The 53,123-nt window shown below is 63.2% G+C and carries 62 protein-coding genes and 2 tRNA genes (1 of these 64 running past the window's edge); 23 read left to right on the forward strand and 41 right to left on the reverse strand.

The window, feature by feature from the left end; all coding sequences use genetic code 11:
* The 5 genes from metC to EN990_RS12540 form a co-directional block, all read left to right on the forward strand.
* A partial coding sequence (gene metC, locus EN990_RS12520; RefSeq protein ID WP_127388308.1) for a cystathionine beta-lyase occupies nt 1-862 on the forward strand: 862 nt, incomplete at its 5' end.
* 130 nt (nt 863-992) lie between these two features.
* The gene (locus EN990_RS12525) at nt 993-2,054 is read left to right on the forward strand and encodes an HPP family protein (RefSeq protein ID WP_127384697.1); all 1,062 of its coding nucleotides are present in this window, start codon (nt 993-995) and stop codon (nt 2,052-2,054) included.
* A 132-nt stretch (nt 2,055-2,186) separates the two neighbouring features.
* Nucleotides 2,187-2,861: an RNA polymerase sigma factor gene (locus EN990_RS12530; protein WP_013532428.1), complete on the forward strand. Its 675-nt coding sequence runs from the start codon at nt 2,187-2,189 to the stop codon at nt 2,859-2,861.
* A gap of 117 nt (nt 2,862-2,978) precedes the next feature.
* A complete protein-coding gene (locus tag EN990_RS12535; protein ID WP_013532429.1) occupies nt 2,979-3,503 on the forward strand; it encodes a DUF4142 domain-containing protein in 525 nt (174 codons plus the stop codon).
* 11 nt (nt 3,504-3,514) lie between these two features.
* Nucleotides 3,515-3,823 (forward strand): cupredoxin family copper-binding protein, encoded by a 309-nt coding sequence (locus tag EN990_RS12540; RefSeq protein WP_013532430.1) that lies wholly within the window; start codon nt 3,515-3,517, stop codon nt 3,821-3,823.
* Nucleotides 3,824-3,934: 111 nt separating this feature from the next.
* Here EN990_RS12540 and EN990_RS12545 read toward each other — a convergent pair whose 3' ends face one another.
* The gene (locus EN990_RS12545) at nt 3,935-4,765 is read right to left on the reverse strand and encodes a crotonase/enoyl-CoA hydratase family protein (protein WP_127384696.1); all 831 of its coding nucleotides are present in this window, start codon (nt 4,763-4,765) and stop codon (nt 3,935-3,937) included.
* Nucleotides 4,766-4,853: 88 nt separating this feature from the next.
* Here EN990_RS12545 and EN990_RS12550 point away from each other — a divergent pair, with 88 nt between their 5' ends.
* Entirely contained in the window at nt 4,854-5,441 is a 588-nt protein-coding gene (locus EN990_RS12550; RefSeq protein ID WP_024505017.1) for a TetR/AcrR family transcriptional regulator, read from the forward strand.
* An 80-nt stretch (nt 5,442-5,521) separates the two neighbouring features.
* Here EN990_RS12550 and EN990_RS12555 read toward each other — a convergent pair whose 3' ends face one another.
* From EN990_RS12555 to EN990_RS12570, 4 genes are all read right to left on the reverse strand, one after another.
* A complete protein-coding gene (locus EN990_RS12555; protein WP_013532433.1) occupies nt 5,522-6,748 on the reverse strand; it encodes an anion transporter in 1,227 nt (408 codons plus the stop codon).
* Nucleotides 6,749-6,900: 152 nt separating this feature from the next.
* Nucleotides 6,901-7,863: a glycosyltransferase gene (locus tag EN990_RS12560; protein WP_127369976.1), complete on the reverse strand. Its 963-nt coding sequence runs from the start codon at nt 7,861-7,863 to the stop codon at nt 6,901-6,903.
* Between the two features lie 289 nt (nt 7,864-8,152).
* Entirely contained in the window at nt 8,153-8,941 is a 789-nt protein-coding gene (locus tag EN990_RS12565) for a GGDEF domain-containing protein (RefSeq protein WP_013532435.1), read from the reverse strand.
* 258 nt (nt 8,942-9,199) lie between these two features.
* A complete protein-coding gene (locus EN990_RS12570) occupies nt 9,200-9,421 on the reverse strand; it encodes a hypothetical protein (RefSeq protein WP_127370274.1) in 222 nt (73 codons plus the stop codon).
* 179 nt (nt 9,422-9,600) lie between these two features.
* Between EN990_RS12570 and EN990_RS12575 the strand changes: the two genes are divergently transcribed.
* Genes EN990_RS12575 through EN990_RS12585 form a run of 3 tightly spaced genes read left to right on the forward strand, consistent with a single transcriptional unit; the run spans nt 9,601 to nt 10,517 of the window.
* On the forward strand, nt 9,601-9,915 hold the full coding sequence (locus tag EN990_RS12575) for a hypothetical protein (RefSeq protein WP_245469179.1): 315 nt from the start codon (nt 9,601-9,603) through the stop codon (nt 9,913-9,915).
* Entirely contained in the window at nt 9,912-10,187 is a 276-nt protein-coding gene (locus EN990_RS12580; protein WP_127370275.1) for a helix-turn-helix transcriptional regulator, read from the forward strand. Before EN990_RS12575 ends, EN990_RS12580 begins: the two co-directional genes overlap by 4 nt.
* Before the next feature lie 45 nt (nt 10,188-10,232).
* On the forward strand, nt 10,233-10,517 hold the full coding sequence (locus tag EN990_RS12585) for a hypothetical protein (RefSeq protein ID WP_127370276.1): 285 nt from the start codon (nt 10,233-10,235) through the stop codon (nt 10,515-10,517).
* Nucleotides 10,518-10,603: 86 nt separating this feature from the next.
* On the opposite strand, the gene EN990_RS12590 is transcribed toward EN990_RS12585, so the two are convergent.
* Nucleotides 10,604-10,680: transfer RNA gene (locus tag EN990_RS12590), tRNA-Arg, on the reverse strand.
* Between the two features lie 47 nt (nt 10,681-10,727).
* Nucleotides 10,728-11,033: an ETC complex I subunit gene (locus tag EN990_RS12595; protein ID WP_013532440.1), complete on the reverse strand. Its 306-nt coding sequence runs from the start codon at nt 11,031-11,033 to the stop codon at nt 10,728-10,730.
* Between the two features lie 140 nt (nt 11,034-11,173).
* Here EN990_RS12595 and EN990_RS12600 point away from each other — a divergent pair.
* Nucleotides 11,174-11,250, forward strand: a tRNA-Pro gene (locus EN990_RS12600).
* 97 nt (nt 11,251-11,347) lie between these two features.
* Nucleotides 11,348-11,629: a hypothetical protein gene (locus EN990_RS12605; protein WP_013532441.1), complete on the forward strand. Its 282-nt coding sequence runs from the start codon at nt 11,348-11,350 to the stop codon at nt 11,627-11,629.
* 15 nt (nt 11,630-11,644) lie between these two features.
* Here EN990_RS12605 and hdaA read toward each other — a convergent pair whose 3' ends face one another.
* The 3 genes from hdaA to EN990_RS12620 are packed head-to-tail and all read right to left on the reverse strand — an operon-like array spanning nt 11,645 to nt 14,082.
* Complete coding sequence (gene hdaA / locus EN990_RS12610) at nt 11,645-12,349, reverse strand: DnaA regulatory inactivator HdaA (protein WP_013532442.1); 705 nt, start codon at nt 12,347-12,349, stop codon at nt 11,645-11,647.
* Between the two features lies 1 nt (nt 12,350).
* Nucleotides 12,351-13,553, reverse strand: coding sequence for an AI-2E family transporter (locus EN990_RS12615; RefSeq protein WP_013532443.1), 1,203 nt, complete (start codon nt 13,551-13,553; stop codon nt 12,351-12,353).
* A gap of 1 nt (nt 13,554) precedes the next feature.
* The gene (locus tag EN990_RS12620) at nt 13,555-14,082 is read right to left on the reverse strand and encodes a CDP-alcohol phosphatidyltransferase family protein (RefSeq protein ID WP_013532444.1); all 528 of its coding nucleotides are present in this window, start codon (nt 14,080-14,082) and stop codon (nt 13,555-13,557) included.
* Nucleotides 14,083-14,320: 238 nt separating this feature from the next.
* Here EN990_RS12620 and purM point away from each other — a divergent pair, with 238 nt between their 5' ends.
* From purM to EN990_RS12635, 3 genes are read left to right on the forward strand one after another with little or no spacing between them, the layout of a single operon-like run.
* Nucleotides 14,321-15,400, forward strand: coding sequence for a phosphoribosylformylglycinamidine cyclo-ligase (gene purM / locus EN990_RS12625; RefSeq protein WP_013532445.1), 1,080 nt, complete (start codon nt 14,321-14,323; stop codon nt 15,398-15,400).
* On the forward strand, nt 15,397-16,110 hold the full coding sequence (gene purN / locus EN990_RS12630) for a phosphoribosylglycinamide formyltransferase (protein ID WP_013532446.1): 714 nt from the start codon (nt 15,397-15,399) through the stop codon (nt 16,108-16,110). The genes purM and purN overlap by 4 nt, the downstream gene beginning before the upstream one ends.
* Nucleotides 16,111-16,123: 13 nt before the next feature.
* Nucleotides 16,124-16,636: a histidine phosphatase family protein gene (locus EN990_RS12635; protein WP_127370258.1), complete on the forward strand. Its 513-nt coding sequence runs from the start codon at nt 16,124-16,126 to the stop codon at nt 16,634-16,636.
* Between the two features lie 51 nt (nt 16,637-16,687).
* On the opposite strand, the gene EN990_RS12640 is transcribed toward EN990_RS12635, so the two are convergent.
* From EN990_RS12640 to EN990_RS12650, 3 genes are all read right to left on the reverse strand, one after another.
* On the reverse strand, nt 16,688-16,921 hold the full coding sequence (locus EN990_RS12640; RefSeq protein ID WP_127370259.1) for a DUF680 domain-containing protein: 234 nt from the start codon (nt 16,919-16,921) through the stop codon (nt 16,688-16,690).
* Between the two features lie 415 nt (nt 16,922-17,336).
* Nucleotides 17,337-17,564, reverse strand: a complete 228-nt coding sequence (locus EN990_RS12645; protein ID WP_013532449.1) for a DUF680 domain-containing protein — start codon at nt 17,562-17,564, stop codon at nt 17,337-17,339.
* 47 nt (nt 17,565-17,611) lie between these two features.
* On the reverse strand, nt 17,612-17,815 hold the full coding sequence (locus EN990_RS12650) for a DUF680 domain-containing protein (protein WP_013532451.1): 204 nt from the start codon (nt 17,813-17,815) through the stop codon (nt 17,612-17,614).
* Nucleotides 17,816-18,280: 465 nt separating this feature from the next.
* Between EN990_RS12650 and EN990_RS12655 the strand changes: the two genes are divergently transcribed.
* Complete coding sequence (locus EN990_RS12655; protein ID WP_024504276.1) at nt 18,281-18,958, forward strand: response regulator; 678 nt, start codon at nt 18,281-18,283, stop codon at nt 18,956-18,958.
* A gap of 13 nt (nt 18,959-18,971) precedes the next feature.
* On the forward strand, nt 18,972-20,324 hold the full coding sequence (locus EN990_RS12660) for a sensor histidine kinase (RefSeq protein ID WP_013532453.1): 1,353 nt from the start codon (nt 18,972-18,974) through the stop codon (nt 20,322-20,324).
* 28 nt (nt 20,325-20,352) lie between these two features.
* Here EN990_RS12660 and EN990_RS12665 read toward each other — a convergent pair whose 3' ends face one another.
* The 9 genes from EN990_RS12665 to EN990_RS12705 form a co-directional block, all read right to left on the reverse strand.
* On the reverse strand, nt 20,353-21,231 hold the full coding sequence (locus EN990_RS12665) for an ABC transporter permease (protein ID WP_013532454.1): 879 nt from the start codon (nt 21,229-21,231) through the stop codon (nt 20,353-20,355).
* Between the two features lie 13 nt (nt 21,232-21,244).
* Nucleotides 21,245-22,099 carry an ABC transporter ATP-binding protein gene (locus tag EN990_RS12670; protein ID WP_013532455.1) on the reverse strand — a complete coding sequence of 285 codons (855 nt, stop codon included), beginning with the start codon at nt 22,097-22,099 and terminating at the stop codon, nt 21,245-21,247.
* A 142-nt stretch (nt 22,100-22,241) separates the two neighbouring features.
* A complete protein-coding gene (locus EN990_RS12675) occupies nt 22,242-23,255 on the reverse strand; it encodes an ABC transporter substrate-binding protein (protein WP_027163344.1) in 1,014 nt (337 codons plus the stop codon).
* A gap of 176 nt (nt 23,256-23,431) precedes the next feature.
* Nucleotides 23,432-24,211 (reverse strand): 4-hydroxy-tetrahydrodipicolinate reductase, encoded by a 780-nt coding sequence (gene dapB, locus EN990_RS12680; protein ID WP_127384687.1) that lies wholly within the window; start codon nt 24,209-24,211, stop codon nt 23,432-23,434.
* Nucleotides 24,212-24,228: 17 nt separating this feature from the next.
* Nucleotides 24,229-26,322 (reverse strand): ATP-dependent helicase, encoded by a 2,094-nt coding sequence (locus tag EN990_RS12685; RefSeq protein ID WP_127370099.1) that lies wholly within the window; start codon nt 26,320-26,322, stop codon nt 24,229-24,231.
* Nucleotides 26,323-26,419: 97 nt separating this feature from the next.
* A complete protein-coding gene (locus tag EN990_RS12690; protein WP_013532459.1) occupies nt 26,420-26,593 on the reverse strand; it encodes a hypothetical protein in 174 nt (57 codons plus the stop codon).
* Nucleotides 26,594-26,986: 393 nt separating this feature from the next.
* A complete protein-coding gene (locus tag EN990_RS12695; protein WP_127370404.1) occupies nt 26,987-28,153 on the reverse strand; it encodes a M20 aminoacylase family protein in 1,167 nt (388 codons plus the stop codon).
* A 33-nt stretch (nt 28,154-28,186) separates the two neighbouring features.
* Nucleotides 28,187-29,413, reverse strand: a complete 1,227-nt coding sequence (locus EN990_RS12700; RefSeq protein ID WP_127366034.1) for a Zn-dependent hydrolase — start codon at nt 29,411-29,413, stop codon at nt 28,187-28,189.
* A complete protein-coding gene (locus EN990_RS12705; RefSeq protein ID WP_127366035.1) occupies nt 29,410-30,618 on the reverse strand; it encodes a diaminopropionate ammonia-lyase in 1,209 nt (402 codons plus the stop codon). Before EN990_RS12705 ends, EN990_RS12700 begins: the two co-directional genes overlap by 4 nt.
* Before the next feature lie 72 nt (nt 30,619-30,690).
* Here EN990_RS12705 and EN990_RS12710 point away from each other — a divergent pair, with 72 nt between their 5' ends.
* Nucleotides 30,691-31,200 (forward strand): Lrp/AsnC family transcriptional regulator, encoded by a 510-nt coding sequence (locus EN990_RS12710; RefSeq protein WP_164754774.1) that lies wholly within the window; start codon nt 30,691-30,693, stop codon nt 31,198-31,200.
* A gap of 81 nt (nt 31,201-31,281) precedes the next feature.
* The gene (locus tag EN990_RS12715; protein ID WP_127366037.1) at nt 31,282-32,424 is read left to right on the forward strand and encodes an NAD(P)/FAD-dependent oxidoreductase; all 1,143 of its coding nucleotides are present in this window, start codon (nt 31,282-31,284) and stop codon (nt 32,422-32,424) included.
* A 26-nt stretch (nt 32,425-32,450) separates the two neighbouring features.
* On the opposite strand, the gene EN990_RS12720 is transcribed toward EN990_RS12715, so the two are convergent.
* The 6 genes from EN990_RS12720 to EN990_RS35480 form a co-directional block, all read right to left on the reverse strand.
* On the reverse strand, nt 32,451-34,559 hold the full coding sequence (locus tag EN990_RS12720; protein ID WP_127366038.1) for a molybdopterin oxidoreductase family protein: 2,109 nt from the start codon (nt 34,557-34,559) through the stop codon (nt 32,451-32,453).
* A gap of 82 nt (nt 34,560-34,641) precedes the next feature.
* Nucleotides 34,642-36,519: an ABC-F family ATP-binding cassette domain-containing protein gene (locus EN990_RS12725; protein WP_027162727.1), complete on the reverse strand. Its 1,878-nt coding sequence runs from the start codon at nt 36,517-36,519 to the stop codon at nt 34,642-34,644.
* Nucleotides 36,520-36,643: 124 nt separating this feature from the next.
* Nucleotides 36,644-37,093 carry a MucR family transcriptional regulator gene (locus tag EN990_RS12730; protein WP_013532467.1) on the reverse strand — a complete coding sequence of 150 codons (450 nt, stop codon included), beginning with the start codon at nt 37,091-37,093 and terminating at the stop codon, nt 36,644-36,646.
* A 162-nt stretch (nt 37,094-37,255) separates the two neighbouring features.
* Nucleotides 37,256-37,459 carry a hypothetical protein gene (locus EN990_RS12735; RefSeq protein ID WP_024504288.1) on the reverse strand — a complete coding sequence of 68 codons (204 nt, stop codon included), beginning with the start codon at nt 37,457-37,459 and terminating at the stop codon, nt 37,256-37,258.
* Complete coding sequence (locus EN990_RS12740; protein ID WP_127366039.1) at nt 37,452-38,399, reverse strand: DMT family transporter; 948 nt, start codon at nt 38,397-38,399, stop codon at nt 37,452-37,454. The genes EN990_RS12735 and EN990_RS12740 overlap by 8 nt, the downstream gene beginning before the upstream one ends.
* A 45-nt stretch (nt 38,400-38,444) precedes the next feature.
* On the reverse strand, nt 38,445-39,278 hold the full coding sequence (locus EN990_RS35480) for a hypothetical protein (protein ID WP_024504290.1): 834 nt from the start codon (nt 39,276-39,278) through the stop codon (nt 38,445-38,447).
* 110 nt (nt 39,279-39,388) lie between these two features.
* On the opposite strand from EN990_RS35480, the gene EN990_RS12755 reads away from it, so the two are divergent.
* Nucleotides 39,389-40,348 (forward strand): LysR substrate-binding domain-containing protein, encoded by a 960-nt coding sequence (locus tag EN990_RS12755; RefSeq protein ID WP_024504291.1) that lies wholly within the window; start codon nt 39,389-39,391, stop codon nt 40,346-40,348.
* A gap of 96 nt (nt 40,349-40,444) precedes the next feature.
* On the opposite strand, the gene EN990_RS12760 is transcribed toward EN990_RS12755, so the two are convergent.
* Nucleotides 40,445-40,957 carry a DinB family protein gene (locus tag EN990_RS12760; RefSeq protein WP_127370369.1) on the reverse strand — a complete coding sequence of 171 codons (513 nt, stop codon included), beginning with the start codon at nt 40,955-40,957 and terminating at the stop codon, nt 40,445-40,447.
* Between the two features lie 59 nt (nt 40,958-41,016).
* On the opposite strand from EN990_RS12760, the gene EN990_RS12765 reads away from it, so the two are divergent.
* Nucleotides 41,017-41,709, forward strand: coding sequence for a glutathione S-transferase family protein (locus EN990_RS12765; protein ID WP_127367016.1), 693 nt, complete (start codon nt 41,017-41,019; stop codon nt 41,707-41,709).
* Between the two features lie 17 nt (nt 41,710-41,726).
* Here the strand turns inward: EN990_RS12765 and EN990_RS12770 are convergent, their stop codons facing one another.
* Nucleotides 41,727-41,984 carry a DUF2934 domain-containing protein gene (locus EN990_RS12770; protein ID WP_013532475.1) on the reverse strand — a complete coding sequence of 86 codons (258 nt, stop codon included), beginning with the start codon at nt 41,982-41,984 and terminating at the stop codon, nt 41,727-41,729.
* A 159-nt stretch (nt 41,985-42,143) separates the two neighbouring features.
* Between EN990_RS12770 and ndk the strand changes: the two genes are divergently transcribed.
* Complete coding sequence (gene ndk, locus EN990_RS12775) at nt 42,144-42,566, forward strand: nucleoside-diphosphate kinase (RefSeq protein WP_013532476.1); 423 nt, start codon at nt 42,144-42,146, stop codon at nt 42,564-42,566.
* 68 nt (nt 42,567-42,634) lie between these two features.
* Here the strand turns inward: ndk and EN990_RS12780 are convergent, their stop codons facing one another.
* The 6 genes from EN990_RS12780 to EN990_RS12805 all read right to left on the reverse strand — a co-directional run bounded on the left by EN990_RS12780 (nt 42,635) and on the right by EN990_RS12805 (nt 47,780).
* The gene (locus EN990_RS12780) at nt 42,635-43,399 is read right to left on the reverse strand and encodes a YbaY family lipoprotein (protein ID WP_013532477.1); all 765 of its coding nucleotides are present in this window, start codon (nt 43,397-43,399) and stop codon (nt 42,635-42,637) included.
* A 125-nt stretch (nt 43,400-43,524) separates the two neighbouring features.
* Nucleotides 43,525-44,001 (reverse strand): molybdenum cofactor biosynthesis protein MoaE, encoded by a 477-nt coding sequence (locus EN990_RS12785; RefSeq protein WP_063171808.1) that lies wholly within the window; start codon nt 43,999-44,001, stop codon nt 43,525-43,527.
* 1 nt (nt 44,002) lies between these two features.
* Entirely contained in the window at nt 44,003-44,260 is a 258-nt protein-coding gene (gene moaD, locus EN990_RS12790) for a molybdopterin converting factor subunit 1 (RefSeq protein WP_013532479.1), read from the reverse strand.
* A gap of 1 nt (nt 44,261) precedes the next feature.
* Complete coding sequence (gene pgsA, locus EN990_RS12795; protein ID WP_013532480.1) at nt 44,262-44,858, reverse strand: CDP-diacylglycerol--glycerol-3-phosphate 3-phosphatidyltransferase; 597 nt, start codon at nt 44,856-44,858, stop codon at nt 44,262-44,264.
* A gap of 97 nt (nt 44,859-44,955) precedes the next feature.
* On the reverse strand, nt 44,956-47,019 hold the full coding sequence (gene uvrC / locus EN990_RS12800; protein ID WP_127384680.1) for an excinuclease ABC subunit UvrC: 2,064 nt from the start codon (nt 47,017-47,019) through the stop codon (nt 44,956-44,958).
* On the reverse strand, nt 47,016-47,780 hold the full coding sequence (locus EN990_RS12805) for an SDR family oxidoreductase (RefSeq protein WP_127370141.1): 765 nt from the start codon (nt 47,778-47,780) through the stop codon (nt 47,016-47,018). The genes uvrC and EN990_RS12805 overlap by 4 nt, the downstream gene beginning before the upstream one ends.
* A gap of 413 nt (nt 47,781-48,193) precedes the next feature.
* On the opposite strand from EN990_RS12805, the gene EN990_RS12810 reads away from it, so the two are divergent.
* On the forward strand, nt 48,194-48,856 hold the full coding sequence (locus EN990_RS12810) for an outer membrane protein (RefSeq protein ID WP_013532483.1): 663 nt from the start codon (nt 48,194-48,196) through the stop codon (nt 48,854-48,856).
* A gap of 95 nt (nt 48,857-48,951) precedes the next feature.
* Here the strand turns inward: EN990_RS12810 and EN990_RS12815 are convergent, their stop codons facing one another.
* Nucleotides 48,952-49,548 (reverse strand): glutathione S-transferase family protein, encoded by a 597-nt coding sequence (locus EN990_RS12815; protein ID WP_013532484.1) that lies wholly within the window; start codon nt 49,546-49,548, stop codon nt 48,952-48,954.
* Between the two features lie 405 nt (nt 49,549-49,953).
* Nucleotides 49,954-50,421, reverse strand: a complete 468-nt coding sequence (locus tag EN990_RS12820) for a hypothetical protein (RefSeq protein WP_063167706.1) — start codon at nt 50,419-50,421, stop codon at nt 49,954-49,956.
* Nucleotides 50,422-50,995: 574 nt separating this feature from the next.
* Between EN990_RS12820 and EN990_RS12830 the strand changes: the two genes are divergently transcribed.
* Entirely contained in the window at nt 50,996-51,307 is a 312-nt protein-coding gene (locus EN990_RS12830; protein ID WP_013532486.1) for a transcriptional regulator, read from the forward strand.
* Nucleotides 51,308-51,328: 21 nt separating this feature from the next.
* On the opposite strand, the gene EN990_RS12835 is transcribed toward EN990_RS12830, so the two are convergent.
* The 3 genes from EN990_RS12835 to EN990_RS12845 form a co-directional block, all read right to left on the reverse strand.
* Nucleotides 51,329-51,943, reverse strand: a complete 615-nt coding sequence (locus EN990_RS12835; RefSeq protein WP_064993149.1) for a LysE family translocator — start codon at nt 51,941-51,943, stop codon at nt 51,329-51,331.
* 101 nt (nt 51,944-52,044) lie between these two features.
* Nucleotides 52,045-52,881 (reverse strand): DMT family transporter, encoded by an 837-nt coding sequence (locus EN990_RS12840; protein ID WP_024504298.1) that lies wholly within the window; start codon nt 52,879-52,881, stop codon nt 52,045-52,047.
* Nucleotides 52,878-53,123, reverse strand: the final stretch of a protein-coding gene (locus EN990_RS12845) for a TetR/AcrR family transcriptional regulator (protein WP_127368187.1). The gene runs 336 nt beyond the window's last position; 246 of the gene's 582 nt are visible here — the last part of the coding sequence; its start codon lies beyond the right edge, outside the window; its stop codon occupies nt 52,878-52,880. The genes EN990_RS12840 and EN990_RS12845 overlap by 4 nt, the downstream gene beginning before the upstream one ends.

Consider the following 53,123-nt stretch of genomic DNA (forward strand, 5'->3'; position numbering starts at 1 on the left):
GCTGATCGTCGATACCGTCTATCATCCGACCCGCAACTTCGCCGACACGATGCTGAAGCGGCTGGGCGTCGAGGTCGAGTACTACGCCCCCCATGTCGGCGCCGGCATCGCGGCGTTGATCAAGCCCAACACCAAGGTGGTGTTCACGGAATCACCGGCCTCCAACACCTTCGAGGTGCAGGACATCCCAGCCATCGCCAAGGCGGCGCACGCCGCGGGCGCCATCGTCATGATGGACAATACCTGGGCGACGCCACTGTATTTCCGCCCCCTCGACCACGGTGTCGACATCTCGATCCATGCGGCGACCAAATACCCGGCCGGCCATTCCGACGTGCTGCTTGGCACGGTGTCGGCCAATGAGAGCTGCTGGACGCATCTTTATGAAAGCTTCTGCACGCTTGGCTGCTGCGCCGGGCCCGACGACGTCTACCAGGTGCTGCGCGGCCTGCGCAGCATGGGCGTGCGCCTCGAACACCATCAGCGCAGCACGCTTGCCATCGCCTCCTGGCTCGAAGGCCAGAAGGGCGTGGCGCGCGTGCTCCACCCGGCCCTGCCCAGCCACCCGGACCACGAACTGTGGAAGCGGGACTTCTCCGGATCGAGCGGCATCTTTTCCATCGTGCTTGCCGGCGGCGGACAAAAGCAGCAGCACGCCTTTCTCGACGCGCTGCAAATCTTCGGCCTCGGCTATTCCTGGGGCGGCTATGAGAGCCTTGCCGTGCCGGTCTGGCTCGGCGACCGCGTTGTCGCGAAGGCCCCCTATGAGGGTCCATTGATCCGCCTGCAGATCGGCCTCGAGGACGTCGACGACCTGAAGGCCGACATTTCGCGCGGCCTGACCGCAGCAGCGGCTGCGTAGCGGAATTCTATTCCCTCAAATTGCAGTTTCCCGGATCAGTTTGGCTTTCAAATTCAGCGATGCCGCGTCATTGCGGTGCGATCAGCACATTTTCGACTTCCCCTGGAATATCGGCAGAGTTTTCGACCTCATGGCTTTCCGCCTTTTTGTTCCCATTCTTGCCGGCGCGACGCTGCGCGAGCGTCTCGTCGCCTGTATCGGCGCGACGATCGGCATTGCACTCACCGGTGTGATCGCCAGCCTTGTGCTCGGCAACGGCCCGCACGTGCCGCTGCTGGTGGCGCCGATGGGGGCGTCGGCGGTGCTGCTGTTCGCCGTGCCCGCCAGTCCGCTGGCACAGCCATGGTCGATCATCGGCGGCAACACGATATCGGCACTGGTCGGCGTGATCGTGGCGCATTTCATCCACGAAACCGCCCTTGCCAGCGGCATCGCGGTGGCACTGGCCATCGCCGCCATGTCGTTCACGCGCTGCCTGCATCCGCCGGGCGGAGCGGCCGCGCTGACCGCGGTGCTGGGAGGGCCTGCCGTGATCAGCGCCGGCTTCCTGTTTCCATTCGTGCCGGTGGCGCTGAACTCGATCCTGCTGGTGGCGCTCGGCTACGGCTTCCACAGGCTGGCCCGGCGCAATTATCCGCATGTGCCGGTTGCGGCGCCGGCAAACAGCCACGGCACCGGCGATCTGCCGGCGCAGCTGCGCGTGGGCTTTCGGTCGGAAGACATCGATGCCGCGCTTGGCGCACTCGACGAGACGTTCGATATCGATCGCAACGATCTCGACCGGCTGCTGCGGCAGGTCGAATTGCAGGCGATGGTGCGCGCGCACAAGACCCTTCTGTGCGAGGACATCATGTCGCGCGATGTGATCTCGGTCGATGCTCACACCTCCACCGACGCGGCGCGCCAATTGCTGCTTGACCACAACATCCGCACCTTGCCGGTCGTCAATGCGGAAGCCAGGCTGGCAGGCACGGTGGGGTTGCGCGAACTCACCCAGGCCTCGGGGACGGTTGGATCCGTCTTAACGCCCGCGGCAACAGCCGCCGCCGGCGTCGCCGCCATGGGTCTGCTGCCCGTCCTCACCGACGGCCGCAGCCATGCGGTCATCATCGTCGACGACGACAAGCGGATTCTCGGGCTGATCACCCAGACCGATCTGTTGGCGGCCACGGCGCGCCTGCAGGCTGCCTGACAAGCCTTCGCTCGCACTGTAGTGTAGCGGCCGCCGGACCCGGCAGAAAATCTTCGGGAACCTTTTGCCGGCGACAGCGTCCAATCTCCCAATCGAGATCCTGGTTCGGAGATTGGGTTGAGGAAACTTGCCATGCCTGCTGTGTTGACGGCCGTGCCTTCCGCTGTGCCAGGCGAGATGCAGCTTGTGCACCGCGCGCTGGCGCGCGACGGCGACGCCTTCCGCACCATCATCAAGACACACAATCAGCGGCTTTACCGGATCGCGCGCGGCGTCGTGCGCAATGACAGCGAGGCCGAGGACATCGTGCAGGAGGCATACGTCAAGGCCTTCGCCCATCTCGATGCGTTTCGCGGCGACTCCTCGCTCGCCACATGGCTATCGCGCATCGTCATCAACGAGGCGCTCGGCCGGCTGCGCAAAAGACGCAAAACGGTGGCGCTGCCGGAAAATCCGCAAGCCGAGATCATCCGGTTTCCCCTCAATCCCAGCGACGATCCGGAACGGACAATGGCGCAACGGCAGATCCTCCAACTGGTCGAACAGGCCACCGACAGCCTTCCCGACGTCTACCGGACGGTGTTCGTGGCGCGGGTGATCGAGGGGCTGAGCATCGAAGAGACCGCCGACCTCCTCGGCGTGCGGCCGCAAACCGTCAAGACAAGGCTACACCGCGCCCGCGCCCTTGTCCGCAAGGCGCTGGACGACCAGATCGGGCCGGTGCTGCTCGACGCCTTCCCCTTCGCCGGCCGGCGTTGCGAACGACTGACCAGCGCCGTGATGCGACGGCTCGGGCTGGAAAGCTGAGCCTCAGCGGATTTCAGTTCATTTCAGCGGGAACGTTTGCCGCTGACCAGCATCCAATGACCGTCAACCGAAAAACACTGTCCGGGACGATTTCAGCGTCCTGGCGAAGGAGATGCCATGTCTATCCGACACACTGCTGCGCTCGCCGCCCTGCTGCTGCTCGGCACCGCGCCGTTCGCACAAGCCGCCGACAAGCCGACCGATCCGCAGATCGCCCATATCGCCTACACGGCCGGGGTCATCGACATCGAAGCGGCCAAGCTGGCCATCGACAAATCGAAGAACAAGGAGGTTGTCGATTTCGCCAAGGACATGGTCCGCGATCACGAGGCTGTAAATGTTCAGGCGCTCGACCTGGTCAAGAAGCTCAAGGTCACCCCGGAAGACAACCCCACCAGCAAGGCGCTGACCAAAGCTGCGACGGAGGAGCGGGCCAAGCTCGCCAAACTCCACGGCGCTGCCTTCGACAAGGCCTATGTCGACAATGAGGTCGCCTATCACAAGCAGGTCAACGGCGCGCTCGAAACCCTTTTGATCCCGTCGGCGCAGAATGCCGAGCTGAAAAGCCTGCTGGAAACCGGCTTGAAGATATTCCAGGGCCATGAGCAGCACGCCGAACACGTCGCCGGCATGCTCAAGTAAGGACCGGGAGCATGCAGAACCACCATCTGTGGATTGCGTTGACGCTCGCCGTCGGGATCGTGCCGGCGCAAGCCGAAACCATCCAGGTCACCATCGACAGGCTGGTGTTCTCTCCGGCCACCGTCGAGGCAAAGGTCGGCGACACGATCGAGTGGGTGAACAAGGATGTGTTCGCCCACACGGCAACCGTGAAAGGCGGCTGGGAAGTGATGATCCCGCCGAAGAAATCCGCAAGCCTGACTTTGAAGACGGCGGGACCGGTCGACTACTTCTGCCGCTTTCACCCCAACATGAAGGGCCGTTTGGTGGTGGCGCCCTGATCCAGCTCCGACGAGTGCATGTCGCCCAAAAGTGACCTCGGTTTTGGGAGAACGACACGCATAAAAACAAAGACCTGAAGCGGGTCGCCTGAGGAATTCAAGCGACCCGCTTCAGGCTCGCCTGGCCTCGTCGGGACGCGCGATATGTGTCCACGAGCCGTCATAGCCCGGCTCGCGGCGTGCAATCCAGGCATTCAGCCCTTCGCGCAGATCAGCGGTCGGGGCCATGCGCGCAAACTGCTCGGCCTCGACCAGCAAACCTTCGGCGATGCTCTGGTTGAGGCCGCGCGCCACTGCCGTGAGGATGCCGGCAATCGCCAGATCGGAGTGCCGCAGGATACGCCTGGCCAGATCAAATGCCGCCGGCATCAACTCGGCATGCGGGACAACCTCGTTGACGAGACCCAGTTCAAGCGCCCGCGGCGGCGCAAACCAGTCGCCGGTCAACAGCAGTTCGAGCGCCCGCTTGCGCCCCGCGAGCCTCGGCAAGCGCTGGGTTCCACCAAAGGTCGGCGGCATTGCGAGGTTGATTTCCGGCTTGGCGAACAAAGCGCGGTCACTGGCGATAGCAAGCGGTACGGCCTCGGTGATTTCGCAGCCGCCACCAAAGGCAATGCCGTTGACGGCGGCGATGATGGGCTTGCGGTAGGCTTCCAGCCTCGCCGTCAGCCGCTGCCCGCGCATGACGAAATCCCGCATCGCGACACCGACGCCAAGCGCCACGCTGGCCGAGAACTCGTGAATGTCGCCCCCCGCCGAAAACGCCCGCTCCCCTGCTCCGGTCAGAATGACCGCACGAACGCTGTCATCGACTTCAATGTCGTCAAGGACCGCAAGCAGGCGATCGATCAGGGCATAGTTCAGCGCGTTGAGTTTCTCCGGCCGGTTGAGGGTGAGGATGGCAATCCCATCCCGGGTTTCGCTAAGGACAAGATCTGTCATTTGGCTCTTCCTTCTCCATCATGCTGATGGAAGGAAGACTATGCCCTTTGTCGCTTGTGTATATTCACTAGTCGGTATACATAGGCTTATGCCCGACACGCAGAGCCCTACCCGCAAACGCATTGTCGATGCCGCGACCAGGCTCTTCTATGCAGAAGGAATCGGTCGTGTCAGCGTCGATGCCGTTGCCGAGGAAGCGGGTCTCACCAAGCGCACGCTCTACTACCATTTCAAGAGCAAGGACGACCTGATCGCCGCCTATCTCGACGGCCGCGACCAACCCAATCTGAAGCGGATGGCCGGCTGGTTCGAGGCTGCCGAAGGCGGCGCGGATCGCAAGGTCGAGGCGATCTTCACCAATCTGGCGAGGTCCGCTCGCCACCCGAAATGGAAAGGATGCGGCTTCCTGCGCACGGCCGCCGAACTCGCCTCGATGCCCGGACATCCGGCGGTCAAGGTGGGCGCGCGGCACAAGCTGAATTTCGAAACATGGCTGGCCGGCGCCCTGTCGGACCATGGCGTCGCGGAGCCGCAAACCCTGGGGCGCGAGATCGTGCTTTTGATCGACGGCTGCTTTTCGATCATGCTGATCCACCGCAACCCCGATTACATCGAAGCGGCCGGACGCGCCGCGGCGACGCTGGTGCGGGCGCGACTTTCAGGCAGCCAGGTCTAAAGCGCGACGCGCTTTAAGCCTTTGGTTTTATGCATGTCGTTGCCCTAAAACCGGGGCCACTTTTGGGGCAACGACATGCATTAGAAACCGAAAGCCAGCCATGCGGTGCCGGCGGCCAGCGTTATCAGCGTCAAAGGCAAGCCGACCTTGAAAAAAGCGCCGAACGACAGCGTCGTGCCGGCGGCGCGTGCCTGTTCGGCGACGATCAGGTTGGCGACCGAACCCAGCAGCGTGAAATTGCCGGCCAGCGTCGAGCTCATGGCGACGACCAGCCAGGCGCGCTCGGGGTTTTCGAGGCCGGGTATGAAGGGCCGCAGCGCCAGCACGGCCGGAACATTGCTCATGATGTTGGAAAGCACCGCGGTGAAGCCGGACAAGCGCCAGACGTCGTCCAGCCCGAGATTCCTGGCCGAAGCGATCATGTCGGGCGAAAGAAGCGTCTTTTCGGCGCCGGCGACGACAACGAACAGACCGGCGAACATGAACAGCAGCGGACCGTCGATCTCGCGGTAGATGCGCTCCGGCTTAATGGCCCGGGTAAGCAAGAGGATGGCGCCGCCGATGAGTGCGGCCTTGGCGACGGGCACGCCGGCGAAGAAGGCAATTGCCAGCCCGATGCAGACCACCACCGCCTTCAGCACCTGCCCCTTGTGCATGCGGCCCCGCGAGACCTCGGGCGTCAATTGGACGGTGCGGGCGAATTCGGCCCGGAAGACAATGCGGATGATGACAACGACCGCGACGAGGCCGAACAAAGCGACCGGAGCCAGCGCTGCCGAAAAGGCCGGATAGGAAATGCCCGACAGCGCGCCGATGACCATGTTTTGGGGATTGCCGGTGATGGTTGCGACGCTGCCGCAATTCGACGCGGTGGCGGTGGCGATCAGATAGGGGATCGGGTTGCGCTTGATCACACGGGTGACGTGGACGACGATCGGCGCCATGACGAGACAGATGGCGTCGTTGACCAGGAAGGCCGACAACACGCCGGTCAGCAGCGTCACCATCACCAAGAGCATGAAGGGCGCATGCGCGTGCTCGATGGCGACGGCGCCAAGGCCACGAAAGGCGCCCGACACTTTTAAATGCGCCACCACGATCATCATGCCGAGCAGAAGCGTGATGGTGTCGAAATTGATCGCCCGGTACGCATCCTCCATGCTGAGCGCGCCGATGGCGATCATCGCGGCCCCGCCGAGAAGCGCGATCCCTGCCCGGTCGAGGCGCAGGCCGGGGATGCGGCCAATGGCGACACCGGCGTAAGTCAGGATCAGGATCAGCAGTGCCGCCGCGCCCATCAATGTCATCGATAAGAAGTCCTGCCCAGTCTGTGGCACGCCGCTGGCTGTCGGCCCCATTCGTCCGCTTTGCGTGCCTGCTTTAGCGCGATGTCGAGATCGATGACAGCGGGCATGTTGTTGCGCCAAGGATGTCCCATGGCCCAAGGGATGACGTGCAGCTAGCGCAGGTAGAAATCCAGCCTCTGTCGCAAAGCTTGGGAAGAATAGATCTGCTCGACGGTCTGTCGTGCCTTGAGGCCCACTGCCGCCCGCAGCGCCGGGTCGGCTTTGAGATCGGCGAGGATGCGCGCCGCCTGCTGCGTCGTTTCGAACAAGAAACCGTTTTCGCCATGCCTGATATGGTCGGAATAACCGCCATATGAATGGCAGACCACGGGCAACCCGCAGGCCATCGCCTCGAACACCACGCGACCGAAGGTTTCCATATGCCAACCGGTGCGATAATAAAACACGTCGAGCGTCTGCAGAAACTCTTCGGCGGAAAATTGGCCGGGTGGGAACAGTTCGAGTTGCGGATGCGGCATGAGGCTGTCCTTGAGCCCTATCCCTCCCTGAATCCGCAAGGCAGTACCTTCGGCCAGCAATGTCTCGTAGAGGGGTATGTCATCGGGATGATGTTTGCCCGGCCCATCGCGGCTCAAGCGTCCGACGGTGAAGGGACGATCCGAACCCAGACGCCGTGGTGAAAAACGTTCGATATCGATCGGAGACGGATGCACGGTGCCATCGACTTGGAGCATCCGTCTCTGAAAATCGGAAATCAGCACCAGTTCGGCGTCGGGCCAGTTCAGCATGCGGGGCATGCGTCTCGTCAGCGAGATGATTTTCGGGTGAAAGGTATTGAAGACATAGATCAGCCGGCGCGGCCGCGGGATCAGGTAAGGCCATATCTTGTTGCGCCAATGAGAGCCGAGAAAGACGTAGGTACCGCCATTCGGTACATCCCACTTCGACAGCGAGACGCGGCGAATCGGGAAATTCCGCATCAACTCGCCGGACACGCTGGAGGAGGTTGCCCACAGATGCACCTCGGAATCGACACTCAACAGCCGGTACAGTTCCAGAGCTTCAAGGTCACTGCCACCGAAGGGGTCCTGAAAGCCGTTGAACAAATGGATCATAATAGCTGTGTTTACCTGACCGTTTCCGCATATGTTCGCCAGCATCAAAAATTATGATCGCTGTCGGCCGGAACGCTTGGAAACTCAGAGTCAAAACCGTTTCTGCCGACAACGAAACATCGCCAACGCGGGGGGAGTATACCGGCAAGCGGTTGCAGTCCATGGCCCATCGAGCCGGCATGCTGTCCGTAAGGATCGGATTCCTTGCGGCTGATTATAAGTATTTGGAAACATAGAAGGAGCGTCTGTTTCGAGAGCTTCCCGATCAGCCTTCTGCAAGTTTCGCCCGTCAATGCACGGTGGCGACGCCGGGCGCAGGCGCCGGAGACGTTCCGGCCGGATCGAAGCTGACTTGATCGCGTCCGTTCGACTTGGCCGTGTAAAGCCTTCTGTCGGCAGCGGAGAAGATTTCCTCATATGTGATCGGGCCGGTAAAGCTTGTGCCGCCGATGCTGACGGAAAGCGGACAAGGCCTGCCGCCGGGTGAGAATTCCATCTCCCTGATACGCCGGCGGATGCTTTCGGCAACCACCCAGGATTGCGAGGGATCCACGCCGGGCAGAAACACGCCGAATTCTTCGCCGCCGATGCGGCCGACGATATCGCTGCCACGCAGTTGCCCCTTGATCGCCTGCGCTATCAGTTTGAGCGCCTGATCGCCGCAATCGTGGCCCAGGCGGTCATTGATCGACTTGAAGTGGTCGGCGTCGATGATCAGCAACGCCCCCGAACGGGTCTGCTCCTGCTTGCGGGTCTGCTCGAGATAGGCTTCGACCAGCATCGAGAAGGCGCCACGGTTCAGCACCGCCGTCAGGCTGTCGGTCGCGGCGATGACGCTGAGATCGCGCTGCGCGATGGCCAGCTGGCGAATCTTCCACATCAGGAAAAACAGAAACGAGCCGCCCAGCACCAAAGGCAGCATCAGGTCGGTCATCTGCGCCCGCCACACGGCCTCGGGCGAAAGATAGGGAAAATTGAAGGAATCGACGAAGAACGCCACGGCAATGAAGAATGCCGTACCGACTGCCGTGACAGCGATCACCCTGCCCCAGCTCGTCGGCGACAGATCGAGCTTCATCGCGTTCAACTCCGTTAGCCGTCGCTACTATGACGCACCAACCCAAACAAATTGATAAGACTTTCCCTCCAATTCGATGTCGGCGGCGGAATCAAATCCACCGGCCAACCAGCCCCTGCCTATGACTTGCGACAGACGCTTGGGCAGACGCCACAGGACGGCCGCTGGAAAGCAGCCATCCTGTTTCAAAGTGTGAAGGCGTGGGCCAATTGCCGGCCGGGCAAGGGCAAAACGGCGCGCGAAGCCAGATCGCCCGTCTCAGTTGAGCGTCGGTTCACCCAGCGCATCGACGACAAAGGATGCCGCGATCAGGTCGTCGGCATCGAGACGCAGGGAGCCTCCGTCGCCTCCCATGGTTGAAGCCACTTTTTGAAAGGTCTTCATTTCGTATTCCGTGATCCGGGCGTCCTGCATCCTGGCCCTGAGGTCGGCAATGCGCCGATCGAGGGCCGAAGATATCCCTATTTCTCGCTTCGACATGGCAACACTCCTCCCCACCCTTGTTTGCCTCCCGCCTGTCCACTTTTATATGAGGGTCCGCGAATACAGCGGGCCGAACGCGCCGTGCGCGGGAAGGTTCCGAAAAGGCCGAGTAACGAAATAATACGCTGGCGCCGAGCCACGCCCGCGGACTTTTCTATATCAGACGCAGCTAATCCTTGACGCCGGCAGATGCCGCCCCAGAATCAGAGCATGGCAATAAAGTCGGCGACGAGGTGGCGGTCATGGCGACGGTGCTGAAGCGCGTCACGAAGGACCGCGTCAGCGTGTCGATCCCCGGTCTTCCGCATTCGGTCATTGATCCGGCAACCAGGCTGACCAGGGGCCAGCAGATGGAATTGCCCGGGGACGTTTCGCGGATCGACGGCGACAAGGTCACGGTGTCGCTCGGGCCAATGGTCACGGTGGATCTGGACAAGGCGGGCCTGGTGCAAAGCCGTGTCCCGCCGAAGCGAAGGACCGTCAGGATGTGAACAAGCGAAGCGCCACCGTCTCAGGGACCCAACCCCTTACACCCCAGCAGTGCAGAGCTGCACGAGCGATCCTGAAGTGGTCGCAGGTGCGACTCGCCGCGAAGTGCGGCCTCAGCGAAGGAACGATTGGCAGTTTTGAGAGCGGGCGAAGGATTCCCAGTCCCGCCAAGCTGGCTGCCATCCGTCGAGGCTTGGAGGCAGCGGGCGTGGTTTTCATCGATCAGAAGACCGCAGTGACAAAGAGCGGTCCGCCTCGCGAAACTATTAGTTGAACATAATTTAGATATCGCTGTTAGGCCGCAAAAGGGAGGCGCGCGATGTCACAACATGAAATCGGCGTTGTTTCGGACTGGTCGAAATTGGTGGCGGACGATCCTCTGATCGCCGCGGATATAACCCAGCGCCTTTCTGTGCTGCGCGCTTGCAATGACAACGCTGCCACCGCCGCCGACGTCCCGTCGCCCGGCACCGAAACATTTCGGGGTCCCGACATAACCAGCCTCGCAACACCCACCGAGTATCCTCGGCCGATCGTGCTCCTAGCGACGATCTATGCGTCGACGGTCCTGGGGGTAACGCTGCTTCTGGCGGCGGCGGTCTGAGCGCACGAGACCTGATACCGCTCTCTGAAAGCCCGTGTCTCCGGTATAAACCGTAACCTATGTGTCCGGAACGGACCGAAAGGCTTTGGCGATCCCGACAGGATTCGAACCTGTGACCATCGGCTTAGAAGGCCGGTGCTCTATCCAGCTGAGCTACGGGACCGCTGGCCGGCCGTTGGGCCGGCTGGATATTCTGGCGCCGGGCGCCGTTCAATGCGTCCAGGGCGTCCTGCGGTCATAGCGGAAATTCTCCGCATAGGAAATCTGGCGGCGCTTGGTCTCTTTCGGCTCTTCGACGCGGAAAGCGAGCCCTTGCTTTTCGGCGTAGGCGACCGCCTCTTCGCGCGTGTCGAAGCTAAGCCTGATCTGGCTTCTCATGTCTGCCGACGTCGTATAGCCCATCAGCGGGTCGATCTTCTTGCGCGACTCGGGATCGAATTCCAGCACCCAGTAACCGGTCTTGGCCTTGCCGGACTGCATCGCGGTTTTGGCTGGGCTGAAAATGCGCGCGGACATGGCCACCTCGTTGTTGTGCAAGGCAGCATCGCCACCCTTCGCCCGTCATTACTGCGCAATGCGCACGGCGGCAAGGTTTTTGCTCTCGCAGGTTTTTGCACTTGCCATGCACCACCGAAATGAATAGGCAACAGACCGTTCGGAGTGTAGCGCAGCCTGGTAGCGCATCTGGTTTGGGACCAGAGGGTCGGGAGTTCGAATCTCTCCACTCCGACCATCCCCTCACAGCCCAATGCCCGGCGCAGCCATACGGTTCACTTGCTACGGCTCCGGCCGTGTGTCCGGCGCCGCGGTTCGGCAAACAGGGGGGTCAGATGCTTGGAATCGATGCCTGGGTGTCGCTTTTCGGACCGGCCTACTTTGCCTATGCCGGCATAACGGTTCCGGTCATGGTGACGTGGGCAATTGCCTGCGCCGCACTGGCGATGTGGAACAACCGTGAAAGCCGCAGACAGGCGAGGCAGGCCCCGGGCGCCGTGGTCTCCCGCTCCTGGCGTGTCAGTATCGGGATGTTTGTGCTGGTCGCCGCCGGCTATATCGCCGCTCACTCTGCCGTCTATCTCGCGGTCCGTCATTTCGCCAGAATGTGGCTCTGAGACCGGCCTCTCAGGCTAGATCTCGAACTCGCCCTGCCCTTCATCCATGGCGCTGACGGTTTCGGCTGCCAGCGCCCTGGTGATCGGCGTCTTGCGTTCGAGCGCCGTCCGGTCGAGCCGCTCCACCACGCGCATCGCTGTCGCCAGCGAGCGCTCGATCCGGCGGACCAGATATTGCACGACATGCGGTTCGACCTCGATCTGACGGTCGGCGAAGAGTTTTGTGATGACGCCTGCCAGCAAGAGATCGTCGGGCTCATGAATTTCGACTGTCGCAGCCGCCTTCAGCCGCGAGGCAAGATCAGGCAGGCCAACACCCCAGGCCGAGGGAAAGCGGCGCGCCGTCAGAAGCAGTTGCGAGCCGGCACCACGCACCGCATTGATCAGATGGAACAGGCCTTGTTCGTCAACCGTCCCGGTATCGACATCGTCGATCAGCGCCGGCCGCGCGCCGAGATTGGCGATGCTGTCGCCGATGCGCCTGGCGTCGACCGCCGCCGCATTGGCACGCGCGCGCCAGATCGAGGCCAGATGCGTCTTGCCAGAACCCGCGGGACCGGCCAGCACCACCACCGGCGATGGCCAGTCCGGCCAGCGGTCGACCAGCGCAACCGCCTGGTTGTTGGTGCCGGAGACGACGAGTTCGTCACGCGAATAGCCGGTGCCATGGCCGAGGTCGAGCGGCAACTGGCGCGGCGGGTCGGTTGGCTGGGCAGTCACTTCAGCGACGCGGTTGCGTGCGGTGGCCGCCGCCGCGATCGGCCGGAAGCTGCGGCACAGGTGCCGCGCCGCGGCCCTTGTAGAGCGGCGATTCGAGATAGCGGGCTATTGCGAACCGCACCAGCACGGCGACGGCGGCCGAAGCCGGCACCGCGATCAACAAGCCGACGAAGCCGAACAGCGCGCCGAAGGCAAACAGCGAAAACATCAGCCATACCGGGTGCAGGCCGACGCTCTTGCCGACCAGCCGCGGCTGCAGGATGTTGCCCTCGATGAACTGGCCGATGAAAAACACGACCGCGACCGCGACGATCATCGTCCAGTCCGGCCAGAACTGGACGAAGGCGACGCCGACGGCCAGCACCAGCCCGGTCAGCGAGCCGACATAGGGGATGAAGGAAATCAGCCCGGCGAACAGGCCGATGAGGATGCCGAAGTTCAGTCCGGTCAGCGTCAGCCCGGTGGCATACATGGCGCCCAGCACCAGGCACAGCGTGCCCTGGCCACGCACGAAGCCTGCCGTGGCGGTGTTGATGTCCCGTGCGATGGCGCGCACGGTCTGGACGTTGTCGCGTGGCACCCAGCCGTCGATGACCGCCACCATGCGGTCCCAGTCGAGCAGCATGTAGAAGGCGACCACCGGTGTCACCACGAACAGGCTGACCACAGAAACCAGCGCCATGCCGGAACTCCACAGCGAGGTGAAGACGGTGGTGACAAAACCGAAGCCGGAGGTCAGCAGCGAATTCAGCCCGTCGCGCAAGCTATTGGCGTTGACGCCGAACTTCTGCTCCAGCCATTTCGGATCGAACGAGGTGATCAGGCTTTGCAGCCGGGTCAGATATTCCGGCAATTTGCCGGCGAAATCGGCCATCTGCGTGGCCAGAACCGGAATGAGGATGACAAAGGCCAGGACCAGCACGATGAGGAAGGTGATGAGGATGACCACCGTCGCCATGAAACGCGACAGGCCGAGCCGCTGCAGCCGGTCGGCAACGGGATCGAGGAAATAGGCAAGCACCATGCCGGCGACGAAGGGCAGCAGGATGGCGCTGAAGACATAGAGGAAAAGCGCCAGCAGCGCGGCGCCGGCCAGCCAGAAGAAGATCTGGCGGCGAAAGGTCGCGGACGCGGCGATGTCGGCGGCCGCGGCCTCGATCGCCGCCGCTTCTGTCTCGGATGTCCGGAGTGGAGCCTTCGTCATGTCAGCTCATGTGCCTCAGCCAAGTCACGAGATAGGCTGCGGCCGAAGCCACGGTCAAGACCCCAGACAGCAATATGAGAACCGGCCTCAGCGGGTCGAGATGAACCGACAGGGCAAGTTCACCCAGCACAACCGCCGCCAGCACGATCTGGATGGCGGTGTTGGCCTTCGACACGAAAAGCGGTTTCATCTCGACCGGATGGGCCATGACGGCGGACAGCAAAACCGCGCAGACGATCAACGCGTCGCGCGACACCATGGTGACGACCAGCCACAGCGGCAATTGCCCGATGAGGCCCATGACCACGAACACCGAAACCAGCAGCAGCTTGTCGGCGATCGGATCGAGATAGGCGCCGAGCGTGGACTGCTGGTTGAAACGGCGGGCGATGAAGCCATCGACGCCGTCCGAAATGCCGGCGACGAGGAACCCGGCAAAAGCCCAGTCCCAGCGCGCCTGCAGCATCGCCAGCACCACCGCCGGCACCAGGACAAGGCGCAGGATGGTGATCAGGTTGGGGATGGTCAAATGCCTGGCACCTCCTCTTGGTCGGAGATAGATGATGAAGATGGCGGGTGGCAACAAGGGAGGAGCTGCCGATCTCCCCGCACGGGAGCGGCCTTCAGCTTGGCTTTCGCCAATCACGAGCGCCTGTACGTGCGCGCTGTCCACGGTTTTGTAGGCCGAGATGGCCGTTATCCTTGCGGACAGAAACCGTTCATGCGAAGAGCCCGCGACAAGGAAAATTGCTGAACGGGCACCAGAAATGAGCAAGCGCGACGTGAACAAGCGCAAGAACGGGCTCACCTATGCCGAGGCCGGTGTCGATATCGATGCCGGCAATCTCATGGTCGAGAAGATCAAGCCGCTGGTGCGCGCGACGCGCCGGCCGGGCGCCGATGGCGAGATCGGCGGTTTCGGCGGCCTGTTCGACCTCAAGGCGGCCGGGTTTACCGATCCGGTGCTGGTGGCGGCCAATGACGGCGTCGGCACCAAGCTCAAGATCGCCATCGATGCCGGCAAGCACGACACGATCGGCATCGACCTCGTCGCCATGTGCGTCAACGACATCGTCGTGCAAGGTGCCGAACCGCTGTTCTTCCTCGATTATTTCGCCACCGGCAAGCTCGATCCCGACCAGGGTGCCGCGATCGTCGGCGGCATTGCCGAGGGCTGCCGCCAGGCCGGCTGCGCGCTGATCGGCGGCGAGACCGCCGAGATGCCCGGCATGTATCACGGCAACGACTACGACCTCGCCGGCTTTGCGGTGGGTGCCGCCGAACGCGGCCAATTGCTGCCCACCGATGACATTGTCGAAGGCGACGTGCTGCTGGGCCTGGCTTCCTCCGGCCTGCACTCGAACGGCTATTCGCTGGTGCGCCGCATCGTCGCCGTCAGCGGCCTGTCGTGGAGCGATCCGGCACCGTTCAACGACGAGGCCACTCTGGCCGAAGCACTGCTCGAGCCGACCCGCATCTACGTCAAGTCGATTCTCAAGGCGATCCGCAACACGCATGGTATCAAGGCGCTCGCCCACATCACCGGCGGCGGCTTCCCGGAAAACATTCCCCGCGTGCTGCCCAAGGATTTTTCGGCCGAGCTCGACCTCGAGGCGATCGACGTTCCTCCCGTGTTTTCGTGGCTGGCCAAGACCGGCGGCGTGGCGCCGGAAGAAATGATGCGCACCTTCAATTGCGGCATCGGCATGATCCTGGCGGTCGCGTCCGGCCAGGCGGCGCAGGTCGCGGCCGTGCTACAGGAAGCCGGCGAGACGGTGACGCCGATCGGCCGCATCGTGCCGCGCCGCGACGCAGGCGTCATCTATCGGGGTTCGATCGGCCTATGAGCGCGCAGAGGAAACGCACCGTTGTCCTGATCTCGGGACGCGGCTCCAACATGACCGCGCTGATTGCCGCGGCCAGCGACCCGTCGTTCCCGGCCGAGATCGTCGGTGTCATTTCCGATAAGGCGGATGCCGCCGGGCTCGGCATCGCCAGGGCGCGCGGCATCGCCACGCAGGTCGTCTCACGTGCCGACCACGGCAGCAAGCAGGCGCATGACGCCGCCATCGACGCGGCCCTTACGGCCTTCAACGCCGAGATCGTGGCGCTGGCCGGCTATATGCGCATCCTCAGCCCCGGCTTCGTCCAGAAATGGCAGGGCCGCATGATCAATATCCACCCTGCCCTGCTGCCGGCCTTCAAGGGGCTCGACACCCATGCGCGCGCGCTGGCCGCCGGCATCCGCATCCATGGCTGCACCGTGCACTTCGTCACCTCCGAGATGGATGACGGCCCGATCATCGCACAGGCGGCCGTGCCGGTGATGGTCGGCGACACCGCCGATACATTGGCAGCCCGCGTGCTGAAGACCGAACACCGGCTCTATCCGCTGGCGCTGGGGCTGGTCGCCGAAGGCAAGGCGCGCATGGAGTCCGGCCGCACCGTGCTTGCCCACTTTGCCGACGATGCCGACAACGGCACCTCGGTGGTGATGGCCCCGGATCCGCTGCGCGAGGAAGCCGACCTCGAGCATCTGGCGCGCATCACGCCTTGAGCTTAGAGCGGCGATGAAACAGCTTCTCCTGCTTCGTCACGCCAAATCCAGCTGGGACGACCCTGATCTCGATGATTTCGACCGGCCCTTGGCCGAACGCGGAGTGAAGGCAGCCCGGTTGATGGGGCGCGAGCTTGCGACGCGCGGCTGGCTGCCGGACCTGGCGCTGGTGTCGGCGGCGCTGCGCACCCGCGACACCTGGCGGCTGGTGGCGGCGGAATTGCCCGTCCCGCCCCAGGTCGCATTCCTCAAGGCGCTGTACGATGCTTCAGCGGCGGACATTCTGAGCCAGATTGGTCAAACCGACGCTTCGAGCGGCAGCTTGCTGGTAATTGGCCACAATCCGGGCCTGGAGCAGTTGGCCAGACAGCTTGCCGGGCCGGGGTCAGACGCCAAGGCGATCGCGAGACTTGAGGAAAAATTCCCGACGGCAGCCCTCGCCCGGGTGGTCTTCAAAGGCGATTGGTCCGTCGTGTCCCCCGCCCGGCTGACACATTGCTTGCGGCCCAAGGACCTGGGCGGCTAGTGTCCATGGCAGGTGCGGCAGGCCAAACCCGCCGCACACCCGCTTGAGCCGTCAGTTTCCCCAGTTGCCCTGGCCGGATTCCGGCTGGACCGAATCGGGCGTCAGCGTGAGGTCGCGGTGCTTGACCTGCCTGTGGGTCGAAGCCGTGTAGCTGTGGTCGACATTGACCGCGTGCGAGGTGACGGCCGGCTGATTGACATTGTCCGAACCATAGTTGTCGCTGCCGGCAAAAGCGGCACCAGTGGCAACGAGGATGGCGGCGGCGGTAAGAGCGATCCTGTTCATTCTATTTACTCCGGTATTCCTGATTCTGTCCGTCTAGTGGCGTGCCCCTGGGGAGGAAATTTCGCGTCGCTCGGACAGCCTCGATCTGGGTTTTTCGTGCGCCGACTTCCAATCACGAAGACGTTCCCTCACGCGCGGCATCGGGACCTCGAACGTCGGCCAAGGGATTGAGCTCACCCTGTTTTATCAATTTATCTCAGACGCTTATAAGGAGGGTGCCTGACGCATGATGCGGCGGTTCATCGAGCCAGCGCTCGCCATCCGTTCACGATTCGTCAACATAAATTGAACCAGCTGGTTCGATTTACGATCGGCGCTCCGACACCGATGCCGTCGGCCGAAATCCTGCTCATGCATAAAAAAACAAGAGCGGCGGGCAAGGCCCACCGCTCTTTGTGGTCGCAGACTTCAGAAATCAACGACCCCAGATGCCCTGGCCCGACTGAGCCGGCACGTTGGCATTGGCATCACCCTGCGTCTTTACGGACTTCGGGATCGAGCCGGTGTGCGTGGTGTCGATGTCGGACACGGACTGGTTCGCAACAGGCTGGTTGGCATTGTAAGAGCCGTAGTTGTCGCTGCCGGCAAAAGCGGTGCCCGTGGCAACGAGGATGGCGGCGGCGGTAAGAGCGATCTTGGTCATTTTAATTACTCCTGAGTTCAAGATTGGGTCGATATCGGCAGTCGCGATTAGCGGCCGAAGAGGTTGCGGTCAGCGCCCTGCGAAGCGGGGGCCTGGACGGTCTGCGTCGACTTGGAGACCGAAGCGGTGATCGAATGGTCGACAGCGACGGCAGGCTGATTGGCGTTGGCCGAGCCATAATTGTCGCTGCCGGCAAAAGCAGTGCCCGTGGCAACGAGGATGGCGGCGGCGGTAAGAGCGATCTTGGTCATTTTAATTACTCCAGTATTTGTCATGTCCGTCTAGTGGCGTGCCCTTGGGAGGAATTTCGCGTCGCTCGGACCACCCCGAGATGGGCTCGCCCTGCCGCGGATTCCAATCACGAAGATGTTCCCCCGCGGCTCGAATCCAGGCCTTGAAATTTGACACAGGGCCTCAGCGGTCATAATTTAACTGTTTGAAATCAGACAGTTAATCGATAACGCCCATCACCAGGCGCGACCGCTCGCCAGGCCGGCGTTCACCATCTGCTACACAGTGCGTCAACAGAAATCGAACTGAACGGTTCGGTTTGAAACGATTGCGCACCATCTGAACTTCTGGATCTCCTCCATTTGCCTTGCGGTTGGATCGAGATTATCGCTTGTGCACGATCATCAATCGGGCGCGACTTGGCGGCGCCAGTTGAAGAAGTGGGCGGAAATCCGGGTGACCTGCACCCCAGGACAGCGATAGAAATGCGGTTGCTGCTTGTAGAAGACAATCGCGAGCTGGCGGATTGGCTGGGCAAGACCCTGCGTCAGGCGAACTATGTCGTCGACATCGTCCATGATGGCGAGGATGTCGAACACGCGCTCGCCGCCGGTGACCACGCGCTTGTCATCCTCGACCTTGCGCTGCCGCGCATGAGCGGGCTGGAGGTGCTGCGAATGTTGCGGACGCGCGGCAACCGGGTGCCGGTGATCGTGCTGACCGCCAATGCCAGTCTCGACGGTCGGGTCAAAGGGCTCAATGAAGGCGCCGACGACTATCTGGCCAAGCCCTTCCAGATCGAAGAGCTCGAAGCACGAATCCGCGCGCAATTGCGCCGTGCCAATGACCGCACCGCGCCGGTCGTTGCCTGCGGTGATCTCGTCTTCGACACCAACACGCGGCTGTTTTCGCTTGCCGGCGAGGCGCTGGCGCTGACACCGCGCGAGCATGCCGTGCTTGAGCAATTGATGGTCAAGGCCGGACGCACGGTGAGCAAGGCGGCATTGTCGGCCGCGATCTACGATTTCGAGACCGACGCCGATCCCAGCGCCATCGAGATCTACGTGCACCGCGTGCGCAAGAAGCTCGAAGGGTCGCGGGTCCAGATCGCCACACTGCGTGGTCTCGGTTACCTCTTGCGCCAAGACGATTTGGCGCCGTGACGATCCTGGCGCCATGAGGATCAACAGCCTCCGCCTGCAATTGCTGGCATGGGTGGTGCTGCCGCTTGCCGGGCTCGCGACCATCAACCTGTGGACCAGCCAGCGCAACGCACTGGCGACCGCGGACCTGGTCACCGACCGGATGCTCGTCGGATCGGCGCGGGCGATTGCCGAGCAGGTCGCCATGGTCGACGGCGTGCTCGATGCCACGGTGCCCCCGGCGGCGATCGAGATGTTCGACACCGGCGACCGCGACAGCGTCTACTATCGCGTCGAGACAGCCGGCGGGCGGCTGCTGACCGGATATCCCGACCTGCCCGAAGCGCCGCAGCATGCCAGTGTCGAGGCCGCTTACCGCGATCACCAGCTGCGGCTCCTGACCCTTGGCCATGCGGTGATCGGCGCCGGCAACGACTCGCCAATATCAGTCACCGTGGGCGTCACCCTTGCCGGCCATGACGCCATGGTCAAACAGCTTTGGTTCAGCGCCTTTGCCCAGCAACTGGCGCTGGTGGCGATTGCCGGCGTGTTCGTGCTGCTCGGCTTGCGTCGCGGCCTGGCGCCGTTGATCCGGCTGCGCGATGCGGTACGCTCGCCAAACCGCAGCGACCTTGACCCCGTCGAAGTGCCCGGTGCGCAAAGCGAGATCCGCCCGCTGATCGACGCCCTCAACGCCTACATGGAGCGCGTGCGGGCGCAGATGGCGGCGCAACGCCGCTTCATCGCCAATGCGGCGCACCAGCTGCGCACGCCCCTGGCGCTGCTGTCGACACAGGCAAGCTATGCGCTTCGCGAAAGTGCCGCCGATGCCCGCCAGGAGGCGCTGGTGGCGCTGCAGGCGAGTTCCGGCAAACTGGCGCGGCTGGCCGAACAGCTCTTGACCCTGTCACGCGCCGAGCCAGGCAGCCGGCGGCCGCGCGCCGACCGCATTGACCTGGCGGAAGCCGCCCGGCACGTGCTGGAAACCCTGGCGCCAACGGCCATCGATCGCAAAATAGATCTCGGCCTCGAGGAGGCTGGCCCCGTTCCGGTCATCGGCGACGGCACCATGCTGCGCGAGATGATCGTCAACCTCGTCGACAACGCGCTGCGCTACTCCCGGGCTGAGGGCAGTGTCACGGTGAAGCTGGCGGCCATCGACGGCGAAGCCGTGCTGACGGTCGCCGACGACGGGCCTGGCATTCCGGCGGACGAGCGAGACCATGTCTTCGAGCGCTTCTACCGTATTGCCGGTTCGACCGAGGAAGGCAGCGGGCTGGGACTCGCCATTGTACGCGAGGTCGTCGAAAATGCCGGCGGCCGCGTCACCCTTGGGGATGGCGCGGCCGGCGGTCTGTTGGTTGAGGTCAGGCTGCCGCTGGCCTGACCGGTCAGGCTGCCCCTGGTCTGACCGATCACGTTCCCTGCTCGTTGAACGGCGCCGGCCGCCACTTCACGACATAGTTCTCGAAGCGGGTGATGATGAACTCCACCACCAGCGCCATGACAGCCAGGATGATCATCGCGGCGAACACGCCATTGGCGTTGAAGGCGCCCTGCGCGGTCGAGATCAGCAGGCCCATGCCTTGCTTGGCGCCGAGGAACTCGCCGACCACCGCGCCGACCAGCGCGAAGCCGAAGCTGACATGCAGGCTGGCGAGGATCCAGCTCATCGCCGAAGGAATGATGACGGTGCGGGTGATCTGGAACGGCGAGGCGCCAAGGATCTGGGCATTGGCGATCATTGCCCTGTCGGCCTCGCGCACACCCTGGAAGGCGTTGGCGAAAACAACGAAGAACACCATCACCACGGCAAGCGCCACCTTGGACGCCATGCCGAGGCCGAGCGCGATGATGAACACCGAGCCGAGCACGACGCGCGGCACCGAATTGGCGATCTTGATGTAGATCGAAAAGACATCCGCCAACAGCCGATTGCGGCCGAGGATGATGCCGGCGGCGATGCCGCCAAGGGCACCGATGACAAAGCCGAGGAAGGTTTCCTCCAGCGTCACGTAGATCTGCAGCCAGAGTGGGCCTTGCGAGGTGCCTTCGGTGATCCACGACCAGATCTGCTGCCAGATGCCAGAAGGGCTGGCGAAGAAGAACGGGTCGATGATGTTGTAGTCGGCGCCGAGTTCCCACAGGCCAAGGAAGACGACCAGGATCGCCAGGCGCAAGGAGATGACAAGCGCGTGGCGGCGGCGCAGCCTTGCCCTCGCCCGGGCTTCGGCAACGGCGATGGAAGCATCGCGGACGGCGGCCTGGTTGGCGGTCGGAGAGATTGCGGTCATGCTGTTTCTCCTTTCAATGTCCGGTCTGCAAGGTCCGGCTCTGGCCGAGCTGCACTTCCTCGCGCAGATCGTTCCAGATCACCTTGGCAATCTCGACGAAGTTCGGGTCGTAGCGGATGTCGGCCATGACGCGCGGGCGCGGCAGGTCGATGCGGTAGACGCTCTTGACCGTGCCCGGCCCAGCGGTGAGCACATAGACCTTGTCGGCCAGCGCCACCGCCTCCTCTAGGTCGTGGGTGACGAAGACAACCGAGGATTTCTGCTCCGACCACAGATCCAGCAATTCGTCCTGCATGGCGGTGCGCGTCTGCATGTCGAGCGCGCTGAACGGCTCGTCCATCAAAAGGATCTTGGGCTGGTTGATGAAGGTCTGCGCCAGCGCGACGCGCTTGCGCATGCCGCCCGAAAGCTGGTGCGGATAGTGCTTCTCGAAGCGGCCGAGGCCGACGCGGGCGATCCAGTCGCGGGCGCGGTCGTAGGCCTGCGCCTTTGGCGTGCCGCGATAAAGTGGACCGGCGGCGACATTGTCGATGACACTGCGCCAGGGAAACAGCGCATCCGCCTGGAAGACAAAGCCGATGTCCCGGCTGATATCGGTGACCGGCGTGCCCATGACGCGGACATTGCCGGTCGTCGGCCGCAACAGGCCGGTGACCAGGTTGAGCGTCGTCGACTTGCCGCAGCCGGTCGGCCCGACGACGCAGGCGAACTCGCCGCGCGCCACGGTCATCGTGAAATCGCGGATCGCCGTCATCATGTGCCCGTCGGGCGTGACGAAACGCAAGGTCACATCATCGATGGCGATCGCGGCGTCGGCTTGTGGCGCGGCCTGAGACAGCTTCTCGGCCGCCATGGGTTGCACTTGCATGGCGCACTCCTGTCGCAATGGGGCAAGGGAGCCCGCGGCAGTGCCACGGATCTCCAGGTGTTCGGGAGGCCGCGCCGCTGCCTTCTTGATTCAAGCAGCCGGCGCAAGTCCTTGTTATTCAACGAGTGGTAGGCTGGCGCCGCTATTTGGCAGCGTCGACGAATTCGGTCGTGTAGGTCTTCGACAGGTCGATCTGCTTGCCTTGCAGGCTCTTCGAGAATGTCGAGAGAACCTTGAGCACGGTCGGCGGACCATCGGCCGGCATGCGGCCATCCGGCGTGAACATCGCCTTGCCGCCGGCCAGCCCCTGCACGTAAAGGTCCCGGTTGCCGGCATAATAATCCTTCGGCATCTTGTCGGCGATCTCTTCGGCCGAATGCGTGGCGATGAATTTCATCGTCTTGACGAAGGCATTGGCGAGCTTCTGTGCCTCATCCTTGTGGCCTTCCAGCCAGGAGGACTGGACATAGAAGGACGCCGCCGGATAGTCGCCGCCCAGCGCTTCCTTGGTCTTTTCAGGCGTGCGCATGTCGACCAGGATGCTTGCCTCGCCGGTCTTGAGCAGTTTGGCGATGGTCGGCTCGGTGGTCATGCCGGCCTGGATCTGGTCCTGCTTGACGGCGGCGATGAAGGTGTTGCCGGCGCCGACCGGCAGCAGCGTGTAGTCGCCGGGCTTCAGGCCGCTGCGCACGGCAAGATACTGGGTCAGGAAATCGGTCGAGGAGCCGAGACCGGTGACGCCGAGCGTGGCGCCCTTGAAATCGGCGGGCGACTTGATCTCCGGGTGCTTGGCGGAGACCAGCTCGACCTCACCGGGCGCTTGGCTGAACTGGACGATCGACTGGATGTATTTGCCCTTCGACTGCAGGTCGACGGTGTGATCGTAGAAGCCGACAACGCCTTGGACGGCACCGGCCAGCAGTTCATTTTCGGCCTCGACCCCGGCGCGCGAGTTGAGCAGTTCGACATCGAGCCCCTGGTCCTTGAAGTAGCCGAGCTGCTGGGTGAGCACGGCAGGCAGATAGATCTGCTTTTCCATGCCGCCGACGATGATGGTGATTTTGTCGGCAGCCGAAGCCACCGTGGCGCTTGTGGCTGCAATAGCAAGGGTTAGCGCCGCTGTGCGCAGGGCGCACTTCGAGATGAAACCGGTCACGAAACTTCCTCCACTTGGGCGGCGCGCCATCCCGGCTGCGCCGCATTCCTCCTTACCGGCCGCTCCCGCACCGGTCACACGGCGAACGCCGTAATGACTTCATGGCACGCCCAAGCTTTCAGCTGGCTTTCAGTCGTTTTAACGGCCGTTGAAATGGAATCCGTTGTGGCTGCCGGTCACGGAGCGCCGAAACCGAGAACGTCGCGCATGTCGTATTCGCCGGGCGGGCGTCCCTCGAGCCAGAGCGCGGCGGCAATGGCGCCGCGGGCGAACATGACGCGGTCGCCGGCCGCATGCGACAAGGTCACAAGCTCGCCTTCGGCACAGAAGCTCACGCTGTGTTCGCCGATGATGCTGCCGCCACGCAGCACCGCAAAGCCGATCTCACCGGGAGGCCGCGCGCCAATGGCGCCATCGCGTGCACGCCTTGCGACCGTCTCCAGATCGATGCCGCGTCCGCCGGCTGCGGCATGCCCCAGCATCAACGCCGTTCCCGATGGCGCATCGACCTTGTGGCGATGATGCGCCTCGACAATCTCCACGTCCCAGTCATCGGGGTCGAGTGCCCGCGCCGCCTGCTCGACCAGTCCGACCAGCATGTTGAGCCCGAGTGAAAAGCTGCCGGAGCGCACGATGGCAATCGTTTTCGCGGCGTCGGCGATCGCAGCCGATTGAGAAGCATCGAAGCCCGTAGAGCCTATGACCAGGGCCGGCCCGCCGCGCTCGGCGCAAATCCTGGCCAGGTCGACCGAGGCAGCCGGCGTGGTGAAGTCGATGACCACGTCGGCCACTGCAAGCGCCTCGCCGCGGCTCACCAGCCCTTCGCCGACACTGCCCGGCCGGTGAAAGCGGGCGGCGAGCGCCAGCCGCGCGTCGCCCTGCACGGCGTCCGCCATCTGACGGCCCATGCGGCCCAGCGCACCCGCGAGGGCTATCCTGACCGGTGGTTTCGACATGGAGCGCTATCCCGCGGCTATTTCCACATGCCGCGCATGCGCGCGCCGATGTCGACGCGCACCTCCGGCCGGGCTGCCCTGCCCTGTGCTGCCTGTGCGCTCGGCCACGACACCTGCTGGAATGCGGCAAGGATCGAAGCCGGGATGAAACGGGTGCGCGAGGCATAGAGATGGCGGTCGCCGCGCGCCGCCTGGCCATGTGGAAAGAAACGCTGCGGCATGACCAGGTTGAGATTGTCCTTGGCCCGCGTCATTGCCACGTAGAGCAGCCGGCGCTCCTCCTCGATGTCTTCCTTGGTGCCGACGCCGAGATCGGCCGGGATGCAGCCGTCGACCGTGTTGAGCACGAAGACATTCTTCCATTCCTGGCCCTTGGCCGAATGGATGGTCGACAGGATGAGATAGTCCTCGTCGCGATGCGGCGGCCCAGCCTGGTCGCTGGTGGCGTCCGGCGGATCGAGCGTCAGTTCGGTCAGGAAGCGCTCGCGCGAGGCATAGCCCGAGCCGATCTGCTCAAGTTGCAACAGGTCGGCCCGGCGCGTCGTCGCGTCCTCGTGGATGCGTTCCAGATGCGGCTCGTACCACAGCCTGATCTGTTCGAGGTCGGCCGGCCATCTGGCGCCGGCGCGCAGGCCGGAATAGAGCGAGACGAAGCCAGGCCAGTCATCGGCAGCGCGTTGCGGCGGACGCCAGCCGGCCAACCCCATGGCCTCGTCCAGCGCCGTCGTCATGGTCTCGACGATCTGCGCGGCGGCCGAAGGGCCGATGCCAGGCAAGAGTTGCAATACGCGAAAACCGGCGACACGGTCGCGCGGATTTTCGGCAAAGCGCAGCACCGCCAGCACATCCTTGACATGGGCGGCATCGAGAAACTTCAGGCCGCCGAATTTGACGAAGGGAATGTTGCGCCGCGTCAGTTCGATCTCCAGCGGCCCGCTGTGATGCGAGGCGCGAAACAGCACCGCCTGGGACTTCAGCGCTGTGCCCGCCTCGCGCTCGGCCAGGATCGCGTCGCAGACGAAATTGGCCTGCTCGACTTCGTCGCGCACGGTCACCAGTTTTGGCCTGTCGCTGGATTTGCGCTCCGACCACAGGTTTTTGGTGAAGCGCTCCGAGGCTTCGCCGATCACCGCATTGGCGGCAGCAAGGATGGTCTCGGTCGAGCGGTAATTGCGCTCCAGCATCACCACGTCGGCGGCTTGCGCGAACTGATTGGGGAAGTCGAGGATGTTGCGAACCTCGGCGGCGCGGAACGAATAGATCGATTGCGCATCGTCGCCGACCACCGTCAGCCCGGCGCCGTCGGGTTTCAGCGCCATGAGGATCGAAGCCTGCAGGCGATTTGTGTCCTGGTATTCGTCGACCAGCACATGGTCGAAACGCCCGCCCAGATGCGCTGCTATCTCGGGCTCCGCCGCCATCTGCGCCCAGTAGAGCAGCAAATCGTCGTAATCGAGCACGTTTTGCGCCTGCTTGGCCTCGACATAACCGGCGAACAATTCTTTCAGCTGCTCCGCCCAGCCGGCGCACCAGGGAAAGGCGGAACCCAACACCTCGTTGAGCGGCGCCTGCGCGTTGACGGCGCGCGAATAGATGGCAAGGCAAGTGCCCTTGGTGGGGAAGCGCGCTTCCGTCTTCGAGAAGCCGAGCTCGTGGCGGACCAGATTCATCAGGTCGGCGGAATCCTCGCGATCATGGATGGTGAAGGCCGGGTCGAGACCGATCTCCAGCGCATAGTCGCGCAACAGCCGCGCGCCGATGCCGTGAAAGGTGCCGGCCCAGGTCAGCGCATCGGTGATGACGGCTGCATCGCGGCCGAGCACCTCGCCGGCAATACGCTCGACGCGTCTGGCCATTTCGGATGCGGCGCGGCGCGAAAACGTCATCAGCAGGATGCGGCGCGGGTCGGCGCCCTTGACGATCAGATGAGCGACGCGATGCGCCAGCGTGTTGGTCTTGCCAGATCCGGCGCCGGCAATGACCAGCAACGGGCCGGCAATCTGACCGGCGCCGTGCTCGACGGCCTGGCGCTGGGCATCGTTCAGCCGCGCGAGATAGGCAGGCTGGACGGTCGGTTCCCGAAAGGTCGAATCAGCGGTGGCGAGGTTCATCGCCCATCAAGCATCGTTTCTGCTTTGTTCGCAACATCGATACGGGCACACCTAACCCATGCAGGACTGGGGCCGGTCTGAAGAGAAGGGATCGCGGCTAGCGTTGCGGATCGACACCCATGTCGGCCGACTGCCGTCGCAAGGTCTCGCGATCAGGTTGCGACGGCGGCAACAGCAGCGGGTCGACCGTATCGGGCACGTTTTCGACCATCTTCCTGGCGATGCGATAAGTGACATAGGCGAAGGCGCCGGCGACGAGCAGACGGAACATGGTGCAAAACTCCTTTGGAGCAGAACCAACCGTGGAAACAGCCTTTGGTTCCCTTGCCAATCGTCCACGCGCGCAGTCGAAGATGGAGGGCGGTTTCGCCGGCGCTCCCGATGCATTCTCGAGGCAACCGGAGGCGGAACTTGGCCTTTGCGAGGCTCGCGTGCTGCCGCAACCCGCTGTGGCGTCCCGGACGAACTTTTGGAGAAGAAGGCCGGCGCCGCTTGGGAGGAGTGAAGCGCCGGCCAAGCGGATAATTAGGTCCGCCGCACAGTAAGGCTAGCTGAGTCTTTCCCTTGCGTCATCGGAACATTGTTTTTGTTAACAGCGTATCTGCCCGCGACTCTACCCATATCCGGCTCGCGATACGCATGTTTGACAATCGTGACGCCGCGATCATCTCCCGGCCGCGAGCCTTTGCCTGACCAGCGCGACATGGAAATTCGCGCCGAACAACAGCCCCTCATCGTCGAAGTCGTAGCTGGAATTGTGCAGCGGCGCCGAACCCTCGCCATTGCCGAGGAAGGCGAAGCAGCCCGGCACATGGTCGAGGAAGCGGGCGAAATCCTCGGAGGCGGTCATCGGCTCGCGGGCGACGGCGATGTTGCCGGGTTCGAAGACGCCTCTGGCGGCGGCGAATGCGGCATCGACCAGTTCGGCATCGTTGCGCAGCGGCACGAACTCCCTGCTGTACTTGACCTCGGCGGTGACATTATAGGCGGCGGCGATGCCCTCGGCGAGAATGCGCATCTGCCGCTCGATCTCGGCGCTGACCTCGGGACGGAAGCTGCGCGCATCGCCGAGGATGCGGGCAAGACCGGGCAGAGCGTTGCGGGTGCCGTCGGTGATCAGCTCGGTCACCGAAACCACGGATATGTCGGCCGGACTCAGCCGGCGCGAGACGATGGTCTGCAGATTGGTGACCAGCGCGCAGGCCGCGACCAGCGTCTCGTTGCCCGCATGCGGCCGCGCGGCATGGCCGCCGAGCCCCTTGAGCACGATCTCGAAGTTGTCCTCGGCCGACATCATGGGTCCGGCACGGGTCTCGAAATGCCCGATCGGCAGGCCGGGCATATTGTGCAGGCCAAAGATCTCGTCAAAGGGAAAGCGCTGCATCAGCCCATCGTCGAGCATGGCGAGCGCGCCCCTGCCCCATTCCTCGGCCGGCTGGAAGACGAAGCGCACGGTGCCGTCGAAACCGCCCTCACCGGCCAGCAGCTTTGCCGCGCCGAGCAGCATGGTGGTGTGGCCGTCATGGCCGCAGGCATGCATGATGCCGGGATTGCCGGACCGGTAAGATGCGTCCGATTGTTCTGATATGCGCAGCGCATCCATGTCGGCCCTCAGCGCAATCGCCCGGTTGCCGCTGCCGCGCTTCAGCGTGCCGACGACACCGGTGCCGCCGACGCCTTCGGTGACATCGTCCAACCCAAATTCACGCAGTTTGGCGGCGACGAAGGCGGCGGTGCGCTTCTCCTCGAAGCCGAATTCCGGGTGTGCATGCAGATCGCGCCGCCAGAAAATCATCTCCTGCTTCAGCGCGTCGCGATCGAGTTCAGACATTCTTCTGCCCCTTCTGCTTCTGCCCCTTCTGACCTACTTTGCCAGTTGCGCGGCCACATCAAGCAGGATGTTGGCGCCGGCAACAAGCTCTGCGTCATCGGTGTGTTCGCGAGGACTGTGACTGATGCCGCCAACGCTCGGCACGAAGATCATCGCCGCAGGCGCGATACACGCCAGCATCTGCGCGTCGTGGCCGGCGCCTGATGTCATGCGCCTGACCCCGAGGCCACGGCGTTTCGCGGCGGCCTCGATTTGTTCGACGATGCGCAGGTCGAAGATCACCGGTTCGAAGCGGGCCAGTTGCTCGACCGAAACCGTCACGTTCTCAGCGGCGGCAAGCTGCTCGAGATGGGCGGCAAGCGCCGCTTCCGCCGCCTGCAGGCGCTGTTCGTCGGGATCGCGCAGATCGACGGTGAAGACCGCGCGCGAAGGGATGACATTGATGGCATTCGGCTCGAAGCGGATCGTGCCGACGGTGGCGACGGTCGGCGCGTTCGAGGCTTTGGTCCGGTCGAGCAGGAAGGTGATGACCCGGGCGGCGGCGTGGCCGGCATCGTTGCGCATCGACATCGGCGTGGTGCCGGCATGGTTGGCGACGCCGTCGATGGTGATGCGCTGCCAGGAGATGCCTTGCAGATTCTCCACCGCGCCGACCGGCAAGCCTTCGCGCTCCAGCACCGGCCCTTGCTCAATATGCAGTTCGAGATAGGCGTGCGGCGTGAGGAAGCCGGGCTCCCGGTCGCCGGCATAGCCGATGCGGGCAAGCTCCTGACCGAGCACGCTGCCGTCGGTGCCGACGGCCGCCAGCACCGTTTCGGCATCGATGCCGCCGGCGTGGACCAGCGAGCCCATCATGTCGGGTGTGTAGCGTACGCCCTCCTCATTGGTGAAAGCGGCGACCGCGACCGGGCGCGACGGCGAAAAGCCTGTCGCCTTGAGCGTCTCGATCACTTCCAGCCCGGCAAGCACCCCGTAGCAGCCGTCATAAATGCCGGCATCGATGACGGTATCGATGTGCGAGCCGATGAGCAGCGGCGCTTGCCCGGTAATTTCCGGGTTTTGCCAGATGCCGAAAATGTTGCCGACCCGGTCGATGGCGACATCGAGCCCGGCCTGCCGAAGCCAGCCGACGAAGAGGTCGCGGCCCTGCCTGTCGGTGTCTGAGGCGGCCAGCCGGGTCAGCCTGCCCTCGCCATCCCGGCCAACAGCGCCGAGTTCGCGGATGCGGCCGAGCAGGCGCTGCGCATCGATGGCGATCATGCCGTTGCCTCGACTGTCATCTTGCCTTCCAGCACATCGGCCGGGTTCATGCCAACCAGTTCGGCGTAGCGATGCGGGTCGGTGGCGCCTTCGGTGTTGATCACCAGCACCCGCGATTTGCCGTCAAGTCCAAGATCGGCCCGGTTGTCGGCCACCGCCCGGATCAGCCCGGCAAGGCCGACACCACCGCTTTCGCCGGCGACGATCACCGGGTCACCGCCGGCCGGCCAGGCCAGCCGCCGCATCACCGCGATGGCCTCGTCCTCATCCACCGTCATGAAGGCGTCGGCGGCGCGCGCCAGCACCCGCCAGGCGACCGGCGAGGCTTCGTAACATTCAAGCATGGCCATCACCGTCGGCTGGCCGTGCGCGACCTTGACCGGGCGCCCGACCTGGGCGGCTGCGAGAACACAAGCGGCACGCGCCGGCTCGACCACGATGAAGGTCGGCCTGGCGTCACCGAGCACGATGGCCAGATGACCGGCCAGCGCGGCGGCAATGCCGCCGACACCGGCCTGCACGAAGACGTGGGTCGGCGTCCGAGGGAGTTGGCGCAAGGCTTCGCGTACGATCGCGGTATAGCCCTGCATGACCAGGCCGGGAATGCGCTCATAGCCCGGCCACGAGGTGTCGGAGACTACGGTCCAGTCCTTGTCGGCCGAAACTTGGGCAGCTTGCCTGACCGAATCGTCATAATTGCCGTGGACGCGGATCATCTCGGCGCCATAGCGGGCGATCGCCGCGATGCGCTCCTCGCTGACCCCGGCGTGGACGAAGACCGCCGCCCGCGCGCCGACGAGTTGCACGCCTTGCGCGACGGAGCGGCCATGATTGCCGTCGGTCGCACAGGCAAATGTCATCGCCGCGGCGACCGCCCGCACGTCAGCCTGATCGAGATCGGCCATGTCGACGGGCCGGCCAAGGCGACTGCCGGCCTCCTCCAGCACCAGGCGGAAGACGGCATAGGCGCCGCCAAGCGCCTTGAAGCTGCCGAGGCCGAGGCGAAAGCCTTCATCCTTGATATGGATGGCGCCCAGTCCGAATTCGCTGGCGAGCGCCGGCAGTGCATGCAGCGGCGTCATCCGGTGATTGTCGCGGTGGCTGAGAAAACGCTCGACTGTGTCGGCTCCGGCCACGCCAAGGGTTTCGGCATCGATCGGATCGAGCGGCCGGCGGTGCGATGCGTTGCGGTTGAGCAGGAACATTGGCCGGTCCCGTTGGTCAGCGAGAACATATTGCAGGAGCGACGCAAAGAGCGCTGTAATATGGTCTCTTAAATGCAAGTTTGTTTCGTCCGGGATATTCCATTGCCTGCATTGCCGTCCTCGCTCGATAGTTTCGATCTCGCCATCCTTGCCATCCTGCAGCGCGACAACACGACGCCGCAGCGGTTGATCGGCGAGGCGGTGAACCTGTCGGCGCCGGCGGTGCAGCGCCGCATCAAGCGCATGGAGCAGACCGGCGTCATTGCCGGCAATGTCGCTGTCGTCGAGCCGGCAGCGGTCGGCCACCCCATCACCATCTTCGTCGAGGTGGAACTCGAGAGCGAACGCGCCGAACTGATCGACGCGGCCAAGCGGCAGTTCTCGGCGACCCCCGAGGTCCAGCAATGCTATTACGTCACCGGCGAGGCCGACTTCATCCTGGTCATCACAGTGGCCGACATGGGCGCCTATGAGGCGCTGACGCGAAAACTGTTCTTCGACAGCAACAATGTCCGAAAATTCCGCACGTTCGTTGCCATGGACCGGGTCAAGGTAGGGTTGACGGTGCCTTTGCCTGTCTAAATATTTGTCGCGCGGCAGGCCTTTACTTTCCCACCATGTTTTTGACATTCTCGGGCTGTGAATTCTGCCGCGGAGGCGCGCTTGGACGACACCACCCCAGTTGCGATCATCGGTGCCGGGCCGGCGGGCCTGGCCATTGCCGCGTGCCTGCGGCAGAGCGGGCCGGATTTCGTCCTGCTGGAAAAGGAGCAGCAGGCCGCACCCGCCTGGCGACGCCACTATGAGCGCGTCCATTTGCACACGGCCAAGCGCTTTTCCTCGCTGCCCTTCGCGCCCTTCCCCAGGGACTATCCGCGTTATGTGCCGCGCGATCTCTTCGTCGACTATCTCGATGCCTATGCGCAACGTTTCGATCTGCGGCCGCGATTTGGAGAAACAGTGCGGGCGATCACCCGGCGGGGCAGAAGCTGGCTCGTGGATACGACGACCGGCCCCTTGCATGCTTCAAACGTTGTGATTGCATCTGGCAACAACGCAGAGCCGCTGATGCCCGGATTTGCCGGCGCCGATACCTTCAAGGGCCGAAAGCTGCATAGCGCCGACTATCGCAACGCAATGCCTTTCGCCGGTCAGCCGGTGCTGATCGTCGGCATGGGCAATACCGGCGCCGAGATTGCGCTCGATCTGGTGGAAGGCGGTGCGCGGCCGACGATTTCGGTGCGCGGCGGCGTTCATATCGTACCGCGCGAACTGCTTGGCGTGCCCATCCAGATGATCGGCATGGCGGCGCGCCTGATGCCGCAGCGCATCAACGATGCCTTGTTCCCCATCATCCTCGATCTGGCGTTGGGCAGGCTGGAGAAGTACGGGCTCAAGCGGCCCAAGCAAGGAATGCTGCAGCAGATCAGCGAGGCGTCCCGCATTCCGACGATCGATATCGGCACGGTGAGCAAGATCCGCGAAGGTGCGATCAAGATCGTACCCGACATTGCCGAGATCACCGAACAGGGCGCCCGTTTTGCCGACGGCAGGCATGGCGAGTTCGATGCGATCATCTTCGCCACCGGCTTCCGGCCCGGCTACGCCAAATTGCTGGAGCCCGGCGTTCAGCCAGAGCGCAGCGGCGTCAATGCGAGGGCTTCAGAGCTTGGCCTCTATCTCATCGGCTTTCACAGTCCGGTCACCGGATTGCTGCGCGAAATCTCGATCGAGGCCGAGCAGATCGCCGACGACATCAGTCTTAGGCGAAACCGAAAGAAGGTGGCCGAAGCCCTGCCGGTATAATTTGACGCGAGAGCAACTGAGTTCTCTCACCTTGCCGCGCGCAGCCAGACCTTGTTGTCGTGGAAGGCAGCACCCCCATAGGGTGCAGGCGCGTCGGCGCCGGTCAAAACGTTGATGCCCTCGCCGCGCTCATGGGCGCTGTTTGGCCAGATGCCTTCGGCGATCACCACGCCACGCTTGATGCCGTCGAACAGTTTTGCATGCAGCACGACTTCGCCGCGCTGGTTGCCGACCTCGACACGGTCGCCATCGGCCAGCCCAAGTGCCGCGGCATCGTCGGGATGTAGAAGCAGTTCCGGGCGGCCCTCCCTGGCTTTCGACACCGGTGTTTCCGAGAATGTCGAATTGAGGAAGTTGCGCGCCGGCGACGTCGTCAGCCGGAACGGGTGGGCTTCGTCGGCGACCTCGATCAGGTCGACATGGTCGGGGAATTCCGGCAGCCGCGCCACCGGGCCGAACAGGCCCATGCTTTTGGGCGGCCGGTTGGGCGCCGCCTGCCCGGTCCAGTCGGCGCGGAAGCGGAATTTTCCATCCGCGTGGCCAAATCCGTTGATGAAGTGTGCTGCCTCGAAATCCGGCTGCAGGTCGACCCATTTGTCTTGCTTCAAGCTTTCGAAACTGCCCAGCCCGCGCTTGCCCAGGATGATGTCGATATGCTGCTGCTCGGTCAGGCCGAAACCCGGACGGTCGGCGACACCGAGGCGATCAGCCAATTGCTCGATGACGAAATGGTTGGTGCGCGGTCCCTCCGGCGGCTCGATCAGCTTGGGGCCAAGCGTGATGTGCTGGTTGCCGCCGCCCTTGTAGACATCGTCGTGCTCGAGGAACATCGTGGCCGGCAATACGATGTCGGCAAGCTTGGCCGTGTCGGTCATGAACTGCTCGTGCACGCAAGTGAACAGGTCGTCGCGCAGGAAGCCTTGCGTCACCAGCCGCTGCTCCGGCGCGACATTCACCGGATTGGTGTTCTGGATCAGCATCGCCGTCACCGGCGGGCCACCATAGAGCGCATCGCTGGCACCGGTCAGCACCGGGCCGATGCGCGAATGGTCGAGATAGCGGATCGAGGGATCGCGCATCTTGGTGCCTTCGAGCACATCCTGGTTGAGCTTGAAGATGCCGGAATTGGAATGGAAGGCGCCGCCGCCCTCATATTGCCAGCTGCCGGTGACAGCCGCGATGCACGAGGCGGCATGCATGTTGACGGCGCCATTGCGCTGGCGTGCAAAACCATAGCCGAGGCGGAAATAGGTCTTCTTGGTCGTGCCGACGAGGCGGGCGAAGGCCTCGATCTCGGCAACCGTCAGGCCCGTGATCCCGGCCGCCCACGCCGGCGTGTGCGTCTCGAGATGCGCTTCCAGCCCTCTCGGGTCGTCGGTGTATTTCGAGAGATAGGCGCGGTCGGCCATGCCCTCCTTGAACAGCACATGCATGACCGCGCAGGCCAGCGCGCCGTCGGTGCCCGGCTTCAGCACCAGGCCGAGATCGGCCTGCTTCATCGTCGCGTTTTCGTAGACGTCGATGACGACGATCTTGGCGCCGCGCTCCTTGCGCGCCTTGATGGCGTGGGTCATGACGTTGACTTGGGTCACCACCGCATTGGTGCCCCAGATCACCACGCAATCGGATTTCGCCATCTCGCGCGGGTCCGGCCCGCGCAAGGCGCCGGCCCCCATCATCCAGCCCGTCCAGGCGAGATTGGTGCAGATTGACCCGAAGAAGCCGGAATACTTTTTCGCGTGGCGCAGCCGGTCGATGCCGTCGCGCTGCACCAGCCCCATCGTGCCGGCATAGTAGTAGGGCCAGATCGTCTCCGAGCCGTACCTCTCCTCGGCCGCAATGAACTTTTCGGCGACGAGGTCGAGCGCGGCCTCCCAACTCGCTTCCTTCCAGGCGCCGTCGCCCTTAGCGCCGGCGCGGATCAGCGGCTTCAGCAAACGGTCGGGATGGTGGACGCGGTCGGCATAACGCGCAACCTTGGCGCAGACGACGCCGGCGGTGTAGCTGTTGGACTTGGCGCCATGGACGCGGCCGATCCGATTGCCGTCGAGCAGTTCGACCTCGAGCGCACAGGTCGACGGGCAATCATGCGGACAGGCGGAATGGCCGATTCTGAGCTTGGCGTGCTGGTTCATGCGGCAAGACTAGCGGGTTTCAAAGGGCGCGTGTAGGGCCAGATGATTAGCCAATCTCCCCACTTGTGGGGAGATTGCGTAATCACTCCGCCGTGCCTTCCTCATACTCTGCCGACATGGACAGCCACTTTTCCTCGTGGCCGGCCAGCGTCTGGGCCAGTTGCGAGCGCTCCTTGGCCAGCCGGGTCGCCGTCGAGGGATCCTTTTCGTACACCGCCGGATTGGACAGTTCGTCCTCGATGCCGTCGATGCGCTTGCGGATGCGGTCCATCAGCGCTTCGGTGGCGCGGATTTCCTTGGCCAGCGGCTCGAAGGCGGCGCGGCGTGCCGCCGCATCGCGACGGCGGTCGGCCTTTGATGCCTTGTCGGCCTCGCGCTTGCCGCGGCGGTCGCCGGACACGCCGGTGACCAGCGTCTTGTAGTCTTCCAGATCGCCGTCATAGGGGTTGACCGCGCCGTCCTTGACCAGCCACAGCCGGTCGGCGGTTGCCTCGAGCAGATGGCGATCATGCGAGATCAGGATGACGGCGCCAGGGAATTCGTTCAACGCATGGATCAGCGATTCGCGGCTGTCGATGTCGAGATGGTTGGTCGGTTCGTCGAGGATGAACAGGTTCGGCCCCTCGAAGGCCGACAGGCCCATCAACAGTCGTGCCTTCTCGCCGCCCGACAGATCCTTGGCGGCGGTGTTCATCTTCTCGGTGGTGAGGCCGAACTGGGCGACGCGGCCGCGTACCTTCGATTCCGGCGCCTCCGGCATCAACCGGCGGACATGCTCGTAGGCGTTTTCGTCCGGCCGCAGATCGTCGAGCTGATGCTGAGCGAAGATCGCCACCTTCAGCCCGGGCGCCACCGTCATGGTGCCGCTCTCCTGCTTCAACCGGCCGGACAGCAATTTGGCGAAGGTCGACTTGCCGTTGCCGTTGGCGCCGAGCAGCGCGATGCGGTCGTCGGCGTCGATGCGCAGCGTCATCTTCTTAAGGATCGGCTGCCCCTCGGTGTAGCCGACATTGACGTTGTTCAGCGCCACGATCGGCGAGGCCACCGTCTTCACCGGCTCGGGGAAGGAGAACGGCCGCACCGAATCGTTCACAAGGGCCGCGATCGGCTTCATTTTTTCCAGTGCCTTGATGCGCGACTGTGCCTGTCTCGCCTTGGAGGCCTTGGCGCGGAACCGTTCGACGAAGGATTCCATGTGCTTGCGCGCGGCTTCCTGCTTGACGCGGCCCTTCTCCTGCAATTCCTTCTGCTCGGTGTATTGACGCTCGAACTGGTCGTAGCCGCCGCGCCAGAAGGTCAGCTTCTTCTGGTCGAGGTGAACGATCGAGTTGACGGCGCGGTTGAGCAGGTCGCGGTCGTGCGAGATCAAAAGCACGGTGTGCGGATATTTCGACACGTAGTTTTCCAACCACAGCGTGCCTTCAAGATCGAGATAGTTGGTCGGCTCGTCGAGCAGCAGCAGATCGGGCTCGGCAAACAGCACCGCGGCGAGCGCCACGCGCATGCGCCAGCCGCCGGAAAAGGAGGAGGCCGGACGCCGTTGCGCAGCGTCATCGAAGCCGAGGCCGGCGAGAATGGTGGCGGCGCGGGATTCGGCTGAGTGCGCGTCAATATCGGCCAGCCGCATATGGATGTCGGCGATGCGGTGCGGATCGGTCGCCGTCTTTTCCTCTTCGAGCAACGCCGTGCGTTCGAGATCGGCCTTGAGCACGATCTCGATCAGCGCATCCTCGGTGCCTGGCGCTTCCTGCGCCACCTGGCCGATGCGGGTGCTCTTCGGCAGGCTGATCGAGCCTGTCTCGGACGGGAAATCGCCGGTAATGGCCTTGAACAGCGTCGTCTTGCCGGTACCGTTGCGGCCGACAAGGCCGGCTTTGGTGCCGGCCGGCAAGGTCAGCGAGGCATGGTCGAGAAGCAGGCGTCCGGCCATGCGGAGCGATAGGTCGTTGATGATCAGCATGGCCGCGCTTTTGCACCGGACATCAACGCTTCGCAAGGCCTTGCGGGCCAGTTGGCCGCACAAGGCCTCGAAACGACGCCCGCGAGGGCGCCGTCAAAGCAGCCGAACAGTGGCTTGCCTGCTCTCAGGCAGTCGCCTTGCGCTTCGTTGCCTTGGCGACAGCGGCCGGCGCTGCTGCCGGCTTGCGGCCCAGTCCCGTCGACTTTGCCAGCGCCGATCGCGTCGCCGAGTAGTTCGGCGCAACCATCGGATAGTCCGGCGGCAAGCCCCATTTGGCCCGATAGTCGTCCGGGCTCAGGCCGTAGTCGGTCCGCAGATGCCGCTTGAGCGACTTGAACTTCTTTCCGTCCTCAAGGCAGATGATGTAGTCGGGAAACACCGACTTCTTCGGATTGACTGCCGGAACCAGGTTTGGAGTTTCCGCGACAACTGCACCAGCGAGCTTGCGAACCGAAGCACTGACGCTGGCAATCAACTCAGGCAGGCCGGAAGCCGGAAGGGGATTGTTGCCTACATAGGCCGAGACAATATCGGCCGTCAGCTCGATAACGGTCTTATCATCGATATTTGACAATTCTTTCACCTTATTTGCGACAAAATCCTCCACCCCAGCGAAGACTTGTGTCGATGTATCTCTTTAACCGCGTCCCCCAACGGACCGCCAAGCCTCATAAAAGAATGAAGAATCGGCCAAAATAGCATTCATGCGAAATCGACGCCGTGCAAATTAGAAAATCTAATACTTGGAACCAGCAGACTTAGCGGCAGGACTTTCGTCCAATATCTCCAGAATACGCTTCCAGCGGGCGCAGCGCGCGAAATCCTTTTGTTCTATCGCCTTTTCGGCCCTCATCGCGGCGTAAAGCGGCGCCTCGGCGCCGAATTCGTCGATCAGCCAATGCGCTTCCTGAATGGCCAGACGCTCATTCTCGTCAAACATGGTTTTCGGCCTCCGAACGTTCCACACCGACCGCGACACAACTGCCGATGACGAGGATGGCTCCGATAATGGCCGTCACCGTCAGCCGTTCGCCGGACAAGGTCAAAAGCAGGGTCGAGGCGATCGGCGTGAGATAGGCGACCACCGCGACCCTGCCGCTGCCTTCAAGCTTCAAGGCGCGCGACCAGAAATAGTAGCCCAAGCCCATCGGACCGGCGCCGAGATAAAGGCCGAGAGCCAGGTCCGCGCCGATGGGCCAGGTGAAACCGTCGCGAGCGCACCACAGAAACGTCAAAGCGACGCCGATCAACGATGAGGGCAGCAACAGGCGATCGGCTGGGGTGGCGACCCGTCCCACCATGATCGAATAGAAGGCCATGCACAGCGCCGACCCGAATGCGGCGAGATATCCGACCAGATCGCCGTCGAACCAGGATTGGTTGCGCCCTCCCGAAATCACCAGCGCGACGCCGATGAAGCCTACCACCGCGGCGAGACCCAACAGTGCCGGACGCCGCGGATTTTCCAAGGCAATGACTGCCGCCGCGACCATCAACGGCCAGGTGTAGGCGACCAGATTGGCCTCGATCACCGGCATCGAAGCGAAGGCGATGTATTGCAGCACCATGGTGCCGACCAGACCGATGAAGCCGACCGCGAGAGAGATGAACGCCGCCCCGGCCGTGACCGGTGCTACTCTTTCCCGGCTCATCAATCGGATGGCCCGGCTCATCAATCGGATGGCGGCGAAGACGAGTGCAGCGCCTGCAAATTGCAGGAACTGGACCTGCGACACCGGGTGGCCGGCCAGCAGGGATTTGCCGATCAGGGCATTGGTGGACCACAACGCCACCGCACCGGCAGCGAAGACCAACGCGGATATCGAGCCGGATCCCTGCCGAAACAATCGGCATGGGATTCTATTTTGCTGTTCGACCATGATCCTGTCCGAAAACCGGTTCCGACTTTTCGGGATCATGGTTCACTACCATGATTCCCTGGCTCCGCCCGGAACCGGAGCATCGACGGCGGCGGGCACGGGATGCTCCGCCTCGAACCGACGGTAGGCCGGGAGCTGGTTGGTCCAGACATCTTCGGCCAGTTCGCTGACCCACTCACGGTCGTGGTCATTGTCGGCGGCGAGATAGAACATTCTGTTGTCGTCGACATAGGGTTTGGCCACCGAGCGCTGGTTGAGCACCAGCGTGACGCGCTCGCCGAACCGGATCGGCGCGGTGCGATGCAGGACGCCCAGGAACTGGCCGAGCGTCGCGTAGTTCATCTTGTGATCGATGCGCATGACACTGTTGCGCGGGATCTCGCGGCCGGATTCGAGAATGGCGCGGCCGGTTTCGGAGTCGTCGCAATAGATTTCGAGGTGGCCGCCGACCAGCGGATTGCTGATCGACAGCGGAATGAGCTCGGTGACCGGAACGCCATCGCAATGCCACTCCACGGCGCCGTCCCTGGGATTCATGAAGGTGACCGTCGAGCCGACGATCGACAGCGGATAGGGCTCCAGCTTGGTGCCCATCATGTCGGACAGCCGCTCCAGGCGCAGCTTGTCATGCAGCAATTCCCTGATCTCGGGGATGAAACGGTCGGCCCCGGTGATGAAGGTCAGATCGAGGTGCTTGTGCACGGCATGGCTGGCCTTGAGCTTCAGGGCAGCCTCCTCGATCGCGGCAAGCAGTGCCGGGTCATAGCCGTGCAGATATTGCGCGACACCGAAACTCGACACTTTCCAGGCGGTTTCATGGCCGATAATGGCTTCGCGGCTCATCGCATAACGCAGTTCGGGAATGGTATGGGCGTTCATTGTACTTCTCCAGGATGGGGGCAACACTTGGTAAACAGTCGATTAATTCACCCACCCCTGTAAAATTAGGAATGCTGGTGCTAGTGTAAGCCAAGCTTAAGGTCGAAACCGTGCGTCTGCTCAGTCAGGTCAACCTCAATTCGCTGAAAATCGTGGAAAGTGCTGCAAGGCACGGTAATTTCACGCGCGCCGGTGAAGAACAGTTTATTACCGCTTCAGCGGTCAGCCAGCGCGTGAAAAGCCTGGAGGATCAGCTTCGTTTCAAGATTTTCCAGCGCGGCGGCAATGCGGTGTCGTTGACGCCGGAGGGCGAGACCTATGTCTCGCGCGTTCGTGAGGCGCTGGAGCGAATCGTCGCCGCCAGCATGGAAGCGACCGGGCAATCGCAGGAGCATGTGCTAAAAATATCGGTGCTGCCGACCTTCGCGGCACGCTGGCTGTTTCCGCGCCTGCCGCTGTTCCAGCAGCAATATCCCGATATCGTGATGCGGGTCTCAACCTCCTACGCGACGCATGAGCTCACGGCCTCGGAATTCGATCTCGAAATCCGTTATGGCGACGGTCACTTTCACGGGCTGCAGTCCGATCTGCTGTTTCGCGAAGACCTGACACCGGTGTGCAGCCGCAAGCTGTTCCACGAAGTCCTCGGCGACAAGCGGCTGTCGAAGGTGACACCGGACGACCTCAAGCACTTCACCCTGCTGCATTCCGACACCTGCACCCAGAATTGGCAGTCCTGGCTTGGTTTCGCCGGCGCCAGCTTCGTGCTCAGCGAGACCAAGAGCATCTATTTCGACTCGTGCATGATGTCCTACGAGGCAGCCAATTCCGGGATGGGCTTTGCGGTGGCCAACCGTGCCTATATGGCCAGCGACATTCGCGCCGAAAGGCTGGTGGCTCCCTTCGCCGTCCATCATCCGAACACGGCTGGCTGGTATTTTGTCTCTCCGCTGAAAGGCCTTGCCGCACGCAAGGTCCAGTTGTTCAAGCAGTGGGTCATGGCGGAAGCGGCCCTGACCCAGTCCCAGTTGGACAACGAAATCAGGGGCGAGGCTTCGACGGCTGCCTGAATCCATCCGGTGCCTACTGATGCAAAGATGATGCTGCAGCACAAAATGCAGCGATGGTCGGCACAACCTTCGGACTGGCTACGCCAACGCCACCGATCAGGCGAAAGCCCTGCCCTCCTCGGTCCGCTGGAAAAGCATCAGGTCCAACCCCAGGCTTGGCCGTCCCAGGCTGGTCAGGATCGTATGCGCCTGGCCGCGATGGTGGGTCTGGTGGTTGAAGACATGGTCCAGCGCCGGCGCCAGCCTTTGCGAGACGGTGCGCATGTCCGAGACGGTCATGTAGGTGAACCGGCCCGTCAACGCCTTGTCATTGAGGCCGCCGACCCAATCGATGATCCGCCTGTCCTCGGCTTCACGCGCCGCCCGCAGGCCGGTCAACCCCCGATGCAGGATAGCGTCCAGTGTCGTCGGCGCGTCGCCCTCCCCGGTGAAGCGCTTCATCCAGATGCGGTCGGCAGTCAAAAGGTGGTTGAGCGTGCCCATCATCGAGCCGAAGAAGGCGCCGACATCGCGGTTGAATTCCTCATCATCGAGTTCGGCGGCGGCATCAAAGATGCGACCGTTGGCCCATTGATTATAGGCCGCAAACATCATGAAATGCTGTCTCATGGCTTCCCTCGGCTCGCGTCGATGCGGGGCCTACCTAACCCGCACGGGAGCCGCCGCCAATGACCATTCTGCTTTATGATCTCGTCGGACGCGACAGCACACGTCCGTTCAGCCCGCATTGCTGGAAGGTGGCGATGGCGCTTGCCCACAAGGGGCTCGACATATCAACCGTACCGACGCGCTTTCTCGAGGTGCCCGCTGTCGAGGGCGGCGTTTCGAAAACCGTTCCGGTGATCCGCGACGGCGAGACAGTCCTCGCGGATTCCTTCGCCATCGCGCTCTATCTCGATGAAGCCTATCCGGACCGGCCGACGCTGTTTGGCGGTGAAGGCGGCGAGGCGATGGCGCGCTTCATCGAACGCTGGTCGCAAGTGACCATTCATCCCTACGTGACCACCGCGGCCATCATGGACCTTCATGCCATGCAGGACGCGGAAAACGCCGTCTATTTCCGCCAGAGCCGGGAGCAGCGTCTTGGCAAGAGGCTGGAGGAGGTGAAGGCCGCCAGGGAGGCCGGGCTCGGCACTTTCAGAGCCTCGCTGGAGCCATTGCGCTCGATGCTTTTCTATCAGCCGTTCATCGGCGGCGCGGCGCCGCTGTTTGGCGACTATATCGTCTTCGGCGCCTTGCAATGGGCGCGCATAGCCTCGCCCTACCAATTGCTCGACGACGGCGACGTGGTGGCGCAGTGGTTCGCCCGCTGCCTCGACCTGCATGGCGGGCTGGGACGAAAGGTCGCCGCCGCGGCTTGACGCCGTAAAGCAGTAACTTACTTGGCCGCCTTCTTTGGCTTGCCGGCCTTCGTGGCAGCCTTTGCCTCCTTGGGGGCGGCTTTTGGCTTGGCGGCGCCAGCTGCCTTCTTGGTTGGCTTTTTGGCTGCCGACTTGTCCGTGGCGTCCTCCTGGTCGACATCCGCCGCCGCCTGATGCCAATGGCGCTCATGATGTCCAGCCGGCTGGCCCTCTTGCAGCCAGATCTGGTGCGCACGGTTGCGAATGCGTTCCTGACGATCGTCTGTCATGGTCATGTTGTCTCCATACGGCCCGACCTCAGCGCGGCGCCGGCACGCGACTATAGCAAGCAAAGCGTTGCTGTGCAGCCGTCTGATCGGGGGCCCTTGGCAATGGGCCGGGCGGCTTGTATAGAGCCCGCCACTCTCAATTCCATTCTCAGACAAGGACGACCCATGGCGCTCGAACGCACATTTTCCATGATCAAGCCGGACGCAACCCGGCGCAATCTCACCGGCGCCATCACCAGGATGCTGGAAGAGGCAGGCCTGCGCGTCATCGCCTCGCGCCGGGTCTGGATGAGCCGCCGCGAAGCGGAAGGCTTCTATGCCGTCCACAAGGACCGTCCTTTCTTCGGCGAATTGGTTGAATTCATGTCGTCGGCACCGACCGTCGTCCAGGTGCTGGAAGGCGAGAACGCCATTGCCAGGAACCGCGAAGTGATGGGCGCCACGAACCCGGCCAACGCCGCCGAAGGCACCATCCGCAAGGTTCATGCGCTGTCGATCGGCGAAAACTCCGTGCACGGCTCCGACGCACCGGAGACCGCGGCAGAAGAGATCAAGTACTGGTTCTCGGACACCGAGATCGTCGGCTGAGCCGACGATCCAGACCTTGGATTCCGTAAAAAGAAGGCCGGCGTTTCGCCGGCCTTTTTCGTTGGGGGTCAGCTCGCCGCGCTAAAGCGCAGGATCTCGCGGCCATCCTTGCCTGATATGATGAGCTTGCCGGCCTCGACACGGTATGACGCCGCCTTGGCCAGCGCATCGAACAGCGCCTTTTCCTCGGCCATCACCTCTGGCGCACAGGCCTTGTAGGTCGAACCGATGTCTCCGATCACGATCGTTTGCCCATTGACCTTGGCGGTGGCGAAATAGGTGTTGCAGGGGCCGCTGCCGCCCGCCTTGCCGGCCTCGCTGACCCTGAATGTCGCTTGCGGGGCAGCGATGACGCCGATGCCGTCGACATAGTCGACCAGCCAGAGCTGGTCGAAGACCGAAACCGTCGGCTCGGCGTTCGGGGCGACCATCTTCAGCATGATGGTCTGCGGCACGTCGGTCAGCGGATCGACCTGATGGCGCATATCGGAGATGAACAGGAGCTTGTCGTCGACGGTGATGCGGGCTTGCAACGCGTAAGTCATCTGCGACCGGATGACGGAAGGGTCGAATTTGATCTCGAAGCTGATCGGCACCTGGCCGGTCGGCTTTACTTTCTGCTCGCCGATAATGGTGGCCGGCGCATCGGCCAGCGACACATCGGCAAGTTGCACGGAGAGCACGGCACTGGGCGGCAAGGCAATGCGCTCGCGATAGATCACTTCGCCTCTCACTGCCTTTTCGGCGGCAACAGACTGCTCAGGAACGGCCAATATGCCGACGACCAGAGGCACGAAACCGAAGATGAAGAACTCCGCGATCCTGTCCAGCATGACTATCTCCCTCACCCCGGGCTGCCAATGCCCTGGGCTGCCAATGCCCCGGGCTGCCAATGCCCAGGCTGACCAATTCCGCCAATTGGCCAAAGGATTGCGGTCAATGCATGGCTGCGGCGATCTTATTCGGACGCTTTCCAGCGTTGCGCGGCCGTTGCATCGGCTTCCTTGGCCTCGACCCAGCCACCCTCCGAACCGTCAGCCCGATGCTCCTTCTTCCAGAAGGGCGCGCGCGATTTGAGATAGTCCATGAGAAAATTCGCCGCCTCGAACGCCGCATGGCGGTGCGCGGAGGCTGCCACCACCAGCACGATGTTCTCGCCGGGCGCGATCTTCCCGTGGCGGTGGATGGCGGTGAGCCCCTGCAACGGCCAACGCTCGACCGCTTCAGCAGCGATGCGGGCGATTTCTGCTTCGGCCATACCGGGATAGTGTTCGAGCTCGAGCGCTGAGAGCGCGCCCTGCTCGTCGCGGCAAAGGCCTGAGAAGCTCACCACGGCGCCGATATCGGCGCGGCCTAGCGTCAGTCTGGCGATCTCGGCCGCGACGTCAAAATCTTGGCGCTGAATGCGCACGACAGGTAAGACCGCGCCGGTCATGTCAGCCCCCGGTCATCGGCGGGAACAGCGCGATTTCGCGGGCGCCCGCGATCTTCTCGCGGTGCTCGACATGCTCCTGGTTGATGGCGACGCGGATCACGTCGGGATATTGCAGCGCGTGCTCGTAGCCCTCGCCGCGCGATTTCAGCCAGCGCAGGAGATCGGCGACCGTCTCGATGCCAGCCGGCAAGTCGACGTCTTCCTCGGGCATGCCGATGCGCTCGCGCACCCAGGCAAAATAGATGAGCCGGGTCGTCATCTCACTCGTCCATGATGTGCTTGAGGCCGGCGCGGAAATAGTCGTAGCCGGTGTAGAGCGTGACCAACGCCGCGATCCACAGCAGCACCAGCCCGGTCTGGGTGGTCAGCGGAAAGATCTTGTCGCCGGCTGGTCCGGCCAAGAGGAACGCTATGGCGACCATCTGGATGGCGGTCTTCCATTTTGCCAGCTGCGTCACCGGCACCGAGACTTTCAGCGCCGCCAGATATTCGCGCAGGCCCGAGACGAGGATTTCGCGGCACAGGATGATGATCGCCGCCCACAACGACCAGCCGGCAATGCCCGCATGGCGATCGGTGTCCGCAGCCAGCAGCAGCAGGCAGGTGGCGACCAGCAGCTTGTCAGCGATCGGGTCGAGCATCTTGCCGATGTTGGAGGTTTGTTGCCAGGCGCGCGCCAGATAGCCATCCAGATAATCGGTGATCGAGGCGAGCAGGAAGATGATCAGCGCCGACCAGCGGGCAAAGTCGCTCGACTTCAGATGTCCTTCGAGAAAAAAGCACAGCACCACCATCGGCACCGCGACGATGCGGGCGTAGGTGAGCATGTTGGGCAGGTTGAACGCGCGCTTGGCCATATCCGGGAAACTCTTTCTGCCTGCCTACTCAAATCAGAAGCGAATGTGGGGGGTCAACAGGCCAGATTCGACAGGCCAGATGAAAGTGCCAGATTTTTCAACTCTCGTGGAAGTGATTGTAGACCAGTTTCGCCACCTGCTCGGAAATCCCGTCGACTTTCCGCAGATCCTCGATGGCCGCGCGGCTGACCGCCTTGGCGGTGCCGAATGCCAGCAGCAATGCCCGCTTGCGGCCGGGACCGATGCCGCTGATCTCATCCAGTGGGCTCTTGACCATTTCCTTCTTGCGGCGAGCCCGATGCGAGCCGATCGCGAAACGGTGAACCTCATCGCGCAGCCGCTGGACGAAATAGAGCACGGGGTCGCGGACCGGTAGCGAAAACGAGTCCCTGCCTTTGACGAAGAACCGCTCGCGGCCGGCATCGCGGTCCTGGCCCTTGGCGATGCCGATGGCAACCACGCGATCCTCGATGCCGAGATCGGCGAGGATCTTGCGCACCGCGGTCATCTGGCCCTGGCCACCGTCGATCAGGATGACATCGGGCCAGGCCGGGAAGCTGCCGGAGATATCGTCCTCCATATCGTCTGCCGAACCGCCGGCTGCATCCCCAGCCGGGACATCGCCATGCTCCTTGAGCAACCGCGAAAACCGCCGTTCCATCACCTCGCGCATCATGCCGAAATCGTCGCCAGGCGTGATCTCGGTCGAGCGGATGTTGAATTTCCGGTACTGGTTCTTCACGAACCCCTCCGGTCCGGCAACGACCATGGCGCCGACGGCATTGGTGCCCATGATGTGCGAATTGTCGTAGACCTCGATGCGCACTGGCGGCTTCGGCAGGCCGAATGTCTCGGCGAAACCGGCAAGCAGGCGTCCCTGGGTGGAGGTTTCAGCCAGCCGGCGTCCGAGCGCTTCGCGGGCATTCTGCAAAGCGTTGTCGGTCAGGTCCTTCTTCTCGCCGCGCTGCGGCACGGAGATCGCGACCTTGCGGCCGGCGCGGGTGGAGAGCGCCTCGGCCAGCAATTCCTGATCCTCGACGCCATGCGACAGAAGAATGTTCCGCGGCGTCGGCTTGTCGTCATAGAACTGCGCCAGGAACGAGCCCAGCACCTCGGCTGCTTCCAACGCCGGATCGGCCTTGGGGAAATAGGCGCGGTTGCCCCAGTTCTGGCCGGTGCGGAAGAAGAACACCTGGATGCAGACCTGGCCGCCTTCCTGATGGATGGCGAAGACATCGGCTTCGTCGACGGTCGCCGGATTGATGCCCTGGTGGCTCTGCACATGCGACAGGGCCGCTAACCGGTCGCGATAGATCGCGGCGCGCTCGAAATCGAGAGCTTCCGACGCCTGCTGCATGGCGGCCGAGATTTCCGTCTTCACCTTCTGGCTGCGGCCGGACAAGAAGTCCTTCGCCTCATTGACCAGCTCGGCATAGTCCTGGTGCGAGACCTCGCCGGTGCAGGGACCGGCGCAGCGCTTGATCTGATAAAGCAGGCATGGCCGCGTGCGGTTCTCGTAGAACGAGTTGGTGCAACTGCGCAGCAGAAAGGCGCGCTGCAGCGAGTTGATGGTGCGGCCAACGGCACCGGCCGAAGCAAAGGGGCCGAAATAATCGCCTTTGCGCGAACGCGCGCCGCGATGCTTATAGATGCCGGGCGAGACATGGTCGCCGGTCAAGAGGATATAGGGAAACGACTTGTCGTCGCGCATCAGGACGTTGAATCGCGGCCGCAAGCGCTTGATAAGATTGGCTTCGAGCAGCAGCGCTTCGATCTCGGTGCGGGTGACGACGAACTCCATCGTCGACGTCTCGCGCACCATGCGGCCGATGCGGGTGGTGTGGAAGCGGCCTTGCGCGTAGTTGGTGACGCGCTTCTTCAGGCTGCGCGCCTTGCCGACATAGAGCACATCGCCGGCAGCGTTCATCATGCGGTAGACGCCGGGCGCGTTGGGCAGCCGCTTGACCAGCGTCTGGATCACCTCGGCACCGATCATGCCTTCCGCGTCGCCGGCATGCGGCGTCCAGTCGATGGCGGTGAAGGCGACATCGGGACCGACGGTTTCAACCATCTCCTCGACCGCCTCGTCCTCGAGGTCGATATCGGGAGGCAGATCGTCGGTGCCGCCGCGCGGCTTGCTTTTGTGGTCTATAGGACTCATTCCGTCATGCCTGTCACATCGGGCGTCTGCCACGCAAGATGCTGGCCGCCATCGAGCGCGATCATCTGGCCGGTGACCGAGCGCGCTTCCCAGAGATAGCGGATTGTGGCGCCGAATTCCGGCAATTCCGGGCCGCGCTTGAGGATCAAGCCATCGACTTGGGCTGCAAAATCGCTGTCGTCCTGACGCGCGTTCTTCAATGTCGGCCCCGGGCCGATGGCATTGACGCGGACGCGGGGACCGAGCGCTTGCGCCATCATCTGGGTGGCTGTCCACAGCGTCGATTTGGACAGTGCATAGGAAAAGTAGCGCGGCGTCGGCCGCCAGACGCGCTGGTCTATCATGTTGACGATCAGGCCCTCCTGCCCTGCCGGTAGTGCCCGGGCGAAATTCTGCGCCAGGAGCGCGGGCGCTTTCACATGGACGGCAAAGTGCCGGTCCCAGGCCCGCCAGTCGAAATCCAGAACCGAATCGTCCTCGAAGAGCGACGCGTTGTTGACCAGCAGCGAGAGCGGCCCGAGCGCTGCTTGCGCCTCGCCGATAAGGTCATCGATGGCGTCCATATCGGTCAGGTCGGCGGCGACCACCGCGGCGCGGCCATCTCCGGCGATGATTTCGGCAGCCAACGCATCGGCCTCGGTGCGCGAGCGGTTGCAATGGATGGCGACGGCAAAACCGTGCGCGGCGAGATCCTCGACGATCGCCCTGCCGATCCGCCTGGCCCCGCCCGTCACCAGCGCCGTGACAGTGGCTTTGCTCATATGGTGTCAATCCTCAATTTCGGCCCGAAAAAGCAGTGCCGGCGAAATATGGCCCGGCATGCGTTAAATGGTGTTCGCACCTTGGGCAGCATTGTGGCGAAACGGCCGTTTGGGCATCTTGGCCCGCCCTGGACTCAGGCGTGCCCGACCGCAATATAGGGTGCTGGAGTCCTTGCACCAAGCGGTGTGCAGCGCAGCACCGGATGGTTCCTGCCATTTCGCTGTTGCGAAGATGCAACGTCAAGGTTCTGCCTCATTTGCGCCGGGGAATGACCCAAGTTCAGGTTCGCTTCAGCCGCATTTTGACACGACATTTGGAACCGACGAACGCCAGATCCGTTTCACCCCCCGGACGGGTCGATGGCGATCGTGAGAAACAAGCCTGTGTCCTGTGGCTTAAGGAGTAAAGAACAATGCAAGCCAATCTCAAATTCGCACGGCCGCTGGCCGTTGCGCTCGGGCTCTTCGCCCTCAGCGGAACTGCCTATGCTGCTGACGTGGTTTCGGAAGAGCCGCCGGCACCTGCGCCGATCGCTGAACTTCCCGTCGCTTCGTGGGCCGGCCCCTACGCCGGTCTCAACGTCGGCTATGGCTTCAGCGGCCATACCAAGGAAAAGGATCTGGGTGTTGACAATGTTGACGTCGGCACCAAGGGCTTCGTCGGCAGCGTTTTCGGCGGCTATCAGTGGCAGCAAGAGAACTTCGTCTACGGCGCTGAAGCCGAACTCGGCTACAACGGCGTCAAGGGCGACGATTCTGGCGTCAATTCCAAGGCCGGCTTCGAGGGTTCGTTGCGAGCCCGTCTCGGCTATGCCGTGACCCCCGAAATCCTGCTCTATGGCACCGGCGGTCTCGCCGGAAGAAGCCTGAAGGTCGAAGACGACGTATACGGTTCGGACCGCGCCACGTTGCTCGGCTGGACCGCTGGTCTCGGCACCGACATCAAGCTGACCGACAATGTCTTCGGTCGCGTCGAGTATCGTTACACCGACTTCGGCAGCAAGAGCTTCGATGGCATCGGCAAGGTCAAGGCCACCGACAACCGCGTCACCTTCGGCGTCGGTATGAAGTTCTAAGTCGTTCAAGCCACGACACGAAAAAGCCGGGCCTCGCGCCCGGCTTTTTTTATGCTCGCGTGATTTCCGGGTAAATCTATTCGGGTAATGGGCGGTCAACCGGGAATGCAGGGCTTCAGTTCTGGAAACTTCTCGTCGAAGCGTGCCGCCCACCGCGTCAGCCGGGCGCGACCCTTCTCCCATTTCCCGGCAAAGCGCAGCGCGAGATAGCCAAGGCAGGCGCGCAGCGCCATCTGGCCGGCGGTGATCTTTTTCGGCAGCTTCGGCGGGTTGGCGTTGAGCAGGTCGAGTGCCGCCGTGATCTTCGCCCACTGGCGATCGAGCCAGGGCTGATAGACCATCTCCTCAGGCCGCGTGCGCCGTTCATAGACCATCGACAGCGCACAGTCGCAAATGCCGTCGGCCAATGCCTCCAGCACTTCTGCCTCGAGCCGCTTGTCGGGATTGCGTGGAAAAAGCGCGCTCTTCGACAAACGGTTGAGATGCTGGGTGATGGCGCGACTGTCATGGATGGAGCGACCGTCGTCGAGCACCAGAACCGGAATCTTGCCGAGCGGGTTGGCGATCATCAAGTCGGCCGGCTTCTCCTCGGTCTTGATCGGCACCAGATCGACAGCGATGCCGGCATAGGCTGCCGCCATTCGTACCTTGGAACTGTAGGGAGAAGACGACGCATAGAGCAGTCTGGGCATGATCCGTTTCCTGTTTTGCAGGCCGGCAGTGTTGACCGATCGGGCGCGATCGGGCAATGGCCAGAAGCGGAAAACCCAGCCGCCAGCGAGCGACGCAGCGGCCAGGGCCGTTTAGCGAGCGCTCCATGAAGACGGTGCTTCATCACCATGGTTGCCGGGATCGCGCGAAGCCGCCAGCCGACTGGCAAGACCGACGAGCCTCGCGCCGATGTTTCATCACCCGCATGAATGACACGAAAAAAGCCCCACCGGACTCCGCCCTATGGCGAAGTCCTGGGAGCTGCGAAAAGATATCCTCCGTCCGCCTCTGTTCTCGCCTTCCGACTGCCTAAACAACGAGCGGGGCGCCCTGTGAGGCACCCGCCCTTGACTGTTTCGGCACCGCCCCCGGCGAGGGAAGCGCGACTACTTCTTGCCGGCCTTCGCGGGCGCTGCCTTCGGCTTGGCCGCAGGTGCCGCTTTCTTCACCGGCGCTGAAGATTTCGCTGCCGCAGCCTTCTTTGCCGGAGCAGCCTTGGCAGCCGGCTTCTTGGCTGGTGCAGCCTTGGCAGCCGGTTTCTTGGCAGGTGCTGCTGCCTTCTTCGCTGCGGGTTTCGCCGCAGCTTTCGCTGCAGGCTTCTTGGCCGGTGCCGCCTTGGCAGCCGGCTTTGCCGCTGCCTTGGCGGGTGCCGCCTTCTTCACTGCCGGTTTCGCCGCAGCTTTCGCTGCCGGCTTCTTGGCCGGTGCTGCTTTTGCCTTGGCCGCCGCGGCCTTCGGCTTGGCAGCAGGTGCTGCTTTCTTCACTGCAGCTGCGACCTTTGCCGTCGCTGCTTTTGCGGGTGCTTTCTTTGCCGGTGCCTTGGACGCCGGCGCTTTGGATGACTGCTTAGCCATGCGATGCCCCTTCCTTTGTGCCGACGGCCGTAATGACCCGGCGCGCTCATGCATATCTGACTCGCGGCTTGCTAGCCAGCGAAGCAATAGACTGATTTTCGCAGCTTAAATTTCGGTTACGATCGGCACATGGTCGTGCTGATCGTCGCAGAAATTCACTTCTGATCTTCGACCATTGGCTAGAATGTGTCGCCGACATTCTCCACAGTCCGCGGAAGCGCTCCTCTCGTGAAGCTCCGAAGATCAGCGAGCAGCTTTGCGTGTCGATCGTCGGTCGCCGATATCATGACCGCTGCCTCATCGGTGCGATCATCTCGTGCAGGCGGACGATCTATACTGCAATGCGACAGCCGATCGGTGCATCGTCTTGTCAAGCACGAACGCAGATCGGCCTGCTCGTGAATTGACAGATAACTCTACATGGCAGAGTATTCTGTACAGCATGCTGGAGCATTTCAATGTCGATCGCACAGGAGCAAGCGGCGCTGTCGCCGTTCGAGATTGCCAAGACGGTCCGCCACGGCGGCAGCATGGTTGTCGGCGGCCTCCGGCTTGGCTGCGCCGGAGCCAATCGATGAGTGCCGACGAAATCATCCACCAGAGCACTCGGCTCAGGATCATGGCGGCGCTGAGCATGCTGGAAAGGCGGCAAACGCTGGATTTCACCGGGCTGAAAGCCATCGTGGACGTCACCGACGGCAATCTCGGTGCGCATCTCGATACGCTGGCCAGGGCTGGTTATGTCGACATCGAAAAGCTGTTCGTCGGCCGCCGGCCGCAGACGCGCGTCAGGGCGACGACGAGCGGACGGCGCGCGTTCCGCGGCCATGCCGCATTCCTGCGCAAGATCCTCGATCAGGCCGAGGCGGCGGCGCGCAGGAAATAGCGTGATGACTGGGCAATCCGCTCAGCGCGCGGCAACAACGGCAACGCCGGCGCCGATCATCACACCGCCCGCCGCGCGGTTCACCCGGCGTACGATCCTTGGTGTGCGCAACAGGCTGCGGGCGCGACCGGCGAGGACGACATGACCGCCGATCACCACGACCTCGACGGCCACGATCACCATCATCAGCACACCGAGATGACCTGCGTCGAGCGATGCGCCGACGACGCTAGGCAACAGCGCAATGTAGAACAACGGCATTTTCGGATTGCCAAGATTGAGCGCGATGCCGGTGGCAAAAATCATCAACAGCCCTCGCCGTCCTGAGATGGGCTGCAGTTCGGGAATGACGGGCGCCGCCATCCACAGCCTGATGCCCGTCCAGACCAGATAGGCCGCTCCACCATAGCGAAGCACCGTCATGACGATCGCCATCTTGGCGGCGACGATCGACAGGCCGAAGGCGGCGAGGATCAGGAAGATGAGGATGCCGACCACGGTGCCGGCACCGTAGGCGATGCCCGACGCGGCGCCATTGGAGATTGTGCGCGCGATGATCGTCATGTTGTCCGGACCCGGGCTGGCAGCGAACACGAAGAAGGCGGCCGCAAAGGCAAGCGAGGTCGCGAGATCCATGAAAACTCCCGAGGGTAATGCCGCTCTCGGGAGTCCAGACTAGCCGGTTTACCTGTCGGCGCCATCAGGAAAATCGAGAAACTGCGCGATGCGCATTTCCGTCACGGCTGATAGCCGAGGCAGATGGCGCCGAGCGCGACGATGGCGCAGGCGCCGACCCGCCGCGGCGTCAGCACCTCGCCGAGGAACAGACGTCCGATGAAGGCCGCGAAGACGACGCTGGTTTCGCGGATCGCGGTGATCGGACCGGCCGGTCCGAGCGCGAAGGCCGCGACCACGACACCGTAGGCCAGAAGTGCAAACAGGCCGCCGCCCAGCGCCTTCCAGGTTTCCGGCGCACCCAGGTCGACTGTGAGCCGGCCACGGCAGGCGACGAAGGCCGCCGGCAGCAACGCGCCGTAGATCAGCAGCACCCATGCGGTATAGGCGCCGGCGTTTCCCGCCGCCCGAACGCCGAGCGCATCGACCGTCGCATAGGCGGCGATGATCGCTCCCGTTGCCAGCGCATAGAGTATCGATGTCGTGGCGGCCCTGCCCCTTCCGAGAGAAAGGCCCATGATGCCGCCCGCGACCAGCGCGACACCGATGGTCTGCGGCAGAGTGAGCTGCTGGTTGGCCAGGAAGAACCCGCCGAGCGTGACGAGCAGCGGCACGCTGCCGCGAACGATCGGATAGACCTGTCCCAGCTCGCCATATCTGTAGGCGGCCACCAGAAACAAACTGTAGCCAACCTGCAGGCAGGCCGAGAGCACAATGTAGGACCAGGCCGGCGCGGCCGGAAGGGCGTGGAAGAAGGCTAAGGGGATGGCGAGCGCCGTACTGGAAAAGCTCATGACGGTGACGGTCCACAACCTGTCGGCCCCCGTGCGCAGGAACGCGTTCCAGGTTGCGTGCAGGATCGCCGCAAACAATGCGAGCCCGATGACCAGCGGGCTCATTGGGACTTACGCGAAGCAGCGACGATGCCCATGGCCGCCTTGCGGGCGTCGCGAATGGCGGCGTCGGCCGGCCCCATCTGCGCCAGCAAGGTCGCACCTTCGATCAGCATAAGCAGTGTCGCCGCCACGCTTTCGGCGCGGCCGCGCGGCATCATCTCTTCGAGGATAGACCGCATGCGCCGCTTGAGGCCGTTCTTCTGCCTGACAACGGCCTTGAAAACCGGATGCCCGGGATCGCCGAA

This window comes from Mesorhizobium sp. M7A.F.Ca.US.005.03.1.1, from assembly GCF_003997975.1.
Lineage (GTDB): Bacteria > Pseudomonadota > Alphaproteobacteria > Rhizobiales > Rhizobiaceae > Mesorhizobium > Mesorhizobium ciceri.

What these genes read in the sequence shown, in the direction of transcription:
- EN990_RS12820 (WP_063167706.1), bottom strand. Translation starts at nt 50,421, where the DNA reads ATGGCTAAGCAGTCATCCAAAGCGCCGGCGTCCAAGGCACCGGCAAAG.
- EN990_RS12740 (WP_127366039.1), bottom strand. Translation starts at nt 38,399, where the DNA reads ATGGTCGAACAGCAAAATAGAATCCCATGCCGATTGTTTCGGCAGGGA.
- EN990_RS12780 (WP_013532477.1), bottom strand. Translation starts at nt 43,399, where the DNA reads ATGCTGGACAGGATCGCGGAGTTCTTCATCTTCGGTTTCGTGCCTCTG.
- EN990_RS12655 (WP_024504276.1), top strand. Translation starts at nt 18,281, where the DNA reads ATGCGGTTGCTGCTTGTAGAAGACAATCGCGAGCTGGCGGATTGGCTG.
- EN990_RS12670 (WP_013532455.1), bottom strand. Translation starts at nt 22,099, where the DNA reads ATGCAAGTGCAACCCATGGCGGCCGAGAAGCTGTCTCAGGCCGCGCCA.
- EN990_RS12605 (WP_013532441.1), top strand. Translation starts at nt 11,348, where the DNA reads ATGCTTGGAATCGATGCCTGGGTGTCGCTTTTCGGACCGGCCTACTTT.
- EN990_RS12725 (WP_027162727.1), bottom strand. Translation starts at nt 36,519, where the DNA reads ATGCTGATCATCAACGACCTATCGCTCCGCATGGCCGGACGCCTGCTT.
- EN990_RS12535 (WP_013532429.1), top strand. Translation starts at nt 2,979, where the DNA reads ATGTCTATCCGACACACTGCTGCGCTCGCCGCCCTGCTGCTGCTCGGC.
- EN990_RS12565 (WP_013532435.1), bottom strand. Translation starts at nt 8,941, where the DNA reads ATGAAGCTCGATCTGTCGCCGACGAGCTGGGGCAGGGTGATCGCTGTC.
- EN990_RS12785 (WP_063171808.1), bottom strand. Translation starts at nt 44,001, where the DNA reads ATGACCGGCGCGGTCTTACCTGTCGTGCGCATTCAGCGCCAAGATTTT.
- EN990_RS12640 (WP_127370259.1), bottom strand. Translation starts at nt 16,921, where the DNA reads ATGAACAGGATCGCTCTTACCGCCGCCGCCATCCTCGTTGCCACTGGT.
- purM (WP_013532445.1), top strand. Translation starts at nt 14,321, where the DNA reads ATGAGCAAGCGCGACGTGAACAAGCGCAAGAACGGGCTCACCTATGCC.
- EN990_RS12550 (WP_024505017.1), top strand. Translation starts at nt 4,854, where the DNA reads ATGCCCGACACGCAGAGCCCTACCCGCAAACGCATTGTCGATGCCGCG.
- purN (WP_013532446.1), top strand. Translation starts at nt 15,397, where the DNA reads ATGAGCGCGCAGAGGAAACGCACCGTTGTCCTGATCTCGGGACGCGGC.
- EN990_RS12760 (WP_127370369.1), bottom strand. Translation starts at nt 40,957, where the DNA reads ATGAGACAGCATTTCATGATGTTTGCGGCCTATAATCAATGGGCCAAC.
- EN990_RS12840 (WP_024504298.1), bottom strand. Translation starts at nt 52,881, where the DNA reads ATGAGCCCGCTGGTCATCGGGCTCGCATTGTTTGCGGCGATCCTGCAC.
- EN990_RS12735 (WP_024504288.1), bottom strand. Translation starts at nt 37,459, where the DNA reads ATGTTTGACGAGAATGAGCGTCTGGCCATTCAGGAAGCGCATTGGCTG.
- EN990_RS12530 (WP_013532428.1), top strand. Translation starts at nt 2,187, where the DNA reads ATGCCTGCTGTGTTGACGGCCGTGCCTTCCGCTGTGCCAGGCGAGATG.
- EN990_RS12660 (WP_013532453.1), top strand. Translation starts at nt 18,972, where the DNA reads ATGAGGATCAACAGCCTCCGCCTGCAATTGCTGGCATGGGTGGTGCTG.
- EN990_RS12805 (WP_127370141.1), bottom strand. Translation starts at nt 47,780, where the DNA reads ATGAGCAAAGCCACTGTCACGGCGCTGGTGACGGGCGGGGCCAGGCGG.
- pgsA (WP_013532480.1), bottom strand. Translation starts at nt 44,858, where the DNA reads ATGGCCAAGCGCGCGTTCAACCTGCCCAACATGCTCACCTACGCCCGC.
- EN990_RS12770 (WP_013532475.1), bottom strand. Translation starts at nt 41,984, where the DNA reads ATGACCATGACAGACGATCGTCAGGAACGCATTCGCAACCGTGCGCAC.
- moaD (WP_013532479.1), bottom strand. Translation starts at nt 44,260, where the DNA reads ATGACGACCCGGCTCATCTATTTTGCCTGGGTGCGCGAGCGCATCGGC.
- EN990_RS12540 (WP_013532430.1), top strand. Translation starts at nt 3,515, where the DNA reads ATGCAGAACCACCATCTGTGGATTGCGTTGACGCTCGCCGTCGGGATC.
- EN990_RS12555 (WP_013532433.1), bottom strand. Translation starts at nt 6,748, where the DNA reads ATGACATTGATGGGCGCGGCGGCACTGCTGATCCTGATCCTGACTTAC.
- EN990_RS12650 (WP_013532451.1), bottom strand. Translation starts at nt 17,815, where the DNA reads ATGACCAAGATCGCTCTTACCGCCGCCGCCATCCTCGTTGCCACGGGC.
- EN990_RS12830 (WP_013532486.1), top strand. Translation starts at nt 50,996, where the DNA reads ATGAGTGCCGACGAAATCATCCACCAGAGCACTCGGCTCAGGATCATG.
- EN990_RS12710 (WP_164754774.1), top strand. Translation starts at nt 30,691, where the DNA reads ATGCAAGTTTGTTTCGTCCGGGATATTCCATTGCCTGCATTGCCGTCC.
- EN990_RS35480 (WP_024504290.1), bottom strand. Translation starts at nt 39,278, where the DNA reads ATGAACGCCCATACCATTCCCGAACTGCGTTATGCGATGAGCCGCGAA.
- EN990_RS12635 (WP_127370258.1), top strand. Translation starts at nt 16,124, where the DNA reads ATGAAACAGCTTCTCCTGCTTCGTCACGCCAAATCCAGCTGGGACGAC.
- EN990_RS12615 (WP_013532443.1), bottom strand. Translation starts at nt 13,553, where the DNA reads ATGACGAAGGCTCCACTCCGGACATCCGAGACAGAAGCGGCGGCGATC.
- EN990_RS12645 (WP_013532449.1), bottom strand. Translation starts at nt 17,564, where the DNA reads ATGACCAAGATCGCTCTTACCGCCGCCGCCATCCTCGTTGCCACGGGC.
- EN990_RS12595 (WP_013532440.1), bottom strand. Translation starts at nt 11,033, where the DNA reads ATGTCCGCGCGCATTTTCAGCCCAGCCAAAACCGCGATGCAGTCCGGC.
- EN990_RS12720 (WP_127366038.1), bottom strand. Translation starts at nt 34,559, where the DNA reads ATGAACCAGCACGCCAAGCTCAGAATCGGCCATTCCGCCTGTCCGCAT.
- uvrC (WP_127384680.1), bottom strand. Translation starts at nt 47,019, where the DNA reads ATGAGTCCTATAGACCACAAAAGCAAGCCGCGCGGCGGCACCGACGAT.
- EN990_RS12810 (WP_013532483.1), top strand. Translation starts at nt 48,194, where the DNA reads ATGCAAGCCAATCTCAAATTCGCACGGCCGCTGGCCGTTGCGCTCGGG.
- EN990_RS12815 (WP_013532484.1), bottom strand. Translation starts at nt 49,548, where the DNA reads ATGCCCAGACTGCTCTATGCGTCGTCTTCTCCCTACAGTTCCAAGGTA.
- EN990_RS12705 (WP_127366035.1), bottom strand. Translation starts at nt 30,618, where the DNA reads ATGTTCCTGCTCAACCGCAACGCATCGCACCGCCGGCCGCTCGATCCG.
- EN990_RS12560 (WP_127369976.1), bottom strand. Translation starts at nt 7,863, where the DNA reads ATGATCCATTTGTTCAACGGCTTTCAGGACCCCTTCGGTGGCAGTGAC.
- dapB (WP_127384687.1), bottom strand. Translation starts at nt 24,211, where the DNA reads ATGTCGAAACCACCGGTCAGGATAGCCCTCGCGGGTGCGCTGGGCCGC.
- EN990_RS12835 (WP_064993149.1), bottom strand. Translation starts at nt 51,943, where the DNA reads ATGGATCTCGCGACCTCGCTTGCCTTTGCGGCCGCCTTCTTCGTGTTC.
- EN990_RS12545 (WP_127384696.1), bottom strand. Translation starts at nt 4,765, where the DNA reads ATGACAGATCTTGTCCTTAGCGAAACCCGGGATGGGATTGCCATCCTC.
- EN990_RS12765 (WP_127367016.1), top strand. Translation starts at nt 41,017, where the DNA reads ATGACCATTCTGCTTTATGATCTCGTCGGACGCGACAGCACACGTCCG.
- EN990_RS12685 (WP_127370099.1), bottom strand. Translation starts at nt 26,322, where the DNA reads ATGAACCTCGCCACCGCTGATTCGACCTTTCGGGAACCGACCGTCCAG.
- EN990_RS12585 (WP_127370276.1), top strand. Translation starts at nt 10,233, where the DNA reads ATGTCACAACATGAAATCGGCGTTGTTTCGGACTGGTCGAAATTGGTG.
- ndk (WP_013532476.1), top strand. Translation starts at nt 42,144, where the DNA reads ATGGCGCTCGAACGCACATTTTCCATGATCAAGCCGGACGCAACCCGG.
- EN990_RS12570 (WP_127370274.1), bottom strand. Translation starts at nt 9,421, where the DNA reads ATGTCGAAGCGAGAAATAGGGATATCTTCGGCCCTCGATCGGCGCATT.
- EN990_RS12690 (WP_013532459.1), bottom strand. Translation starts at nt 26,593, where the DNA reads ATGTTCCGTCTGCTCGTCGCCGGCGCCTTCGCCTATGTCACTTATCGC.
- EN990_RS12700 (WP_127366034.1), bottom strand. Translation starts at nt 29,413, where the DNA reads ATGATCGCCATCGATGCGCAGCGCCTGCTCGGCCGCATCCGCGAACTC.
- EN990_RS12665 (WP_013532454.1), bottom strand. Translation starts at nt 21,231, where the DNA reads ATGACCGCAATCTCTCCGACCGCCAACCAGGCCGCCGTCCGCGATGCT.
- EN990_RS12525 (WP_127384697.1), top strand. Translation starts at nt 993, where the DNA reads ATGGCTTTCCGCCTTTTTGTTCCCATTCTTGCCGGCGCGACGCTGCGC.
- EN990_RS12695 (WP_127370404.1), bottom strand. Translation starts at nt 28,153, where the DNA reads ATGTCTGAACTCGATCGCGACGCGCTGAAGCAGGAGATGATTTTCTGG.